Source organism: Sphingomonas pollutisoli (genome assembly GCF_029167165.1).
Classification (GTDB): Bacteria; Pseudomonadota; Alphaproteobacteria; order Sphingomonadales; family Sphingomonadaceae; genus Sphingomonas; species Sphingomonas pollutisoli.
The window spans coordinates 1-54,184 of the sequence record NZ_JARFNJ010000014.1 but is presented as its reverse complement, the minus strand read 5'-3'; the positions used below and the strand labels follow the sequence as shown (position 1 = coordinate 54,184).

The following is a 54,184-nucleotide window of genomic DNA, read 5'->3' as shown; positions in this document are numbered from 1 at the left end:
CGGCGTCCGGCATCGGCGTGAGGCCGATCGGCACACCCGCTTCCTCGATCGTCTCGCGGATCGCGGCGATACGCGCGGCGATGTCCTCGGGCTCGCCGCCGAACCGCGCCGCCAGCGCGTGATCGCCCGGATCGACGCGGCCGCCGGGAAACACGGTCGCGCCGCCCGCGAACGCCATCGCCTTGGCGCGCTCGACCATCAGCAGATCCGGCGCGGCACCATTCCGATCGCGGAAGATCACCAGCGTCGCGGCGGGGACCGGTGTGTGCGGATCATCCATCGCCAGCCGGTCTAGGGCGGCGCACGGCGCGCGGCAATCCGGCTACTCGACCTCCGCCGTTCCAGCGCGCGTCTCGCCCAGCCCCCAGATCGTCACCAGCAACGCCATCGCCACCACCGCCATCGTGTACCACAGGCCCGAATAGGGATTGCCCGTGCGCGCGATGATATATTGGCTAATGAACGGCAGGAACCCGCCGAAATAGCCGGTGCCGATATGATACGGGATCGACATGGAACTGTAGCGGATGCGCGGCGGGAACATTTCCGACAGGAGCGCCGCCACCGGCCCGAAGGTCAGCCCCGACAGCGCCCCCAGCATCAGGATCGCGATCAGCATCACGACGATATTGCCCGCCGACGGCACGACCTTGTCGAGCTGGTAGCCGGCGCGTGTCAGCGCGGCGTCGAGCCCCGCCGGGCTGGTGTCGCGCACCGCCTCGCCGCCGATCAGCACCAGGGTCACCGGGGTATGCGCCTTGCGGTACGGTACCCCCTTCTTCGAGACATAATCGAGCAGCTTGCCGCACGCGTCCCGCTGCTTCGCGGCGAACGGATCATATTTGCAGTGCGGGCCTGAAACCACCACCGGCGCACGCCGCGACGCCTCGGCCAGCGCGGGATTGGCGGCGCTGCCCATCATCCAGTAGATCGGGAACAGCAGCAACAGCGTGGCGGCATAGCCGACCACGATCGGCGTCTTGCGCCCGACCCGGTCGGACAGCCAGCCGAACAGCACGAAGAACCCCACCCCGCTCGCCGCGCCGACACCGATGATGATCTGCGCGGCGGTATCGTCGACGCGCATCGTGCCGAGGAAGACCAGCACGCTGAACATCGCGGTGTACCAGATCACCGTCAGCCCTGCCGAGATGCCGAACAGGGCGACGAAGATGCGCTTGAGGTTGCCCGGAAAGGTGAAGCTCTCCACGAAGGGGTTCGCCGCGGTCTCGCCGCTGTCCTTCATCGCGCGGAACACCGGGCTTTCGGAGAGCTTGAGTCGCATCCACAGCGAAATCGACAGCAGCACCAGCGAGAAGATGAAGGGAAAGCGCCAGCCCCACGCCGCCCATGTCGCCGCCGGCATCAGCGCCTTGGCCGACAGCACGACGATCAGGCTGAGCAGGAAGCCGCCGACCACGCTCGCCTGGATGAAGCTGGTGTAGAAGCCGCTCTTGCCCGGCGGCGAATGCTCCGCGACGTAGATCGCCGCGCCGCCATATTCGCCGCCCAGCGCCAGCCCCTGCAATATGCGCAAGCCGATCACGATCAGCGGCGCGACCAGCCCGATCGATGCGCTCGACGGCACCAGCCCGACCCCGGCGGTCGCTAGCCCCATCAGCGCGATCGTGACGAGGAACGTATATTTGCGCCCGAGCCGATCGCCGAGGAAGCCGAACAGGATCGCCCCGAGCGGCCGGAAGCCGAACCCGACCGCAAACCCCGCCCAGGTCAGCAGCGTCTGCACCGTGACGTTATCGGTCGGGAAATACGCCTGCCCGATATATTTGGCGAGCGTGCCGTAGATGAAGAAGTCATACCATTCGAACATGGTGCCGAGCGACGACGCCGCGATGACACGCTGAATGTCGCGCCGGGTGGGCTCGATCACCCCCGCCTCTGCTGCCATCGTCGCCACGTCCGCGTCTCCCCTGCCCCGCGCGGATGTTTAGCGGCGCACGCGACGGCGGCAAGCCGGGCGCAGCAAAAAGGGCCGCGGATCCGGCGGATCAGCGGCCCTTTAATGGTGGGCGTGGCAAGGATTGAACTTGCGACCCCTGCGATGTCAACACAGTGCTCTACCACTGAGCTACACGCCCACGCGCTTGGCCCGTGAGCCTTGCGAGCCGCGCCCAATAACGGGGGTTTGCCCCGCACGCAAGCGCGGTTTGTCAGAAAAAAATCAGCCGCCGCTCACGCGCTCCATCTCGAACATGCGATCCACCTCCAGCACGAGCTCGCGCAGATGGAAGGGTTTGGAGAGCACGCGCGCGCGCGGGATCGTGTTGCCGGCCTTCAGCGTGACCGCGGCGAAGCCGGTGATGAACATCACGCGCAGATCGGGCGCTATCTCCCCGGCATGTTGCGCCAGCTCGATGCCGTCCATCTCGGGCATGACGATATCGGTCAGCAGCAGGTCGAAATGTTCGGTCTTCAGCAGCGGGATCGCCGCCGTACCGCGATCGACCGCGCTCACCGCATAGCCCGAGCGCTCCAGCGCGCGCGTGAGGTACTCGCGCATCACGCGATCGTCCTCCGCCAACAAAATCCGTATCATCGCGTTCCGCCCAAGCCTTCGAGCGGCGTCTATGCGCAAAGCCCTTAACATTTTCCAGCCGCCATCCCGTGATTGCGGTGGCCCGTGGCGGGGCGTAGGCTCGCGCCATGGCGCAGCCACTTCCGTCCTTCGATCTGTATGACGCGGACGCTCCGGCCAGCCCGGTCGTGCTTTCGGTGCCGCACGCCGGGCGCGACTATCCGCTGACGATGCGCGCGGCGCTGCGGGTCCCGCCGGCGACGCTCGTCGCGCTCGAGGATCGCCATGCCGATACGCTCGCGCTGGGCGCGCGTGGCGACGAGGCGATGATCGTGCAGCGCCGCGCGCGCGCCTGGATCGACCTCAACCGCAGCGAGCAGGAGCGCGATCCCGCCATCGACACCGGCGTGTCGTTGAAGTCGCTGCCGGCGGCGACCGCGAAGCTGCGCGGCGGCCTGGGGCTGATCCCGCGCCGCACCGCCAGCACCGGCGACATCTGGCGGCGCAAGCTCGACGGCGAGGAAGTGACCGCGCGAATCGTGCGGGATTACCGCCCCTATCACGCCGCGCTGCGCGGGCTGCTGGCGGCCGCGCGGGAGCGCTTCGGCGTGGCGGTGCTGCTCGACGTGCATTCGATGCCCTCGCTCGGGGCGGGACAGGCGTGCCTCGTGATCGGTGACCGCTTCGGTCGCGCCGCGCCGTCGCGGATGATCGCGCGGATCGAGGCCGAGGCCACCGCCGCCGGCGTGCCGGTGGCGCTCAACGTGCCCTATGCGGGCGGGCACATCATCGACACCCATGCCGACCCGGCGCGCCACATCTTCGCGGTGCAACTGGAGTTCGATCGCGCGCTGTACCTCGACGGCGCGCTCGACCGGCCCGGTGACGGCCTGATCGCGACCACCGCCTTGCTCCGACGGATCATCACGGCGGTGGCGGACGAAGCGCTTCCGGGCCCCGCCGCGATCGCGGCGGAATAGCCTCCCCGGCCCGCTCCCGACCCCACCAATCTCCAGCGTCGGAATACAAAAAAACCACCGCGTGCCGAGCACGCGGTGGCCAAGGTTCAGGGAGGAGATACGCTGAAAGCGTATCGCATGGCCTCGCGAAAGGGGGGACACGAAGCCACGCAACCGCAATATAGGCAGGGGGTATGGGGCCTTCAAGGCCAAAAAATCACATTGCGACGAACCCGCCGAAATGGCGGAAGTCTTACGCTTTTGTGACATTACCCCGTCCGATCGACGCGCGTGCGGCTATGATGCAGCGCCGCGTGACGCACGATCATCCACCAAAGGAAATGGGCTCCCGCGCGAGCGGAAGCCCATTGTCGAAGCCGGTAGGCACGGTGGGGCGAAACCCGCCCCGCCCCTGCTCAGTTCGGGAATTGCGGCAGCGGCACCTTGCCCAGACGGTTCTGGCGATCGAACACCTGCGGCATCAATTGCAGCGAGAACAGGTGCGCATAGAGCAGCGGCAACATGCCGTTCTTCTGGATCTTGCGAAGCTGGTCGCCGCGCAGCTCGTTAAGCTTCTCCTCGTTCACCATCTGGAAGCCGCGATACACGAACGGCTGCGGCGCGCCTTCGGGCTGGATCGAAATCTCGCCTTCCATCAACAGCCCCAATTCGCGCAGTTCGCGCATGAAATTGCCGGTGCGGGCGCCGGCCTCTTCGAACATCTCGTTGAACTGGAGGATGTTCTGGACGATCTCGGTCGGCTTGCCGTCTTCGAACAGCGGCTCGCCCTCGTCGAACGCGCCGATCACGTCGGCGGTCGAATCGAAGCACAGCGATAGTTCCTGCGCGTCCGGGGTCAGCTTGGCGAGCATGAACGGATAGCGGCGGACATAGGCCGGGACGTACACCGACGGATCGGTCAGCTTGCCTTCCTCGTCGATGAAGACGTTGACGCCTTCGTTCAGGCCCATCAGCGCGATCGGCACCGCATCGTCGCCCGCGGTGAAGACGATCGGCATGCTGCGCTGGACGTGGATGAACTCGTCGACCGTCACGGGAATCGCATGCTGGTTGACGAGGAACGGTGCGCGATCGATCTGGCGCAGCTTGAACGCGGCGTGCGCTCCGCTCGAAAGCGGTTCGAGCGCGTTGTAGAACAAGGGAAGCGAGGCTTGTTGCGGCGCGCTGGCCATACGTCATCTCCAAAGGGTCGTGTAAGCGGGCCGCTAGCGAGCGCGCCGATTGGCGCTGGCCTCTATGGCGCGCGCGGGATCGGCGCAAGCGTGACGAGCTTGCCGGGGTTCATAATCCCGTGCGGATCGAGCGCGCCCTTGATCGCGCGGAGCGTCGCGAGCCGCGCCGGTGGCGACAGCCGCTCGAGTTCGCGGAGCTTCATCTGGCCGATGCCATGTTCGGCCGAGATCGAGCCGCCGGACGCGACGACCAGATCGTTGACGAAGCGCGTGATGCCCGGTGCGTCCTCGGCATACCATCGCGCGGGATCGGCGCCGGCGGGCGCGCGGACGTGAAAATGGACGTTGCCGTCCCCGAGATGCCCGAACGCCGTGGCGTGGACGCCGGGGAAGCGTGCCTCGCACGCCGCCGCCGCTTCGATCATGAAGCGCGGCATGTCCGCTACCGGGACCGATATGTCGTGCTGCACCGCCGGGCCGCTGGCGCGCTCGGCCTCGGACAGAGAATCGCGAATTCGCCAGAGCGCTTCCGCCTGCGCCTCACTCGCCGCGATCACCGCGTCGGCCACCTGGCCGTCGGCAATGGCGGGGGCGAGCAGCCGTTCGAGCAGCACGGCGGGGGCCTCCTCCTGCGGCTCGCTCGCGGTCGCCTCGATCAGCACGTGCCAGCGATGCGTGCCCGCGAGCGGCGCACGCGTGCCCGGAACATGATCGAGCACGAGCCGGAGCGAATCGCCGGGGATGATCTCGAAACCCTCGATCGCGTGGGTCGCTGCTTCCAGGCGGCGCAGCAGCGCCAGCGCGTCGGCGGGATCGGCGAGTGCGGCCCACGCCACCGCGCGCCCGGCGACCGCCGGCGCCAGCCGCAACGTCACGGCCGTGACGACGCCGAGCGTCCCCTCCGCCCCGATCAGCAACTGGTTGAGGTCATAGCCGCGATTGTCTTTCTTCAGCGCCGCCAGTCCGTCATGAACGCTGCCGTCGGGCAGCACCGCCTCGACGCCGGCAACGAGTCCGCGCATCGTCCCGAACCGCAGCACCTGCGTGCCGCCGGCATTGGTGGAGGTCAGGCCGCCGATCGTCGCGCTGCCGCGTGCGCCGAGCGTCAGCGGGAAGCGCCGGCCCCGCTCCGCCACTGCCATATGCAGATCCGCGAGGATCACGCCGGCCTCGGCGACCGCGAGATTGTCCGCCGCCGAAATCGCGCGGATGCGGTTCATCCGCCGCAGCGACAGGATCAGCGCCGATCCGTCGGCGGGCGGGGTCGCGCCGCCCACCATCGAGGTGTTGCCACCCTGCGGCACGAGCGGCACACCGCGCGCATGCGCCAGCGCCAGCACCGTCACGACGCCCGCGAGCGTGTCCGGCGCGAGGATCGCAGGCGCATGGCCGTGGTAGCGCCCGCGCCAGTCGGCCTCCCACGGGGCGATGTCGTGCCGATCGGTGACGACCGCCTTTTCGCCGAGCGCCGAACGAACCGCATCGACGAGCGCGGACTGTGCTGTATTCATGGAACCCGCGCCTATCACGCGCGTGTTACGCCCTGCAATCGCACGGCCAAGTCCCGCCGTGCGAATTCATCATCTGTTCAAGCGTCGCGGTTAACCCGAAGAGGTCCATGTCGAATCCGGTCGCTACCCTCCTCGCGCTGCTGGCGCTCGCCCCTGCCGCAGCGGCGGATCGGCCGCGTGACGCGCCGATCGAGCGGATCGAAATGGCGCAGCTCACCTTCCATTCGCGCATCGTCATTCGCATCCCGCGCATGACCGATCCGCACGGAAGCCGCGAGCGGCCCGATCGGCCGGTGCGGCTGGAGGAAAAGCGCGGGCCGAAATGCGTGCCGCTGACCACGCTCGACCGCGCGGTCATCACCGGAAGCGACAGCATCGACCTGCTGCTCGAAACGGGCGAGCGCATCCGCGCGCGCTTCGACGACGATTGCCCGGCGCTCGACTTCTACCCCGACCTCTATCTGCGGTTGCCCGACGACGGCCTGCTGTGCGCCGGACGTGACGCGATTCGCTCACGATCGGGCGGGGTATGCCCGATCGAGACCTTCCGACGGCTCGTGGAACGGCGTTAACCTCCCCTTTTTCTTGACATTCGCGCGGCAATCCGCAAGCGCTAGGCGGGCCTGTAGGCGCTATCGCCCCGCGGCGCGTTAATAATCCGGAACCTTCATGACCTTTGCCGATCTCGGCCTTTCCGACGAACTTCTCGCAGCCGTGACCGAGGCCGGCTATACCGAGCCGACTCCGATCCAGGCCAATGCGATCCCGAGCGTGCTGATGATGCGCGACATCATCGGCATCGCCCAGACCGGCACCGGCAAGACCGCGTCGTTCGTGCTGCCGATGATCGACATTCTCGCCCACGGCCGCAGCCGCGCGCGCATGCCGCGCTCGCTGATCCTCGAACCGACGCGCGAATTGGCGGCGCAGGTTGCCGAGAATTTCGAGAAGTATGGCAAATATCACAAGCTCTCGATGGCGCTGCTGATCGGCGGCGTGTCGATGGGCGACCAGATGGCCGCACTCGAAAAGGGCGTCGACGTGCTGATCGCGACGCCGGGCCGGCTGATGGACCTGTTCGGGCGCGGCAAGATCCTGCTCACCGGCTGCTCGCTGCTGGTGATCGACGAGGCCGACCGGATGCTCGACATGGGGTTCATCCCCGATATCGAGGAAATCTGCACCAAGCTGCCGCCGCAGCGCCAGACCTTGCTGTTCTCGGCCACGATGCCGCCGGTCATCAAGAAGCTCGCCGACAAATTCCTCAGCAATCCCAAAACGATAGAGGTCGCGCGCCCGGCCACGGCGAACACCAACATCAAACAGTGGCTCGTCCCGGTCACCGCCTCCAAGAAGCGCGAAAAGCTCGAGGAACTGCTGAACGCGGTGGACGTGAAGACCGCCATCATCTTCTCGAACCGCAAGACCACTGTGCGCGACCTTAACAAGCTTTTGCAGCGCGCCGGCTTCCGCTCCTCCGAAATCCACGGCGACATGGAACAGGCGCAGCGCATCGCCGAGCTCGAACGCTTCAAGAAAGGCGATGTCAACATCCTCGTCGCCTCCGACGTCGCCGCGCGCGGGCTCGACATCAAGGGCGTCAGCCACGTCTTCAACTATGATGCGCCGTGGCATCCCGACGATTACGTCCACCGCATCGGCCGCACCGGCCGCGCTGGCGCGACCGGCGTCGCCTTCACCTTCGCGACCGCCGACGATGCCGAGAATATCGAGAATATCGAGAAGCTCACCGGCATGAAGATCGAGCGCTTCGAAGGCGCGATCGACGAAGCCCATGCCGAAGGCGAAGGCCCGCGCAAGCGCACGCGCGGGAAGAAAAAGGCCGAGCCGAAGGCCCCCGCCGCGAAGAGCGAACCGGTTGCCGAACCCGTCCGCGAAGCGCGCCCCCCGCGCGAAGACCGCGCGCCCCGCGACACGCGCCCGCCGCGCGACGATCGCGCCCCGCGCCGGGATCGCCGTGAGCCGGATGACGGCCCCGACGACGGCTGGAACGGTCCGATGCCAGACTTCCTGATGGCGCGTATCCCGCTCTGATCCCATTGGCAGCGCGCGCCGATCCCGGCTAGGCTCCCGGAAAACGGGAGGAAGTTCGGATGCGTGCCCCACCAAGTCTCATGCTGCTGCTGGCAGCCACGGCCCTGCCCGCACTCGTCGCCGCCCGCCCGCAAGCCGCCCCGGTTGCCGAGGCGGTGCAGCAGTCGCCCTTCACCTACGAAAAGGTGATGGTGCCGATGCGCGACGGCGCGAAGATGGAGACCGTCATCCTGCGCCCGCGCGACCGCGCCGAGCCGTTGCCGATCCTGCTCCAGCGCACGCCGTACGGGGTGCCGGAGTCTGCCCCCAAGACCATGCCGCTTGGCTGGCAGTCGCTCGCCAAGGACGGCTATATCTTCGTCTTCCAGTCGATGCGCGGGCGGTTCGGCTCGGACGGCGTGTTCACGCTGTCCACGGCGGTGCATCCCGCCGATCCCAAGGCGGTGGACGAGGCGACCGACGCCTATGACGCAATCGACTGGCTGGTCAAATCCGTGCCGGGCAATAATGGCCGCGTCGGCATGTGGGGGGTCTCCTACCCCGGCTTCGCCGCCGCCGTGTCGCTGGTCCACCCCCATCCGGCGCTCAAGGCGGTCAGCCCGCAAGCGGCGTGGATCGATTATTGGCAGAACGACGATCTCCACCGCAACGGCGCGCTGCGGTTGAGCTATACCACCGACTGGGTCTCGAGCCTCCAGGTCGACAAGACCCAAAACAAGCCGTTCGATTATGGCAATGTCGATACCTACGAGTGGTTCCTCGCGCTCGGCGCGGTTGAGACCCTTGACACGCGCTATTTCAAGGGCAGCGTGCCGATGCTGAACGCCTTGCTCGACCATCCCAACCACGACAGCTTCTATACCGGCCAGAACTGGACGACCGCGCTCGGCAAGACGACGGTGCCGACGCTCAACGTCGCGGGCTTCTGGGATCAGGAAGATCCGTGGGGAAGCTGGCAGATTTACCAGAAGCAGCAGGCCAACGATCCCGATCATCTCGCGCAGATGGTGGCGGGGCCGTGGGCGCACGGCACGTGGCAGGGCAAGATGGACATGCTCGGACGAATCCCGCTTGGCCGCGACACCGGCGCCGAGTTCCGCGAGCAGATCCAAGCGCCGTTCTTCCGCTACTGGCTGCACGGCACCGGCGAACGCCCGAGCTTCGAAGCGAAGATGCTGCAATCGGGATCGAATCTGTGGAAGACCTATCGGCATTGGCCGCCGGCGGGCAGCGCGCCGACCGACCTGTATTTGCACGCCGATGGCTCGCTCTCGTTTACCGCGCCGGCGAAGGGCGAGGCGTGCCGCGAGTATGTGTCTGATCCCGCCAATCCCGTGCCGTTCCGGCCGCGCCCGATCTCGTCGACCTATCCGCGCCCCGAATGGCGCTGGTGGGAAAGCGAGGACCAGCGCTTCGTCGATCATCGCCCCGACGTGCTGAGCTATGTCAGCGCACCGCTCGATGCCGACCTCACCGTCACCGGCAAGCTTGCGGCCACGCTGATGGCGAGCACCAGCGGCACCGACAGCGATTTCGTGGTCAAGCTGATCGACGTGCTGCCGCAGACCTACGAGCAGTTCGACATGGCCGCGCCGCTCGGCGCCTACACGCGCCAGCTCAACGGCTATCAGTGGCCGATCGCGATGGAGGTGCGGCGCGGCAAGTTCCTCGCCAGCGACACCGCGCCACGCCCGCTGGTGCCCAACCGCGTGATCGCCTGGGACGTCCCGCTGCGCGACCACGACCACGTCTTCCAAAAGGGCCATCGCGTCATGGTGCAGGTGCAGTCGAGCTGGTTCCCGGTGATCGACCGCAACCCGCAGACCTTCGTGCCCAACATCGCGCGCGCGAAACCGGCCGATTTCGTCAAGGCGACGCAGCGGGTGTGCGCCGGATCGAAGGTGACGCTGCCGATCATACACTGAACCGTCGCCCCGGCGCAGGCCGGGGCCGTTGCGTGTTGGGCGGCCGATGTGCTTCTTGACATAGCGGCCCCGGCCTGCGCCGGGGCGACGGATCAGTTCTTCAGCCGCCAGCCTGTGCGGAAGATCGCCGCGATCGCCACCAGACAGGCCGCCATGAAACCTGCGGTCACGCCCAAGCTCAACCCGATGCTGACATCGCCCTTGTCGAAGAAGCTCCAGCGGAACCCGCTGATGAGGTACACCACCGGGTTGAACAGGCTGATCGTCCGCCACGGCTGCGGCAGCATGTCGATCGAATAGAACGCGCCGCCGAGGAAGGTCAGCGGCGTGACGAGCAACGCCGGCACCACCGAGAGCTGTTCGAACCCGTTGGCCCAGATGCCGATGATGAAGCCGAACAGGCTGAACGTCACGCTGGTCAGCACCAGGAACGCGATCATCGCGAGCGGATGCGCGACATGGAGCGGGACGAACAACGCCGAGGTCGCCAGGATCAGCAGCCCGAGCACGATCGACTTGGTCGCCGCAGCCCCCACGAACCCCGCCACCATCTCCATCGCGGTGACCGGCGCCGACAGCAGCTCGAACACCGTGCCGGTGAACTTCGGGAAGTAGATGCCGATCGACGCGTTCGAGATGCTCTGCGTCAGGAGCGACAGCATGATGAGGCCGGGGACGATGAAGCTACCGTAACCGACCCCGCCGACCGTGTTGATCCGCGATCCGATCGCGCCGCCGAACACGACGAAATACAGCGACGTGGTGATGACGGGGGTGGCGACGCTCTGCCAGATCGTACGAAGCGAGCGCGCCATTTCGAAGCGATAGATCGCCCAGACGCCGTGGGTATTGATGCCTGCGCTCACGCCGCTTGCTCCTTGCGCTCGACCAAATCGACGAAAATGTCCTCCAGCGACGACTTGCTCGTCTCCAGATCCTTGAAGCCGATACCGAGCTCTGTCAGCTTGCGCAGGAGCGAGGGAATGCCGGTATGCTCGGCCTGTGCGTCGAAAACGTAGCGCAGGATATGCCCCTCGTCCTCTAGCGTCAGATGCCAGTCAGCGAGATCGGCGGGGGTCGCCGCCATCGGCTCCTGCAGCGAGATCAGCATCTGGCGCTTGCCGAGCTTCTTCATCAATTCGGTCTTCTCTTCGATCAGGACGATGCGGCCCTTGTCGATCACGCCGACGCGATCGGCCATCTCCTCGGCCTCCTCGATGTAATGCGTGGTGAGGATGATCGTGGTGCCCTTCTGGCGGAGCCGGTGGACCAGCTTCCACATGTCGCGGCGCAGCGCGACATCGACGCCGGCGGTGGGCTCGTCGAGGAACAGCACGTCGGGTTCGTGGCTAAGCGCCTTGGCGATCAGCACGCGGCGTTTCATCCCGCCCGACAGCTCGCGGATCCGCGCGTTGCGTTTGTCCCACAAGGACAGGTCGCGCAGGACTTGTTCGATATAGCTGTCGTGTCCGGGCTTGCCGAACAGCCGACGACTATAGCGGACGCTCGCCAGCACCGTTTCGAACATGTCGACCGAAAGTTCCTGCGGCACCAGCCCGATCACGCTGCGCGCGGCGCGGAAGTCGTGGATCGCGTCGTGCCCCATCACCGTGATCGTGCCGGTCGATGGCGTGACGATGCCGCAGATGATGCTGATGAGCGTGGTCTTGCCCGCGCCGTTGGGCCCGAGCAGCGCGAAGATTTCGCCTTTGGCGATATCGAGATCGACGGGATCGAGCGCGCGGTGGCCCGAGGCGTAGGTTTTCGAAACGCCCCGGACAGACAGGATCGGTTGCATGTGCTTCCCCTTGTGGCGGCGCAAATAGGGATGACCGCGCGGCACCGCAACGGCGCGTGCGTTGACGCGGCTCGTCCCAGCAATGCCACATCACAAAGGGTTAACGATTTTTCCGTGGCATCCTGTGGTGCATCGCGACGTTGTGCCGCGACGCAGAGCTTTCAACGTCTTTGAAATGGGGGCAACAATGACTTTGGAAGACATGATCGACCTGGCGCGTCGCTCGCGCGAATGCGCCGAACGCGCGCAGCGGGAAGCGGCGTTCTGGCAGCGGATGATCGATCAGCGGATGCACGCCGGAAGCGCGCAGGCCGAGCATGAAGCCGTGTCCGCCTATCGCTAGGAGCAGGTCAGCTCTTGGCCCGCGCCTGCGCCACCAGCTTCTGCAATTCATCCAGCGGCAGCGCGGAGGACACGACGTGGTTGCCGATCACCCAGCTCGGCGTACCGGTTAGCCCCAATTGGCGGGCGATGCCCATGTTCGCCGCGATTTCGGCATCGGCCGTAGGGGCGAATGCCGCCGCTCGCGCGGGATCGACGCCCGCGACCTTCGCCGCCGCTGCGATCGACCGATCGGTAACGGGGCCGCCCGCATAAAGCGCATCATGGAAAGGCTTGAATTTGCCCTGCTCGGCGGCGGCGAGGCTCATGCGCGCCGCGCTCGCGCTCGAATCCGCGAGCACCGGAAATTCGCGGAACACGATCCGCAACTTGGGATCGCTCGCCAGCAACTGCGCGATCGCTGGAAGGCTCGCGCGGCAATAGCCGCAATTATAGTCGTAATATTCGACGATGGTCAGGTCGGGATGCGCGCTCCCCGCCCAGGCGCTGCCAAACGGCTCCAGGATCGCCGCGCGATTGTCGGCGATCGTCCTGGCATGCTGCTTGTCGCGAAGCGCATCCATCGCATCGGGCAACACTTCGGGATGTGCGAGCAGATAGTCGTGCACGACCTGCTCGATCTGCGAGCGATCACCCAGAGGTGCGAAATGGCCGCTGCCCCAGAGCATCGCGCCGGCGCCAAGCACGGCGCCGAGCAGCGCGGAAAGCGGTATCGTCAATCGGCTCATCGGCGTTTCTTGTACTTTTCAGGATTGTCTTGAATCTCGTTCATCGATGTCATCGCGATGTCCTGTGCGCGAATCCAGTCGATGCTGTTGGGCGGAAGCCCGGCCAGCGCCGCTTTCGCGCTATAGGCGGCGCGCGGGATGTCGCCGGTCAGGCTCGCTTGCTCGGCCGTGGCGAGCATCGCGCGCGGCGCGTCACCCGACAGCTCATACGCAGTGCCGAGTTGATACCAGGCGAACGGGTTGTCATCGTCACGCGCAACCGCCGAGCGAAGCACTTTCACCGCCTCGGGATAATTCGCCTTGTCCTCAGTGGCGATCAGCGCATGGCCGAACGTGGTCGCGATCAACGGCGCGGTTCGCGTCAGGTCGGTCGCCTCGCGCAGCGGCGCCAGCGCTTCGCGCGGCTTGCCCGCTTCGAGGAGAATCTGGCCGCGCACTTCGAGGAAGTAGGGATCGTGCGGCTTGATCGCGAGCAGCGCCTTGGTTTCGGCATCGGCTTTGTCGGGATAGCCGGCTTTGTGCCACGCATAGGCACGCGCATAATGGCCGTATTCGGAGGTGTCGCTCGCCGGGTAGATGTTGAGCGTGGTCTTGGGATCGGCGACATAGCCGGTCAGCTTCGCCTTCACCCGCTTGAAACGTTCCTCGAGATCGGGGTCGAGCGGCTTGTTGTAGGCGGGTGATGCGGTCACGTCGGCGGTCAGCGTGACGATGCGTTCGCCGCTCAACGGGTGGCTTTGCGCAAACGGATCTATATTCTGCAGTCCGACCGCATATTCCTGGCTCTGCAACTTCTTGAAGAAGGTGAGCATGCCCTTGCCGCTGATCCCCGCCTGGCGGAGAAACTTGGCGCCGGTCGCATCGGCGGTCGATTCCTGGACGCGGCTGAACGCGGCTGCCTTGTAACCAGCCGCGGTCTGTCCGGCAGCGAGGATCCCCGCGCCCGCGTCGCCCGCCCCGGCCGCCATGGCGGCGACGCCGAGCACGAGGCTGAGGATCGAGATACCGAGCGCGGGGCGATAGCCCGCGTCGGCGAGTACGACATGCCCGTCGGCGATATGCCCGAGTTCGTGCGCGATCACGCCCTGAACCTGGTTGGCGTTGTCGGCGGCGGCGATCAGGCCCGAATGGACATAGACGGTCTGGCCGCCGATGACAAAGGCGTTGATCGAATCGTCGTTGATAAGGATCACCTTGACGGTGTTTGGCGACAGTCCGGCGGCGAGGATCAGCGGCCGCGACATGTCGTTGAACAGCGCCTCGGTCTCGGCGTCGCGCAGGATCGATTGCGCGGCGGCGGGCTGTGCGCACAGGAGCAGCGCGGCGGCGAGGCCGGCGAAGAGGCGTTTCACTCGAAGCATAAATCGGCTCGGCGCTCCCTGCTCGGCGTGGCGTGAACCCACGGTGAAGCGGTTCCGGCGGAGCCTGCCATCAGACAAGCTCCGCCGGGTCCGGTCACGCGCCGAAGGTGCGCTGCCACCAGCCGCGACGCGGCGAGCCGGCCTCGCCCGGATCAGGATCGATCGCGGTCGTGGCCTCGGGCTGCGGCTCGGACGCGACAGCCGCCTCCGACGCGGGCTGCGCGGCGGCGGGAGTGGCCTCTTCCACGCCCTCGCCTGCTTCGGCCTTGCGGCGCGGGGCACGGCGCTTCTTGGGCTTGGCTTCTTCCTCTACCGCCGGTGCCTCGGCCGCAACGGCTTCGGCCGCAGCGATCTCGGCCTTGGTGCGGCGCTTGCGCTTGGGCTTCTCGGTCTCGACGACGGGGGCTTCCGCCTCGGCCACCGGCGCCGGTTCGGCCGGAGTCTCGGCAGCAGCCTTGCGGCGACGGCCCTTCTTCTTGGGCGCCTCCTCAACGGCTTCCGCCTCCACAGGCGCCTCGGCGGGGGTGACCGCCTCCGCATCCGCCGCATAATCGGCGAGCGCCTCGGCCTCGATCGAGCCTTCCTCTACGCCCTCCAGCAGCGTGCCGGCAGGCGCCTCGTTCCCCGATGCGTCGGCCGACGTGGCGGCTTCGCCCTCACCGCGACGGCCACCGCGACGGCCACGACGGCCCCGGCGGCGGCGGCCTTCACCGCCCTCGCCGGCGTCGGCCGCGGCGACTTCGACCGGAGCCACATCGGCCTCGCTCGCGTCCGCCTCGGTCGCGGCCGCTTCCACGGCTTCGTCCTGCTCACCCTCGGCCTGCTCGCCCTCGGGACGATTGCGACCGCGACGGCCACGACGACGACGACGACGACCACGCGCATCGCCTTCGGCGCGCGGCTCACCGGAGCGGGGACGCTCTTCGGTGTCTTCGCCTTCCTCGGCGTCGATCTCCTCCTCGGCCTCGACCTCGTCCTCGATCTCCTCGGGATATTCCTCCTCATCGACCTCGATGATCGGCGCGTCGAAACGCGGCGGGTGCTCGGGCGGCGGACCGGACGCCTCGACCGTCATACGCGCGCCCTCCTGCTCGCCATCGGGGATCACCTCGATCGTGACGCCGTAGCGATCTTCGATCTCGGCGAGCTCCGCGCGCTTGCGGTTGAGCATGTAATATGCCGCTTCCTGGCTCGCGCGCAGCGTCAACTGCGACCCGCGGCCGCGTGCGGCCTCGTCTTCGAGCAGGCGGAGCGCCGACAGCCCAGCCGACGAGGCGGTGCGAACGAACCCGGTGCCTTCGCAATGCGGGCACGGGCGTGTCGAGGCTTCGAGGACGCCGGTGCGCAGCCGCTGGCGGCTCATTTCCATCAGCCCGAACGACGAGATGCGTCCGACCTGGATGCGCGCACGGTCGTTCTTGAGCGCCTCCTTCATCGCCTTCTCGACCTTCCGAACGTTGGACGAATGGTCCATGTCGATGAAGTCGATGACGACGAGCCCCGCCATGTCGCGCAAGCGCAACTGGCGGGCGATCTCCGTCGCGGCCTCGAGGTTGGTCGCGGTCGCGGTCTGCTCGATATTGTGCTCGCGCGTCGAGCGGCCGGAGTTGATGTCGATCGAGACGAGCGCCTCGGTCGGATTGATGACGAGATAGCCGCCCGATTTGAGCTGAACGACCGGGTGGTACATCGCCGAAAGCTGATCCTCGACGCCCGCGCGCTGGAACAGCGGCACGGGATCGGAATAGTGCCGCACCTTGCGGGCATGGCTCGGCATCAGGAGCTTCATGAACTCCCTGGCGTGACGATAGCCCTCGTCGCCCTCGACGATCACTTCTTCGATCTCGCGATTGTAGATGTCGCGGATCGCGCGCTTCATCAGATCGCTGTCGGCATAGACGAGCGCGGGCGCCGACGATTGCAACGTCGTCTCGCGAATGCCGTCCCACAGCCGAGCGAGATAATCGAAGTCGCGCTTGATCTCGACCTTGGTGCGCTGAAGCCCGGCGGTGCGGACGATGCACCCCATTGAAGGCGGCAACGTCAACTCGGCCATGATCGACTTGAGCCGCTTGCGATCGCCCGCGTTCGAAATCTTCCGCGAGATGCCGCCGCCATGCGACGTGTTGGGCATCAGCACGCAATAGCGGCCGGCGAGGCTGAGATAGGTGGTGAGCGCCGCGCCCTTGTTGCCGCGCTCTTCCTTGACGACCTGCACCAGCAGCACCTGCCGCCGGCGGATCACGTCCTGAATCTTGTAGCGGCGGCGCAGGTTCATGCGGCGTTCGCGCAAATCCTCGACGGCGTCGTCCGACTGGCTCTTGCCGCGGCTGCGGCGGCGGCCGGTTTCCTCGGCGGCGGCTTCGGCATCGACGCCACCGTCGTCCTCGAAGCGTTCGACCGAATCCTCGTCGATCTCCTGGTCGTCGGCCTCGTGATCGCCGTCTTCGTAATCCTCGTCCTCGGCGTCCTGCTGGGCGCGCAAGGCGGCTTCCTGCGCGGCATGCTCGGCTTCTTCGCGCAGCAGCGCCTCGCGGTCTTCGCGCGGGATCTGGTAGTAATCGGGGTGGATCTCGCTGAAGGCCAGGAAGCCATGGCGATTGCCGCCATAATCGACGAACGCCGCCTGCAGCGACGGTTCGACCCGGGTTACCTTGGCGAGATAGATATTCCCCTTGAGCTGCTTGCGCTCGGCAGATTCGAAATCAAACTCTTCGATTCGGTTCCCTTTGACGACAGCCACCCGGGTTTCTTCCCGGTGGCGTGCGTCGATCAGCATACGCGTGGTCATTTATTGTTCTCCGGGCGCGCGGGCCACGGCCGTACAGGGCGTTCCGCGCGCGATCATGACGCGGCGCGTGCCGGGCGGAAAACGCGCCCGGCCGGTGGCCGCAATGGGTTTCGAAAATCGCCTCTGCTCGCATCGCACGCCCGAGCGCTTGGCCCACGGCACCCCGCGCGCTCGCGAAGCCGCCGGCAAAAGCCGGTCGGCGCGAACTTGTGGAGAAATGCATCATGCGAACGTCAACCTGAAAGGCCGCCGCAAACCATGCGGGCGACCGGATCGACCGAACAGCGCCAAGACAGGCGCTTTCCGGTGCTTGCGCATGCGTAGCATCCCAAAACGCGCGCAGCAACCGGCACATTTCGGCCACCGTATCGCAGGCAAGCCACTGGTAAACGTGATGTTAACCTTACCGTTTCACCATGGGGTGACGCGTCGATGGCAGGACGGTCGCAGTAATCGCGTAACCACGGGGATTGTCCCACGATGCCTTTTCGCTGGACCGGCCGCGCGCAGACGCGGCATTACGCTCGCGTGTTGGTCATCCTCGCCTTGCTGGCCTGCTGGTTCACCGGCGCCCCGGGCTGGGCCGCGACGGTGCAGCGGATCGATGTGCGCCGCGACAGGATCGTCCTGCACTTCGATCGCGGCGTGGCGGATGCTTCGGCCATTCTGCTCGCCCGACCTCGGCGGATCGCCGTCGATGTCGCTGGCGCGGTGCCCGGCCACGCGGTTAGTGGAGCCGGCCTCGTGACGGCGGTGCGCCAAAGCCGGCACGGCACGAGCGGCCTCCGTATCTTATTCGATCTCGCCCGTCCCGCCGTTGTCCGCGAAGGTAGTTTCGGCGACGGCGGCCGCGACCTGACGATCGCGTTGCGCAGCGTCGATGACGCGACCTTCGCGCGCGCCGCCGATGAGGGTCGCGTTCGTTTCCTGCCCCCGCTCTCCTTCGGCACGAGACGGTCGGCGGCCCGGAAATACCAGGTCGCCGTGCCGATTCCGCCATCGAGCCGCAAGCTCCGCCTGCCGCGCATTTACGGCGACGACGCGAGCCGCCCGCTGGTGGTGATCGACGCCGGCCACGGTGGCCAAGACCCTGGCGCGATCGCGCCGACCGATGGCCGCCGCGAGAAGGACGTGACGTTGCGCATCGCCAAGGCGATCCGCGACGAACTGGTCGAATCAGGCCGGGTGCGTGTCGCGCTCACGCGCGAAGACGATCGCTTCATCGTCCTGCAGGAGCGGTTCGGAATCGCGCGGAAGCTCCACGCCAGCCTGTTCATCTCGATCCACTGCGACAGCGTCGGCTCGGGCGACGCAAGCGGCGCGTCGGTGTACACGCTGTCCGAGGTCGCGTCCGACAAGGAGTCCGCCCGGCTGGCCGCGCGCGAGAACAAGGCCGATATCATCGCCGGCGTGAACCTTGCCTCGACCTCGGCGGACATCTCCTCGATCCTGATCGACCTGACGCAACGCGAGACGATGAACTCATCGGCGAGTTTCGCACGCCTGCTCGGCCGCGAAGCGCAGCCGCTGGTGCCGATGAAGCCGAACTTCCACCGTATGGCCTCGCTGATGGTGTTGAAGGCGCCCGACATGCCCTCGATCCTGTTCGAGACCGGCTATATCTCGAACCCGCGCGACGCCGACTTCATCGATTCCGACGCGGGCCGCCACGCGATCGCGGAGAGCGTGCGGCGCGCGGTGGATGTGCATTTTGCACGGCGGCTGGCTTCCACCCGCTAACACGCACATTTCACCGCCAAGGCTGGCAACGCGCGTGAAACTTGCTAGAGCCTGCCCCGGATATGGCCGACGATGATTCCAGCGTGAACTTCCGCCTGCGTCGCGAGGCGGACGGACTGCGGGGGCTTGCGAGCCGCATTTGGGGCAGGTGGTGGGTGAAGCTGCTGCTCGTCCTCGGTGTGCTGGCGGCGATCGCCTACGCCGCCTTCTTCGCGTTCTTCGCCCGCGATCTGCCCTCGGTCGACAAGCTCCGCGTCTATGAGCCGCCGCTGCCGACCAACGTGCGCGCGATCGACGGCCTGCCGATCCACTCCTACGCGCGCGAGCGCCGCGTCGAGCTGAGTTATAACGAATATCCGCCGCTGCTGGTGCGCGCCTTCCTCGCCGCAGAGGACAAGACCTTCTTCGAGCATCACGGCGTCGATTATGCCGGCATCGCCTCGGCCCTGTGGGACAATCTCGTCCGCAACAAGCGCGCCCGCGGCGCATCGACGATCACGCAGCAGGTCGCCAAAAACCTGCTGATCGGCAATGAGCACAGCTATAGCCGCAAGCTCAAGGAGGCGATCCTCGCCTACCGCATCGAGGATTCGCTAACCAAGCCGCAGATCCTCGAACTCTACCTCAATCAGATCGCGCTGGGCCGGAACGCTTTCGGCGTCGCCGCAGCGAGCTACGCCTATTTCGGCAAGGATCTGAACGAGCTTGACCTCGCGCAATGCGCCTATCTGGCGATACTGCCGAAAGGCCCGTCCAACTACGATCCCGACCGTCATGCCGAACGCGCACTCGCCCGGCGGCATTATGTGCTCGCCGAGATGCTCAAGAACGGCTTCATCAGCCAGAGCCAATATGCGCAGGCGGATGCCGAGCCGCTAGGCACCGTGCCGCGCCAGACGCCGAAGACCGAGATCGCCGGCACGGGCTATTTCGTCGAGGAAGTGCGCCGGCAATTGATCGACAAGTTCGGCGAGGATGGCAACGCCGGGCCCTATAGTGTCTATGCGGGCGGGCTTTGGGTGCGCACCTCGCTCGACCAGCGCATCCAGGATTACGCGCAAACCGCGCTGCGTAACGGCTTGCTCCGCTACGACCGCGGGCGCGGCTGGGCCGGGCCGCTCGGCCATGCCGAAATCACCGACGACAATTGGCTACCTGCGCTGCTCAACACCAACATCGGTCTCGATTATCAGGACTGGCGTGCCGCGATCGTCACGGCAGTGGATGGCAGTTCGGCGACGCTAGGCTTCTCCAACGGCGAAACCGGTACGATGCCGCGCTGGGCGGCGCAAATGCCGGTGCGCGGACAAGGCGGCACCGCCTTCGCCGCGATCAAGCGGGGCGACATCCTCGCGGTCGCGCCCGAGGGCGGCCAGTTCGCGCTGCGCGCCGTGCCCAAGATCTCGGGTGCGTTCGTCGTCGAGGAACCCTCGACCGGGCGTGTGTTGGCGATGCAGGGCGGGTTCGATTTCCGCCTGCAGGCGTTCAACCGCGCGACGCAGGCGCTGCGCCAACCGGGATCGACGATCAAGCCGATCGTCTATTCCGCCGCGCTGGAGAACGGCATGACGCCGGCTTCGATCATCATCGATGGGCCGTTCTGCGTCTTCCAGGGGGCGCGTCTTGGCCAGAAATGCTTCAGGAACTTCGGCGGCAGCGCGGGCTCTGGCCCGCATACGATGCGCTGGGGCATCGAACAGTCGCGGAACCTGATGACGGTGCGCGCCGCCGCGCAGACCGGCATGCCCAAGGTCGTCGGCCTGATGGACCGGATCGGGGTCGGCAAATATCCGCCCTATCTTTCGTTCGCGCTCGGCGCGGGCGAGACGACGGTCGCGCGCATGGTCAACGCCTACACGATTCTGGAAAATCACGGCCAAGCGCATCAGGGCACGCTGATCGACTACGTACAGGATCGGCACGGCAAGGTGATCTGGCCCGAGAATTGGCACGCCTGCGAGAGCTGCAACGCGCCCGATTGGAACGGCAAGGCGATGCCGCGTCCGGTGAACCGCGGCAAGCAGGTCGTCAACGCGATGACGGCCTATCAGATGATCCACATTACCGAGGGCGTGATCCAGCGCGGCACCGCCGTCGTGCTGCGCGATCTCGACCGGCCGATGTTCGGAAAGACCGGCACCAATTCGGGGCCGACCGACGTTTGGTTCATCGGCGGCACGCCGCAGATGATCGGCGGTCTCTACATCGGCTATGACACGCCGCATGGCTTGGGCGGATATGCGCAAGGCGGCACGCTCGCCGCGCCGATCTTCAAGGAATTCGCGCTCAAGGCGTATGAAGGACTGCCCAAGCTGCCGTTCCGCGCGCCGCCGGGTATCCGCATGGTCCGGATCGATCGCGCGTCGGGCAAGCCCGTCTATGGCACCTGGCCGACTGCCGACCCCAAGGCGTCGGTGATCTGGGAAGCGTTCAAGCCCGAGAGCGAGCCGCGGCGCGTCTTCCACCGCCAGACGCCCGAAGAAGCCGCTGCAGCCGCAGCCGCAGCGGCGGCCGCCCGTGCGCAAGCAGCCCAGGCCGCGCAGGCGGACGAGCGCAAGGACAGCGACTTCTTGCAAAAGCAGGGCGGAATCTACTAGCGGATGATCCGTCGCCCCGGCGAAGGCCGGGGCCACTGCGTTTGGTTCGACACGCGCGCCATACTACATAACGGCCCCGGCCTCCGCCGGGCCGACGTTCGTTTCTGGAGTACCCACCATGCGCGCCGAAGCGCAGGCACATATCGATTCGATCAAGGACTCGCTCGCGCTGCTCCGCCGCTTCCTCGACTGGGACCGCGCTTTGCGCCGGCTCGACGAACTCAACGCGCGTGTCGAGGATCCGACCTTGTGGAACGACGCCAAGGCCGCGCAGGACGTAATGCGCGAACGCCGCCGGCTCGACGAGGCGATCACCGCCACGCGCGCGATCGAGACCGAACTCAGCGACACCGCCGAACTGATCGAGATGGCCGAAGCCGAGGGCGATACCGAGATGGAAAACGAGGGCGTCGCCGCGCTCGCCGCCCTTTCCAAGCGCGCAGCCGAGGACAAGGTGAAGGCGCTGCTCGCCGGTGAGGCGGACGGCAACGACACTTATGTCGAGGTCAACGCGGGCGCGGGCGGCACCGAGAGCCAGGATTGGGCGGGCATGCTCCAACGCATGTACACGCGCTGGGCCGAACGCCACGGCCTCAAAGTGGAGCTGGTCGATCAGCATTCGGGCGAACAGGCCGGCATCAAGTCGGCCACGTTGCTGCTCAAGGGCGAGAACGCTTATGGCTATGCCAAGACCGAGAGCGGCGTGCATCGCCTCGTCCGCATCAGCCCGTATGACAGCGCCGCGCGGCGCCACACCTCGTTCGCGAGCGTGTGGGTCTATCCGGTGATCGACGACAATATCGAAGTCAATTACAACGAGAGCGACCTTCGCATCGACACCTACCGCGCCTCCGGCGCGGGTGGGCAGCACATCAACACGACCGATTCGGCGGTGCGCATCACGCACATTCCGACTGGAATCGTTGTGCAGTGCCAGAACCAGCGCTCGCAGCACAAGAACAAGGCCGAGGCGTACAACCAGCTTCGCGCCAAGCTCTACGAGCGCGAGTTGCAAATCCGCGAGGCGGCGGCCAACGCGGAGAACGCCAGCAAGACCGATATCGGCTGGGGTCACCAGATCCGTTCCTACGTGTTGCAGCCCTATCAGTTGGTGAAGGACTTGCGCACCGGCGTGACCTCGACCAGCCCCTCCGACGTGCTCGACGGCGATCTCGACTCGTTCATGGCTGCGGCGCTTTCGCAGCGCGTCACCGGCGAGACGGTCGAGGTGGAAGACGTCGATTGATGGTGCCGAAGGGCCGTATCGCGGGCGCAGGTTTGGCGTTGCTCGCACTCGCCGCCTGCGGCCCGGCGACGAAGCAGCAGACGGAGGGCCCCTTCCCCGCCGCGGACCGCCCGGTCGCCCGGATCGTGTCTCCGCGCTGGTCGACCGAGCGGGACCGTGACAGCCGCGCCGAAGCGCAGCAGGTGATGACGAAATCGGGCATCAAGCCCGGCATGACCGTGGCCGACCTCGGCGCGGGCGAGGGCTATTACACGATCCGCCTCGCCGCGCGCGTCGGCAAGGAAGGCCGCGTACTGGCCGAGGATATCGTCGCGAGCATCCACGATGCGCTGGCGGAACGCGTCGCGCGTGACCGTCTCGACAACGTCAGCGTACGCCTGGGTACGCCCGCCGATCCCAAACTGCCGGCGCGCAGCTTCGATCGCGTGCTGATGATCCATATGTATCACGAGATCGGACAGCCATACGAATTCCTCTGGCGCATGCGCCCGTCACTCAAGCCTGATGGCCTCGTGGTCGTGCTCGACGCGGATCGTCCGACCCAGAGCCACGGCACCCCGCCCGCGCTGTTGAAATGCGAATTCGCGGCGGTGGGCTACGTGCAGGTCGCACGGGAGAACATGCCGTCAGCCGGCGGGTATCTCGCGATGTTCAAAGCGGTGGGCCCCCGCCCCGACCCCAAAACAATCAAGGCTTGCGTAAATCGATAGGATGCTCGCCCTTGGAGCCGGAGCCGGAGGCGATCACAGCAGGCCGATCCGCCGGAAGCTCGCCGTCTCGCCCGCTGCGAGTACCAGATGGTCGATCAGCCGCACGCCCACGCCGTCCAGCGCCCGCGCTAGCCGGCGTGTGAACACGCGATCGCCTTCGCTGGGTGTCGGATCGCCGCTCGGGTGATTGTGCGCCATCACCACGCCTGCCGCATCGAAGGCCAGCGCATCCCCCACGATCATGCGAATCGGCAACTCGACCATGTCCGTCTCGTTCGATGGCCGAGTGCGTATCCCGAGCAACCGCCATTCGGGATCGACATAGGCGGACATCGCCACCTCGACAGGGAGATCGCGGATCGGGGCGAACAGCGCGATCGCGACATGCTCGGCGTCGAGCCTGCGGAACGGCGCGCCCGGCGGCACATTGGGGGTCGATGGAGGCTCCACGTCTTTGATGATGCCGTGTTCAGCGGCGCGTGGAAGAACACCCGTCCATTTTAGAGCCAATCCACATCGGCGGTGACGCGCGCGGCGCCGCGCGCTAGACCGCGCCGATGCAGCAATATCTCGATTTGATGAGGCGAGTCCTCGATACGGGCGCCGAGCAGATGGACCGCACCGGCACCGGCACACTATCGGTGTTCGGGCATCAGATGCGCTTCGATCTCGCGCAGGGTTTTCCCGTGCTCACCACCAAGAAGCTGCATCTGCGCTCGATCATCGTCGAATTGCTGTGGTTCCTGCGTGGCGACACCAACGTCCAGTGGCTACGCGAGCGCAACGTCAGCATCTGGGACGAATGGGCCGACGCGAACGGTGACCTCGGGCCGGTCTATGGCAAGCAATGGCGGGACTGGGCGACAGCCGACGGCCGCCATATCGACCAGATCGTCGAACTGATCGAGCAGATCAAGACGAACCCCGGTTCCCGCCGCCAGATCGTCACCGCCTGGAACCCCGGAGACCTGCACGCGATGGCGCTCGCGCCGTGTCATTGCCTGTTTCAGACCTATGTCGCGAACGGGCGGCTTTCGCTGCAACTCTATCAGCGCTCCGCCGATATCTTCCTGGGAGTACCGTTCAACATCGCGAGCTATGCGCTGCTGACCCACCTGCTCGCGCAGCAGTGCGGGCTGGCGGTGGGCGAGTTCATCTGGACGGGGGGCGACTGCCACTTATACTCCAATCATCTCGACCAGGCCCGCGAGCAACTGACGCGCACGCCAGGGCCGCTGCCGCGCCTCGAAATTCAACGCCGACCACCCTCGATCGACGGTTACGAGTTCGAGGATTTCGTGCTGCGCGATTATGTCGCGCAGCCGCATATCAAGGCTCCGGTGGCGGTGTGATAACGCTGGTTTTCGCCTCCGCGCAGAACGGCGTGATAGGCTGCGATGGCCAACTCCCGTGGCATCTGCCCGCCGACCTCAAGCGCTTCAAGGCGCTGACATTGGGCAAGCCTATGATCATGGGACGGAAGACCTTCGAGAGCTTCCCCGCGCCGCTGCCGGGGCGCCGACATATCGTGCTGACGCGCGATGCCGGGTGGTCCGCGCCGGGCGCCGAAGTCGCCCACACGATCGAACAGGCGCTGGCAATGGCCGGCGATGACGCTTCGGTGATCGGCGGCGCGGAAATCTTACGATTGTTCGAGGAACGGGCCGATCGCGCCGAGGTCACGACGATCTGGCGCGTGTACGACGGCGATACTCGTTTTCGGCTCGATCAGGCGCTGTGGCAGGATGCGCCAGCCGAATATTATGAGGCCGAAGGTGACCGCCCCGCCTACAGCTTCTTCACCCTTGCGCGGCGCCGCTGACGCGATGCCTGCGCGACCCCACTGGCGCGCCTCGCCCCGCCCCCTTATAGCCCGCCGGCATGGAGCGGCTTGACGGCAGCTCGGTGCTGCCGGCGGCTCTGCGCGGCGGCATCGTGGCGCTTGGGAATTTCGACGGGTTCCATCTGGGGCACCAGGCCGTGGTCGGCCGAGCGATCGCGCGCGCCCGCGCCGAGGGGCGGCCCGCTTTGGTCGCGACGTTCGATCCGCATCCGGTGCGGTATTTCAAGCCGGACGCCGCGCCGTTCCGCCTCACCACTCTCGATCAGCGCCAGCGGCTGTTCGCCGAGGCTGGCGCCGATGCGATGATCGTCTTCCGCTTCGACGCGGCACTTGCCGCGCTGGGCGCGCAAGGGTTCGTCGAACAGCGACTGATCGCGACGATCGGGCTTGGCGGCGCGGTGACGGGCGAAGATTTCACTTTCGGCAAGGCCCGTAGCGGCAATATCGAAGTGCTGGCCGACCTTGGGCGCCATCACGGCTTCTCGGTGGAGGCGGTTGCGCCGGTGACGCTCGATGGCGAACCGGTCTCGTCGAGCCGCATCCGCGCGGCGCTGACCAGTGCCGATCCGCGCGGCGCGGCGCGTTTGCTCACCCGGCCGTTCACGATCGAGGGCGAAGTGATGCACGGCGCCAAGCTGGGCCGCACGATCGGCTTTCCCACCGCCAATCTCGACATGGGCAAATACTTGCGACCGAGCTACGGGATTTACGCCGTGCGCGGACGGCTGCCCGATGGCCGCGTGCTCAATGGTGCGGCGAACCTTGGCGTGCGACCAAGTTTCGATCCGCCCAAGGAACTGCTCGAACCCTATTTCTTCGACTTCTCCGGCGATCTCTATGGGCAGAGGATCGCGGTCGAACTGATCGAATTCATCCGCGCCGAGGCCAAGTACGATACCCTCGAAGCGCTCACCGCCGCGATCGCCGCCGATTGCGACGCGGCGCGCGCGGTGCTCGCCCGCGGCTGATCGCGATTTTGTTCGCGGGCCATGAAACCCCCGTGCCCCAGGAACGTTCCGGCTCCGCACCAATCCGTGTCCGTGCCGTGAAGCGGTAACACAGGTGCGACATCATCGGCACGGGGCAGGCATCATCCAAGGAGACGCATCATGACGACCCGTTCCGGTTCCGCACGCTACGAAGGCTTTGGCAAGGACGGCAAAGGCCATGTCTCGACCCAGTCGGGGGTACTGTCCGATTCGCCCTACAGCTTCACCACCCGGTTCGGCGAAGAACCCGGAACCAACCCGGAAGAGCTGATCGCCGCCGCACACGCGAGCTGTTTCACGATGGCGCTCAGCTTCGCGCTGGCGCAAGCGGGCTATAGCGCGGGCACGCTGGAGACGACCGCGAAGGTGACGGTGGTGCAGGCCGATGGCGGATTCAAGATCACCCGCTCGGACCTCGCGCTCACCGCGACGATCGACGGAATCGAGCCGGGCCAGTTCGAGAGCATCGCGGCGGACGCCAAGGCGAACTGCCCGGTCTCCAAGGTGCTCAATGCCGAGATCGCGCTGACGCATACGCTCAACGGCTGAACGCCTCGGACAAAGGTTGCGTGAACGGAACGTTGTCTGCCGTTCACGCAACCTCCGTCCGGCGCCGTGGTTGTGGGTTCATGGAACGAAAGGATACCGACATGCGCAAGCTGATTATCGCCGCCGTCGCGGCGCTGACGCTGGTTCCGGCGATCCCGGCCACGGCGCAGGACCGCCAACGGGATCATGGTCACCAGCGCCAGGACGACCGTCGCGGCCATGATGATCGCGGTCGCGGCGACTGGCATGGTGATCGCGATCGCGGCCCCGGTCGCGGGGATCGGGCCGGCTGGCGTGGCGACAACCGCGACTGGCGCCGGTTTCGCGGCTACGACTATAACCGTCCCGAGCCGGGCCAGCGCTTCTATTACGCCGATCGCTATTACCGCGACGGCAGCTACTATCAGCCGCGCCGGCTCGGCCGGTATGACCGCATCTACCGTGGCAGCAACGGCCGCTATTACTGCCGCCGCTCGGACGGTACGACCGGCCTGATCGTGGGCGGCATCGCCGGTGGACTGCTCGGCAACGCGCTGTCGAACGGCCGGTCGAGCACGCTTGGTACATTGCTCGGCGTCGCCGGCGGCGCGGCGCTCGGCACCTCGATCGATCGCGGTCAGGTGGTCTGCCGCTAAGCGCGCCGCACCACCGGCCAAGCGGAAGGCCCGGCGAGCGATCGCCGGGCCTTTCGTTTCAGAACAGCCCGCCGCCGATCATGAGACGCAGCGCGCAGAACACGATAAGCACGATATTGAGATTGCGTCCCGAGCGGTGCGACGAAAGCATTCCGAGCACCAGCCCGAACAGCGCCAGCGGGATCAACAGCCAGTTGAACCAGCCGAAAAACGGGATGAACCCGATGATCGCGCCGAAAAAGACGAGCACGCCGACGAAGATCGAGAGCAGGTTGAGCATGATCGGCACGATGGCTTCACCCGCGCCGCAACGCAAGCGCGTGAGTCTTGGTTACGGGGGATTTGACGCGTTAACCGCGATTGCGCGTTCAGTCTTAACCGAAAATACGTCATGCGCGCGCAGTGTCCTCCGCGGACGATGTCGGGAGTGTGGAATGCGGTGTAACCGGTTGATCGCCATCATCGCGCTTGCGCTGGCGACCGTAGGCTGCGGCGCACGCACCGCTCAGCGGAGCGAGCTCGATTCGCTCGACAATCAGCTCGCCGACTCCGGCAGCGGCAATGGTCGCGATCCGGCGATGATGGCGGCGCTGCACGATCAGATCATGGTCGATCCCGCGCTCGCGCAACAGGCGAACGACAATGCCGTGCGCCCGCCAAGCCAACCTTATTCGGGTGCGATCCCCGCCGACACCGTCGCGGCCGCCGCGAACGGCGCCAGCGGCAGAGGCGCTGACACCAGCGAGACGCTCAAATCCGCGCCGGCACCCAAGGCCGACGGATCGTGCCCGCAATGCGAAGCGGCGCGCCAGTCGCTGACGCTCGGCGCGCTGGCATCGCGCCAGAAGGACAAGCGCACCGCGAGCTGCGCAGGTGGGATGCGCTATTCGGCGCGCTGGGCGACACGGCTGCCGCCCGACCTGCCGCTGTACCCGGACGCCCGCGTCAGCGAGGCGGCGGGCGCCTCGGATAATGGATGCGCGCTCCGCGCCGTCAGCTTCGCCACCGCAGCGCCGCTTCAGCGGGTGATCGACTGGTATTATACCCGCGCCTCGGGGGCGGGGTTTGCCGCCGAGCATGAAGTCGATGGCGGCCAGCATGTGTTGGGCGGCACGCGCGGCCGCGATGGTGCCGCCTTCGCGCTGTTCCTCACGGCGCGACGCGATGGCGGGACCGAGGTCGATCTGGTTGCGAACAACGGCAGCTAGGCCAGGCACCGCATCCACCACACCGGTTCTCTTTCCGCCCAAACCGCGCTAACGGGCGGCATGACACAATTTTTTCTCGTCTTTACGGGCGGCGCGATCGGCAGCGTAGGTCGGTGGCAGATTGGCCGTTGGATGACGGCACTGTTCGGGCCGGGGTTTCCATATGGCACGCTGGCCGCCAATGTGATCGGCGGCTTCGCCATGGGCATCGTCGTCGCGACGTTGACCCGGCTGACGGTGCCGGTCGACAATCTGCGCCTGTTCCTCGCGACCGGTGTGCTCGGCGGCTTCACCACCTTTTCCACCTTCTCGCTCGACACGGTCACGATGATCCAGCGCGGCGATCTGGCAACGGCGCTCGGCTACGCCTCGGTATCGGTGATCGGCTCGATGCTGGCGCTGTTCGCCGGGCTCTATCTCGTGCGAGCGCTCGCATGAGCGAGGTCCGCAAGGGCGAGGCCGACGTTCGCAGCTTCCGCGTCGAGGCCGACGACGACGGGATTCGGCTCGACCGCTGGTTCAAGCGGCATCTGCCCGATACGAGTTTCACGACCGTCGCAAAATGGGCGCGCACCGGGCAGCTTCGTGTCGATGGTGCGCGCGCGACGCCAGGCGACCGCATCACCACCGGCCAGACGATCCGCGTACCGCCGGCGGAACCGATCCGCGCCGACGCACCACAGAAGCGCGAGCGCCCGCCGCTGAGCGAGGACGAGATCGCCTTCGCGCGTGAACTGGTCATCTACCGCGATGCGCAGGCGATCGTCATCAACAAGCCGCCGGGCCTCGCCACCCAAGGCGGCACCAAGACGACCGAGCATGTCGACGGGCTGCTCGACGCCTACCAGGACGATTATGAAGGACGCCCCAAGCTCGTCCACCGGCTCGACAAGGACACCAGCGGCGCGCTTCTGATCGCGCGGACGGCGCGCGCTGCCGCCTTCTTCTCCAAGGCGTTCTCCTCGCGCACGGCCAAGAAGGTCTATTGGGCGCTGGTCGTCGGAGTGCCCTCGATCGAGGATGGCACGATCGACCTGCCGATCGCCAAGCAACCGGGCTCGGGTGGCGAGAAAATGCACGTCGACGAGGCGGAGGGCAGCCCCGCCCGATCGCGCTACCGCGTGATCGAGTTGGCCGGCACGACCTGCGCGTGGGTCGAACTGATCCCGTACACGGGGCGTACGCATCAATTGCGAGTTCACATGGCGGCGATCGGCCACCCGATCGTCGGTGACGGCAAATATGGCGGTCAGGCGGCGTTCCTGACCGGCGGTGTCAGCCGCAAGATGCACCTCCATTCGCGCAATCTGCGGATCGACCATCCCGATGGCGGCGTGATCGACGTGAAGGCGGAACTGCCGCGCCACTTCGCCGAAAGCCTCAAGCATTTCGGCTTCGAGGAAATGTTGGGTGACAACATGCCGCTCGATACGCCGCCACCGCCGAGCAAGGCGGTGAAGAAGCAGCAGGCGAAACAGCACGCCAAGACGGTGCGCAAGGAGCGCAAAGGCGAGCGTCGCCGGCGCGGCGGACCGGCGAAGTGAGCGGCCTCTATCTCGATGATCTCACGCCCGGCGATGCGTGGCATGGTACGCCTTTCGAGATCGAGGAAGCGGACGTGGTGCGGTTCGCCCGCGAATATGACGCGCAGCCGATGCATATCGACACGGAAGCGGCGGCGGTGGGGCGGTTTGGCGGCCTGATCGCGAGCGGCTGGCACGTCGCTGCGCTGGTGATGCGCGACTTCATCGCCAACAATCCCTTCGGCGACACGCCGCTGCTCGGCATCGGAATTGACGAGTTGCGCTGGCTCAGGCCGGTGCGGCCGGGCGACATACTGACCGCGCGGCGCGAGATCGTCGCCGTGCAGCGGTCGAGCAGCAAGCCGGTCGGTACGGTGACGTTGCGTACCACGGTAACCAACCAGCATGGCGAAACCGTGCTGAGTATGAACACGCTGATGCAGTTTCCTGCGCGGCCCGCTTGATGCACGCCGAACACGTCCTTCGCTGCCGGCACGGCGCCCCACAGCGGGCGCCGAACCCATGAACCGCCTTGCGCTGTTCGATTGCGACGGCACGCTTGTGGATAGCCAAGCGAACATCTGCCGCGCGGTGGAAGACACGTTCGCGCTGCACCGGCTCGACGTGCCGCCTCGCGACATGATCCGGCGCATTGTCGGCCTCAGTCTGGTCGAAGCGATGCAGGCGCTTTTGCCCGACGCAGAGCCGGCGCGTCACCATGTACTCGCCGCCGACTATAAAGCGCGCTTCTTCGAAATGCGCAGCACCGGCGCGCTTGCCGACGAGCCGTTGTTCGATGGGATCGCCGAGGCGCTCGACGAGCTTGAGGCGGACGGCTGGCTGTTCGGCGTCGCGACCGGCAAGTCCGATCGGGGCCTCGCGCACATTCTGGCGGCGCACGGGCTGACCACGCGTTTCATCACGCTCCAGACCGCAGATCGCCACCCGTCCAAACCGCACCCGTCGATGATCGAACAGGCGATCGCCGAGGCCGGCGCGGCCCCGGAAACGACGGTGATGATCGGCGACACGAGCTACGACATGCTGATGGCGCGCGCCGCCGGGACGCGCGCGCTCGGCGTCGGCTGGGGCTATCATCCGCCGCATGAGCTGCACGCGGCGGGCGCCCACGCGGTCGCGCGCGAAGTACCGGCGCTGGGTGGGCTGATGACGGCATGAGGGACGACGCGAAACACTGGCTCATCCTTGTGAGCGCGCGGCTCGCGGCGACTGCCGGCGCCGTGTTCGGCCTGGTCCTGATCGCACGTGCCGATGCGGCAGTCCCCAAGATCATCGGCACGGCGCTCGTGCTGTCGGCGCTCTTCATGATGGCGGTGGTGCCGCGCGCGCTCGCGCGGCGCTGGCGGACGCCCCCCGAATGAAGCGGTTCTGGAAAGAGGTGCGTGTAGATGCCGAGCGGGGCGTGCGTCTCGACGGCAAACCGCTGCGCACGCCCGGACGCACGCCGCTGCTGTTAGCGACGGAGGCGCTTGCCGAAGCGGTCGCCGAGGAATGGCGCGCGTGCGGCGAAACGGTCAATCCCGGCGCGATGCCGCTGACCGGTCTCGCCAATGCCGCGATCGACCGGATCGCGCCGGATCCGGCGCTGTTCGCGGCGGGGCTTGCCGCGTACGGCGAGAGCGACCTGCTCTGCTATCGCGCCGACGAACCCGAGGAACTCGCCGCGCGGCAAGCCGCGGCTTGGGACCCGCTGCTCGACTGGGCGCGTCACCGCTACGACGTGCATTTCGAGATCGTCGCCGGCATCATGCACCGCGCACAACCCCCGGCGACGCTGGCGCGGCTCGGCGAGGCGGTCGCCGCGCGGGGCCCGTTTGAACTGGCGGCGCTGTCGCCGATCGTGACGATCAGCGGCTCGCTGGTCGCGGCGCTCGCGCTGATCGAAGGCGCCGCCGATGCCGAGGCCGTGTGGACCGCCGCGATCGTCGATGAGACGTTTCAGGCCGATCGCTGGGGCCGTGATCCGCTCGCGGAAGACGCCCGCGCGACCCGGCGGCGCGATTTCGATGCCGGCGTCCGGCTGCTGGCCCTTCTGTCCCCGGCCCGTTCGTCCTGACCATCGTCCAACGGCCGCACCGCGCGCCGTACTTTGGGGAACGTGCTTCGACTTCGCTCAGCACGAACGGCGCATGATTTTCACCGCAACAGCTTGCGGATGAACCCGATGATGCCCGTCTGGCGCGAGCGCTTGAGGCGCTCGGCCGCGAGGATCGTCTTCACGCAGGCGAAGCATTCCTCGACGTCGTCGTTGACGAGCACATAATCATAGCCGTCCCAATGGCTCACCTCGTTGGCGGCGCGGGCCATGCGCGCGTCGATCACGTCCATCGAATCGGTCGCGCGGCGTTCGAGCCGTTCGCGCAGGATCTCCATCGAGGGCGGCAGGATGAAGATGCGGACGATGTCGCCGCCGGCGAGTTGGTGGAGCTGCTGCGCGCCCTGCCAATCGATATCGAACAGGATGTCGCGCCCCTTCTCCAGCTCATGCCAGACCTGCGACTTGGGCGTGCCGTAGCGATGACCGAAGACGTGCGCCCATTCGAGGAACTCGTGGTTCGACACCATCTCGCGGAAACGTTCGACATCGACGAAATGGTAATCGACGCCATCGACTTCGCCGGGGCGCATCGGGCGCGTGGTGTACGAGACCGACATATGCAGATCGGTCTCGTCGGCGAGCAGCTTGCGTGCGATCGTCGATTTGCCCGCGCCCGATGGCGAGGACAGGACGAACAGCACGCCACGGCGTTTGAAGCCGTGCGGGTCGGCGGGGTTGTATGCGCTCATCGCGCGCTACTGGCGTGCCCGCCCCTGCCCCGTCAACCCGGCAAGAGGGTCACGCTTGCGGTTCGGAGGCGCCGAACGCCGCTTCCTTGAGCTTGCCGATGCCGCGCAGCACCAGCCAGCCGGTCGCGAAGGTCAGCGCGATCGGGATCGCCGCGCGCACCACGGTCGCCACGATGGCGCCTTCGATCGCACCATCGACGGTGCTGTCTTCGCCGTCCGAACCGTCGATCGCCGCGCCGACCGCCGCGCCAATCAGGGTGGTGAAGTTCATATGCATCTCCTCGTTCGAACACTCAAAGCGCGAGCCGTGCGGATGTTCCGCACGCGAAATCACACCATCGTTTCCGGGCGCACCAACCGGTCGAACGTGGCGGCATCGACCAGCCCCAGATCGAGCCCGGCTTCCTTGAGCGTCAGCCCTTCGGCGTGCGCGTGTTTGGCGATCTTGGCGGCATTGTCATAACCGATCTCGGGCGCGAGCGCCGTCACCAGCATCAGCGAGCGATCGACCAGTTCGGCGATCCGGCCGCGATTCGGTTCGATCCCGTCGACGCAGCGCTCGGCGAAGCTCGCCATGCCGACGCTGAGCAGATCGGCCGAGCGCAGCACCGCCGCGCCGATCAGCGGCTTGAACACGTTGAGCTCGAGGTGCCCCTGAAGCCCGCCGACCGTCACCGCCTGATGGTTGCCGATCACCTGCGCGGCGACCATCGTCAGCATCTCGCACTGGGTCGGGTTGACCTTGCCGGGCATGATCGAGCTGCCCGGTTCGTTGGCGGGCAAGTCGATCTCGCCCAGGCCGGAGCGCGGCCCCGAGCCGAGCAGGCGGATATCGTTGGCGATCTTGGTGAGCGCGACCGCGAGCGTATTGAGCCGGCCTGAGAAATCGACCAGCGTGTCGTGCGTCGCCAGCGCCTCGAACTTGTTGGGCGCGGTCTCGAACGGCAGACCGGTGAGCGTGGCGATCTCGGCGGCGATATCCTCGGCGAAGCCCGGCGGTGTGTTGAGCCCGGTGCCGACCGCCGTCCCGCCCTGCGCGAGCTTGCACAGGCCATGCTCGATCAGCGGCACCATCCGCGTACGCGCGAGCCGGAGTTGCGCGTAATAGCCCGAGAATTCCTGGCCGAGCGTGACCGGGGTCGCATCCTGAAGGTGCGTGCGGCCGATCTTCACGATGTCGCCCCAGGCATCGACCTTCGTGAGCAGCGACGCTTCGAGCTGTTCGAGCGCGGGCACCAGCGTGCGCGTCGCGGCGAGCGCGGCGGCGATGTGGAGCGCGGTCGGGAAGCTGTCGTTCGACGACTGGCTCATGTTGACGTGGTCGTTGGGATGGACCGGCGCCTTGCCGCCGCGCGTGCCGGTGAGGATTTCGTTGGCGCGGCCGGCGATCACCTCGTTGACGTTCATGTTGCTCTGCGTGCCGCTGCCGGTCTGCCAGATGACGAGCGGGAACTGGTCGTCATGGCGCCCGTCGATCACCTCGGCGGCGGCGGTGTCGATCGCGTCGGCGATCTCGGGCGCGAGGCCGTGCTTACGGTTCACCCGCGCCGCCGCCCGCTTCACGATCGCGAGCGCGTGGATGATGCCGATCGGCATCCGCTCCGCCGCGCCGAACGGGAAATTCTCGATGCTGCGCTGCGTCTGCGCGCCCCAATAGGCGGCGGCGGGGACGGCGATCGCGCCAAGCGAATCGGTTTCGGTGCGGGTTTCGGTCATGCGAACCTCGGGGGATAAAGTGGTTTAGGTTGTCTATTCGGCAGTCGGTTGGGGCGCTGGTGGCGACGGGGCGGGCACGGGAGATGGCCATGCGAACATAGCGTATCAAGCGGGATGTAGGACAGCCCCGGAAGCGCCGAATCGGGGCGTCGCGCGTTGGTGCGGTATTGGAGAACGATATGACCAGCGAACAGAAAGCCGCCCACGCCAAAGCCAGCGCGCTTCATGACGAGGAGGAGCGCCAGAAGGCGATCGCCGCCACGCTGCCGAAGGGCGAGGAACAGGACGCGCACTTCATGCGCGGCGAGCGGCTGTCGGACGAGGCATGGGCGATCGAGGAGGCGCATGACCTGGAGCCGCGGCCGAGCGGGCTTTGGGCGAAGGGCGCCGAGTGAGGGATGTGGCGGCGGCCGGGTAGTTTCGGGCCGTCACGGGAGTAAATCCCGTGACGTCGGACGCGGCTCCGCCGCGCCGGCCGGCGGTTCGCGTCGCTTGCGCGAGCGCCTCGCCGCTGCGCGGCTCGGCTTGCTCCGGCTTACTTCTTCCGCTTGAAATCCACGCTGACGACGTTCGAGCCGTCTTCGACCGGGGCGACGCTCGGGCCGTCGTTTTCGGCCGAATCCTGCGGCTCGGGTTCATCCGGCCCTTCCTGCGCCTGGAAGCGCAGTTCGAAATTCACGGCCGGATCGTGGAAGCCAGTGATCGCCGAATAGGGGATGACCAGTTTCGACGGCACCTGATTGAAGCTCAGCCCGATCGAGAATTTCGAATCGTCCACCAGCAGATCCCAGAAGCGGTTCTGCATGACGATCGTCATCTCGTCGGGGAAGCGCTCGATCAGGCGCTGCGGAATGTCTACGCCGGGTGCCTGCGTCTTGAAGGTGATGTAGAAATGATGGTCGCCCGGCAAGCCGCCGTTCGACGCCACCGAACCCAGCACGCGCCCCACCACGGCGCGCAGGGCTTCCTGCACGATCTCGTCGTAGGGAATCAGGCTGTCGGGCATACCGTCGCTCATGCGCCCTTGGGTAGCGGGGTTTGGCGCAGGGTCAAGCGCGCGCGAACACGCATGCGGCACGGCCAAGATTGCATGACGGCGCACGCGCGCTATGGAGGCGCGATGCGTACCGCCACCATCTCGCGCTCGACCCACGAGACCTCGATCGACGTGACCGTCAACCTCGACGGCACCGGGCTTTATGAGATTTCCACCGGGATCGGCTTCTTCGATCACATGCTCGAGCAGCTCTCGCGGCATTCGCTGATCGACCTGCATGTGAAGGCGGTGGGCGATCTCCACATCGACCAGCATCATACCGTCGAGGATACCGGCATCGCGATCGGTGAAGCGGTCGCCAAGGCGCTCGGCGACAAGAAGGGCATCCGCCGCTACGGCGACGCGCTCTCGCCGATGGACGAGACGCTGACTCGCGTCGCGCTCGACATTTCGGGGCGGCCGTATCTGGTGTGGAAATGCGACTTCACCATGCCGCGGCTGGGCGAGATGGACACCGAATTGTTCGGCCACTGGTTCCACAGCTTCGCGGGCGCGGCCGGGCTGACGCTGCATGTCGAGCGGCTGTACGGCACCAACAACCATCATCTGATCGAGAGCGCGTTCAAGGGGCTGGCGCGCGCGCTGCGCACCGCGACCGAGATCGACCCGCGCAAGGCGGACGCGATTCCGAGCACCAAGGGGGTGCTGTGAGTCTCTCCCCTCCCGCTCGCGGGAGGGGCTGGGGGAGGGCCTGTCCTCCTCGCGGCGCTCTCGTGACATGCCCTCCCCTAGCCCCTCCCGCGGGCGGGAGGGGAATATGACCCTCGCGCTGATCGATTATGGCGCAGGCAATCTGCATTCGGTCGCCAATGCGCTGAAGGCGGCGGGGGCCGAGGATATCGCGATCACCGCTGACGCCGATATCGTCGCGCGCGCCGACCGGATCGTGCTGCCCGGCGTTGGCGCGTTTGCCGCCTGCGCCTCGGCGCTGCGCGCGGTGCCGGGGATGGTCGAGGCGATGGAGCGGCGCGTGCGCGGGGACGGTGTGCCGTTCCTCGGGATTTGCGTGGGCATGCAGTTGCTCGCCGAGACCGGCGAGGAATTCGGGGTGCATCCCGGACTCGGCTGGATAGCGGGTAGCGTGCGCCGGCTCACCCCTGCCGATCCGACGGCGAAGGTGCCGCATATGGGCTGGAACGATGTCGTGCCGGTCGCCGAGCATCCGCTGATCGTGCCGGGCGAGGCGTATTTCCTCCACAGCTATGCGTTCGAGGGTGCGGACGTGGTCGCGACCAGCGACCATGCCGGGCCGGTGGTCGCGGCGATCGGGCGCGACAATATCCTCGGGGTGCAGTTCCACCCGGAGAAGAGCCAGGTCTATGGGCTGGCGTTCTTGCGGAGGTTTTTGGCATGGGTGGCGTGAGTCGCCCCGCCCCCGGCGTCATCCCAGCGCAGGCTGGGATCTCCCGGTTTTGGCCGAATGCCCGCCCCGCGGAGATCCCAGCTTGCGCTGGGGTGACGATTTACTCCGAGACCCATACGACGGACCTGCCATGACCCTCATCGTCTTCCCCGCGATCGACCTCAAGGGCGGCCAGGTGGTGCGTCTCGCCGAGGGCGATATGGCGCGTGCGACCGTCTATGGCGACGATCCCGCCGCGCAGGCGATGCTGTTCGCCGATGCCGGCGCCGAGCATCTCCATGTCGTCGATCTCGACGGCGCGTTCGCGGGCGCTTCGGTCAATGGCGAAGCGGTGCGGTCGATCGTCGCGCGCTTTCCCGGCCGGGTGCAGCTCGGCGGCGGCATCCGCACGCGCGCCGCGATCGAAGGCTGGTTCGATCTCGGCGTGGCGCGTGTGGTGATCGGCACCGCCGCGCTGGAGAACCCCGATCTGGTGCGCGATGCCGCGCGCGATTTTCCCGGTGCGATCGTCGTCGCGGTCGATGCGCGTGACGGGTTCGTCGCGACCAAGGGCTGGGCGGATGTCTCGACCGTGACCGTCACCGACATGGCGCGGCGGTTCGAGGATGCGGGCGTGGCCGCGTTGCTGTTCACCGATGTCGGGCGCGACGGGCTGCTCAAGGGCTGCAACGTCGAGGCGACGGTCGATCTGGCGCGCGCGGTGCGGATCCCGGTGATCGCGAGCGGCGGCGTCGCCGGGATCGACGAGATTCATGTGCTGGCACGGCATGCGCGAGATGGCGTGGAGGGCGTGATTACCGGGCGGGCGCTGTATGACGGGCGGCTCGATCTGGCCGAGGCGCTGGCGGTGGCGAGGGGAGCGTGAGCATTCTCGTCGCACTTGTGCTTTTTGGCCTCGCCGCCGCCGGCGCGGTCAAAACGTTGCACGGCTACCGCGATGGTCGGATGCCAAGCCTATTGTGGGGCATTAACACGCCCACGTTCTCTAGCGTGACCAGCCCCGACTGGTTCTGGCGCGCCGGAGCGATCAACACCGCGCTCGTCGCGATTCTGGCGATCGGCGGCGTGGTCGGCCTCGTTCTCACGCTGGTAAAAAGATGACCGTTCGAGCGCGCGTGATCCCCTGTCTCGATGTCGCCAACGGCCGCGTCGTCAAGGGCGTCAACTTCGTCGATCTCAAGGATGCCGGCGACCCCGTCGAGCAGGCGCGTGCCTATGATGCGGCGGGGGCGGACGAACTGTGCTTCCTCGACATCACCGCCAGCCACGAGGCGCGCGGCACGATCCTCGACGTGGTGCGGCGCACCGCCGAAGTGTGCTTCATGCCGGTGACGGTCGGCGGCGGCGTGCGATCGGCCGAGGATGCGCGCGCGCTGCTGCTGGCGGGGGCGGACAAGGTCGCGGTGAACAGCGCGGCGGTGTCGCGGCCCGAGGTGGTCGCGGAGATCGCCGACCGGTTCGGCAGCCAGTGCATCGTCGCCTCGATCGACGCGCGGCGCAGCGGATCGGGCTGGGAGGTGTTCACCCACGGCGGCCGGCGGGGCACCGGGATCGACGCGGTCGCGCATGCGGTACGGCTGGCGGAACTGGGCGCGGGCGAGCTGCTCGTCACCTCGATGGACCGTGACGGGACGCGCAGCGGGTTCGATCTCGAACTGACGCGGACCATCGCCGATCGGGTCGGCGTGCCGGTGGTTGCCTCGGGCGGCGTCGGCGGCTTGGCCGATCTGGTCGCGGGCGTGACCGAAGGGCATGCCAGCGCGGTGCTGGCGGCGTCGATCTTCCACTTCGGCGAGGCGAGCATCGCCGACGCGCACGCCGCGCTGGCGGCGGCGGGGATTCCGGTGCGGCGGCCGGTGAACCGTTGAAGCTGCTCGCTGAACTCCGTTCGTGCTGAGCGAAGTCGAAGCACGTGTCCCACACGGCGTCCGTCGCCCCGGGCACGTCCTTCGACTTCGCTCAGGACGAACGGTGAGTGTGTCGTTCTTGTAAAGTGATGTAAGATCAACTCATGCCTTTCCTCCTCTCCCTCGCCGCCGCCGCCCATACCGGCGTTCCAGTCCCACGCACCGCGCCGGCGGCGTCCGACATCGCCTTGTTCGTGATGGCGGCGATCGGCGTGTTCCTCGTGCGCCGGGCGCTTCGCAAGCGCTTCCTCAAGTCGCGGCAGAAGCCGCCGGTCGACCGGGACGGACGCGCATGACCGATGTCCTCGATACGCTCGAAGCGACGATCCGGTCGCGTCAGGGCGCAGACCCCGCCTCGTCCTATGTCGCCAAGCTGTTCGACAAGGGCCGCGCCAAGATCGCGCAGAAGGTCGGCGAGGAGGCGACCGAGGTGGTGATCGCCGCCGTGTCCGAATCTCCGCAAGAGCTGACCGGCGAGGCGGCCGATCTCGTCTTCCACCTGCTCGTGCTGCTCGCCGATGCCGGGCTGAGCCTTGAGGACGTGCGCGCCGAGCTGCGCCGGCGCGAGGGGGTGTCGGGGATCGACGAGAAGGCGGGGCGACCCGCGTAAACCGTTCGTGCCGAGCGCAGTCGAGGCACCTGAGATCCGGGCATGTCCCTCGACTGCGCTCGGGACGAACGGACACGATAGCAAAGGAGCCGAGCATGCCGATCGACGCCACCCTGCCCTATGACGACCAGAACATCTTCGCCAGGATCCTGCGCGGCGAGATTCCCGCCAAGCGCGTCTATGAGGATGATTTCGCGATCGCCTTCCACGACATCAACCCGCAGGCGCCGACGCATCTGCTGGTGATCCCGCGTGGGCGCTATGTGTCGTGGGACGATTTCAGCGCGCGGGCGAGCGATGCCGAGATCGCCGGGTTCGTGCGCGCGGTCGGCGCGGTGGCGCGCGACGCGGGGCTGGTCGTGCCGGGCTACCGGCTGCTCGCCAACACCGGGCCCGATTCGCATCAGGAGGTGCCGCACCTCCACGTCCATATCTTCGCGGGGCGCAAGCTCGGGCCGATGCTGGCCGGCCGGGACGGGTAAAGGGGATTGCGTGGCAGGAATTTACCACTAGGCTCGACGACTTTCCGAAAGCCGGCCAACAGAGCCGATCGCCAGCCATTCCGGGGGTTTTTGAATGATTTTTGGGCGTGTCAAATCACTGGACGCGATTCTCGCCACGGCGGAAAAGAAAGGTCTTCACAGGTCGCTCAGCGCCTTTCAATTGACCATGCTGGGGGTCGGCGCGGTCATCGGCACCGGCATCTTCGTTCTCACCTCGGAAGCCGCGCAAAAGGCGGGTCCGGGGATGTTGCTGAGCTTCATCGTCGCGGGGCTCGTCTGCGGCGTGGCAGCCTTGTGCTATTCGGAACTGGCCTCGATGGTGCCGGTTTCGGGATCGGCCTATACCTATACCTACGCGGTCACGGGTGAATTGCTGGCGTGGATGGTCGGCTGGGCGCTGATCCTCGAATATGCGGTCGGCGCGAGCGCGGTCGCGGTCGGCTGGTCCAACCATTTCGTCGGATTGCTGAACGGTCTGGGGTGGCATGTGCCGGCCGCGATCAGCAACGCCGATGCGCTGATGGCGAACATGTACCTCGCGCTCGGCGCCGCCCCCAGCCCCGATCTGACGACGGCGCTGCAGACCGGCGGGTGGATCAACGTCCCCGCCGTCATCATCATCGGCGCGGTCACCTGGCTGCTGGTGATCGGCACGACCGAGAGCGCGCGCGCCAACGCGGTGCTGGTCGCGATCAAGATCGTCGCGCTGACCGCGTTCATCGTGCTGACGCTGCCGGTGCTCAACGCCAAGAACTTCGATCCCTTCCTGCCGACCGGGATCGGCAATCCGTTCAGCTCGTCGGGCCTCGGCGTGCTGGGCGCCGCCGCGTCGATCTTCTTCGCCTATGTCGGCTTCGACGCGGTCTCGACCGCCGCCGAGGAGACCAAGAACCCGCAGCGCAACGTGCCGATCGGGCTGATCGCGTCGCTCGGCATCTGCACGATCTTCTACCTGCTGGTCGCATCGGGCGCGATCGGCGCGATCGGCGCGCAGCCGGTGCGCTCGCTGTCGGGCGTGGTGCTGTCGCCGGGCACGCCCGAGATCGCCGGCCGCTGCGCCGCGATCGTCGCCTCGGGCGCGCTCGAGCCGCTGGTGTGTTCGAAGGAGGCGCTCGTCCATGTCCTCGACACGATCGACTGGCCGATGGTCGGGCGGTTCGTCGGGCTCGCGGCGGTGCTGGCGCTGCCTTCGGTGGTGCTGATGATGATGTTCGGCCAGACCCGCGTGTTCTTCACGATGGCGCGGGATGGCCTGCTGCCGGCCAGGCTCGCCGCGATCCACCCGAAGTTCCGCACGCCGCACGTGGTGACGGTCGTGACCGGCATCGCGGCGGCGGTGGCGGCGGCGATCCTGCCGGTCGGGCGGCTTGCGGATTATTCGAACGCGGGCACGCTGTTCGCCTTCCTGATGGTCGCGGTGTCGGTGATGGTGCTGCGCAAGACCGATCCGGGCCGCAACCGCCCGTTCCGCACCCCGCTCGTGTGGGTGGTCGCGCCGTTGACGATCATCGGCTGCATCGGGCTGTATCTGTCGCTGCCGCTGACCGCCAAGCTGGTGCTGCCGGGCTGGGGGGCGATCGGGCTGGTGATCTATTTCCTCTACAGCCGCTCGCGCAGCCACGTCGCGCTCGGCCTCGACTGAGGCGCTGAGCGGGAACTGAAGTTTCCGCTTTTCCCAAGTCCCTCGCCGGATTACGATTTCCCCGTCGGTGCGCCGGCGGGGGGATATCCGGGGGGATGACGATGCGGGGGATGCGTGCGCGCGCCGGTACGGCGCTGTTGGCTTTTGGCGCGATCGCGCTTTCGCCGGCCTCGGCGCAGACATCGCCCGACCCCGCCCCGCTGATCCCGCTGGAGGCCTTCGCGGCCCTCCCCTTCATCGAAGCGCCGCAATTGTCGCCCGACGGCACGCGCATCGCCGCGCGGATCGCGATCCACGGCAAACAGCGGCTCGCGATCGTGCCGCTCGCGGACAAGAGCAAGGCCGTTTCGATCGATCCGGCCGAACAGGATCTCAACGACTGGCGATGGGTCAACGATCAGTGGTTGTTGGCCAGGATCGGCAGAAAGCAGAGCATAACCAGCATCGACTATTACGTCACCCGCACGATCAGCATCAGCGCGGATGGCAAGCAGATCATCCCGCTTGTGGTCGACCCCATGGGGCAGAGCGGCGCCGATGTTCTGTGGATCGCGCACGACGGCTCGCCGCACGCGGTGATCGCGATGCAGCGCGGCCTGCCTGGAGAACTCGGGTTCTGGCCCGAGGTCCGCGACTTCGATGTTTCGACCGGTCGCAGCAAGATGGTCGTGCATTCGACCGAAACGGTGTTCAACTGGTACGCGGACGGCGCCGGCGTGGTTCGGTACGGCATCGGCTATACCGGCCTCGATCGCGCTCTTCGCGCGCTGTACCGGAACCAGCCGACCGCCGGATGCCGGGTGATCGAGCGCGCCCAGGGCGTGGGCGCTTCGCTCGACAATCGTCCCGTGCTGTTCCTGCCAGAGCCGGACAAGGCACTCGCCTTCCACGATGATGCCGATGGCTTCTCGACGCTTTACCCGCTCGATCTGAAGACGATGACACGCGGCGCGCCGCTCTATTCCGTGCCCGGTTATGACGTCGATGGCATCCTGATCGACAGAGAACGGTCACAGATGATCGGCGTGCGATATACCGACACATACCAGCACATATCCTGGACCGATCCGACGCTGGCGGCGATCCAGGCCGACTTCGACAAAGCGGTTGGCAACCGCCACGCCGAGGTTGTTTCGTGGAGCCACGACCGATCGCAATTGCTCGTCAAGGTGGCGAACGCATCCACCCCCGGCAGCTATTATCTGTATGCTCCGAAGGAAGGCGTCCTGCATTTCTACGCGCAGATCAACGGTCGGTTCGCTGGCAAGCAGCTCGCATCCGTCAAGACGATCACCTACAAGGCGCGCGACGGGCTTGAGATCCACGCGGTTCTCACGCTGCCGAGCGGGCGCCCAGCCAAAGACCTGCCGCTGATCCTGATGCCGCACGGCGGCCCGTTCGCGCGCGACGACGAAAGCTGGGACTGGTGGGCGCAGTTCCTCGCCAATCGCGGCTATGCGGTACTCCAGCCCAACTACCGTGGCTCATCGGGCTATGGCACCAAGTTCACCGATCTCAGCAAGGGGCAATGGGGCCTCGCCATGCAGGACGATCTGACCGACGCGGTGGCGTGGGCGACGCACGAGGGGATCGCCGACGCCAAGCGCGTGTGCATCGTCGGCGGCTCTTACGGAGGGTACGCCGCGCTGCGCGCGGCACAGCGCGACAAGGGCGTGTATCGCTGCGCGGTGTCTTTCGCCGGTGTGTCCGACATGCCGGGGATGATCCGCTACGATAACCGGTTTCTCAGCGGCAAAAGCACCGAGGATTATTTCCGCGAGCGCGCGCCCGATCTGGCCGCGGTTTCGCCCGCCAATTTCGCGGCCGATTTCTCGATTCCGGTGCTGCTGATGCACGGCGACGACGACACCACGGTGCCCGTCAAGCAATCGCGGCTGATGGTTTCGCGCCTGAAAGCGGCGGGCAAGACCTATCGCTATGTTGAACAGCCCGGCGGCGATCACCATCTCTCCTCCGAAGCCGACCGGGTCCAGTTCCTCAAAGAACTCGAAACGTTCCTGAAGCAGTATAATCCGGCCTGATCCGCCCGAATCGCGGCGCGGTGGCCGGCTGCTTCCCTTTGGAGCGCTTTCCGGCTATGGGCGCGCTTCATTCGGAAATCCGCTTTCACCCAGAGGTTTGTTTGGCAAAAGAAGAACTGCTCGAAATGCGTGGACAGGTTGTGGAGCTTCTCCCCAACGCGATGTTCCGCGTGAAGCTTGAGAACGATCACGAAATCCTCGGCCACACCGCCGGCAAGATGCGCAAGAACCGCATCCGCGTGCTGGTCGGCGACGAGGTGCTGGTCGAATTGACGCCCTATGACCTCACCAAGGGGCGCATCACCTATCGCTTCAAGTGAGGTGCTGCCGTCACCGATAATGTGGCGACCTCCCTTTCCGTTCGGGCCGAGCGCAGTCGAGGCCCCGACCGTAGGCGACGCGCTTGCCCCTCGACTTCGCTCGGGGCGAACGGCGGGTGGTGACGCGCCAAGCGATCCATGGGTGCTGAATCGATGACCGCCGGCCTGGTCCTAGCCTCCTCCTCCCCCCGCCGTCGCGATCTGCTCGCGCGGATCGGGGTCGTGCCCGCGCGAATCGAATCGCCGGCCATCGACGAAAACCCGCTCCCCCGCGAACTGCCACGTGCCTACGCGCTTCGGCTCGCGCAGGAAAAGGCCGCCGCGGTGGCGCGTGCTGATGGCGAGGTGGTGATCGCGGGCGACACCACCGTCGCGGTCGGCCGCCGCATCCTGCCGCCCGCGGAGACCGAGGACGTGCAACGCGAACTGCTCGCGCTGCTGTCGGGCCGGCGCCACCATTGCATCAGCGCGGTGTGCGCGATCGACGCGAACGGCAAGGCGCGCACGCGCCTCGCCGATACGATCGTCGCGTTCAAGCCGCTCTCGCCGGCCGAGATCGACGCCTATGTCGCCTGCGGCGAGGGGCTCGGCAAGGCCGGCGGCTATGCCATCCAGGGCCGCGCCGAGGCCTATGTCCGCTATCTGGCCGGCAGCCATTCGGGCGTGATCGGCCTGCCGCTGTTCGAGACGCGCGCGCTGCTGATCGCGTGCGGGTTCGCGCTTGGCTGAATGGCTGTACGAAGCGGGCATCGGCGAGGCCCGCGCCGCGCTGGTCGAGGACGGCCATATCCTTCAGGCGCGACTCGCGCTTGACGAGACGTTTCCGCGCGTCGGCGCGGTGCTGGCGGCGCGGCTGATCGAGATCACGGCCAAAGGGCGCGAGGGGCGCGTGCGCTTCGCGGGCGGCGAGGCGATGCTGGCGCCGCTGCCGCCGGGCATCACCCAGGGCGCGGCGCTGACGATCGAGATCACGCGAGAGGCGGTGCGCGAGGCGGGCCGCGACAAGCCGCCACGCGCCATGCCCGCCGAAGGGCCGCCCCGCCCCGCGCCGACGCTGCTGGAGCGGATCGGCGCCAGCGCCCTGCCCGTCCGCACCTGCCTGCCGCACCAGAGCGACGCTTTCGAGGCGGCGGGCTGGTCCGAGGTGCTGGAGGAGGCGGTTACCGGCGACATCGCCTTTCCCGGCGGGGCGTTGCGGATGATCCCGACGCCGGCGATGACGCTGTTCGACGTCGACGGGTCCGGGCCGCTGGAGCCGCTCGCGGTGGCGGCGGCGCGGGCGGTGGCCGCCGCGATCGTGCGGCACGACATCGGCGGGTCGATCGGGATCGACTTCCCCACGATCGCGGGCAAGGGGCCGCGCCAGGCGGTCGCCGAGGCGATCGACGCGGGGCTGCCGCAGCCGTTCGAGCGCACCGCCGTCAACGGCTTCGGCTTCCTCCAGATCATCCGCAGGCGATCGCGCGAATCGCTGCCCGAGCTGCTCCGCGCCGATCCCGCCGCCGCGCGCGCGCGCGCGCTGCTGCGCGCGATCGAGCGCACACCGCCACCGGTGCCGGCGCTGCACGATGTTCCGCCGGCGGTCCACGCCGCGCTCGCCGCGCGCCCGCACTGGCGCGACGCGCTCGCCCGGCGTACCGGCGCCGATATCCGCTTCGAGGTACGATGATGGCCAGAACCAAGCCCTGCCCGCTGTGCGGCAACGCCCCCGCCGCCGACTATACGCCCTTTTGCAGCCGCGGCTGCCGCGACCGCGACATGCTCAAATGGCTCGGCGAGGGCTATACGATTCCGGTCGATGCGAACGAAGATGCCGATAATCGTGACATGGTGCGCAACGGCGGGCTGGACAGCGCCGAAAAGCCCGACTAAGGACGCGCCTCCCCGATCCGAAACGGATCATGCCCGGGTAGCTCAGTTGGTAGAGCATGCGACTGAAAATCGCAGTGTCGGCGGTTCGACTCCGTCCCCGGGCACCATGACTTCCCGATAAAAAGCTACCGCAGTGCGACGGCGATCGCTTGTGACGCGCAGCCGCGAATCCAGCCCCGTTCAAATCCATCACTTCGGAGCAAGCCGCTTTCGACGAAAGCGGGCGTCATCAATTTCGACTGGGGATCTTGGTGCACCCGACTGGATTCGAACCAGTGGCCTCTGCCTTCGGAGGGCAGCGCTCTATCCAGCTGAGCTACGGGTGCCTGGGGGGAAGCGCCTAGCAAAGCGCGGGGCGTTGCGCCAGCCGTTTTGTCAGGCGGGTTTCGCGGGTGATGCGGGCGCTGGCGTCTTGGGCTTATAGGCACACAGATCGGCGACGACGCAGCGCCAGCATTCGGGGCGGCGCGCCTTGCAGACGTAGCGGCCGTGCAGGATCAGCCAGTGGTGCGCGTGGAGGCGGAACGGCGCGGGCGTCGCCTTGTCGAGCTTGAGCTCGACCGCGAGCGGGGTCTTGCCGCGCGCCAGGCCCGTGCGGTTGCCGACGCGGAAGATATGCGTATCGACCGCGAAGGTCTCGGCGCCGAACGCGACGTTCATCACGACATTGGCGGTCTTGCGGCCGACGCCGGGCAAGGTCTCCAGCGCGTCGCGGTCCGCGGGGACTTCGCCGCCGAAATCAGCGATCAGCTTTTCAGACAAAGCAATGACGTTCTTGGCCTTGGTGTTGAACAGGCCGATCGTCTTGATGTGCTGCTTCAGCCCCTCCTCGCCGAGCGCGACCATCTGTTCGGGCGTCTTCACCACCTCGAACAAGGCGCGCGTCGCCTTGTTGACGCCGATATCGGTCGCCTGCGCGGAGAGCGCCACCGCGACAACGAGCTGGAACGGGTTGCCCGCCTCGAGCTCGGTCTCGGGGTGCGGATTGTCGGCGGCGAGCCGCGCGTAGAATTCGACGACGTCGGCTTTCTTCAAACGCCCAATCCTCAGACCCCCAAGACCTCGGCCATCGTGTAGCTGCCGGCGGGCCGACCGGCCAGCCACAGCGCCGCCGTGACCGCGCCGCGCGCGAAGATCGCGCGATTCTCGGCGCGGTGGCCGATCTCGACGCGCTCGCCCTCGCCCGCGAACACGACCATGTGATCGCCCGCGACCGAGCCGCCGCGCAGCGACGCCATGCCGATCGTCCCCTCCGAACGCGCGCCGGTCAGCCCGGCGCGGTCGGTCACCTTGGCGTCGGACAAGGCGATCCCCCGCCCCGCCGCCGCCGCCTCGGCGAGCAGCAGCGCGGTGCCCGAGGGGGCATCGACCTTGTGGCGGTGGTGCATCTCGACGATCTCGATGTCCCAATCGGTGCCGAGCCGCCCCGCCGCCTCGCGCACCAGCTTGGCGAGCAGGGTGACGCCGAGCGAGACGTTGCCGGTCTGGAGCACCGCGATCTCGCCGGCGGCTTCCTTGACGAAGGCGTGGTGCGCGGCGGTGAGCCCGGTCGTGCCGATCAGGATCGGCGTGCCGGCAGTGCGCGCGGCGGCGAGATTGGCGGCGAGCGCCGAGGGGCTGGAGAAATCGACCAGCACGTCGGCACGCTCCGCCAATGCGGCGAGCGCGGCGCGATCGGCGCCCGCGTCGATACCACCCGCGATGGTGCCGCCGAGATCCGGCACCACCGCCGCGATCGCCTGGCCCATCCTGCCAGCGCTTCCCAAGATGCCGATCGCCGTCATGCCCCGAATCCCGCCTGTCTGGTGTCGCGGCGCGCATGGCAGAAAGCGCGGCGCGGGGACAGGGGCAATGCGCTTTCCGGCCCGCCACCTCGCGCGCCATGCCTGTGCCGTGTAGGGTGTGCAGCCTTTAGAGGAACTGCTGCCCTGTCGTGACGGCTTCAATCCGCGTGTTAGATTGGCGGAAAACTGCGGTTTCCTGTGGCGACCAATAGCCCGACCGGCGCCTGATGGCCAGCCACCAAGGCTCATTTTGTGTTCTGGCTACCAAATAGCCATCACCGACCAGTAAACTGAGAGCCGTGAGCGGGGCCGATTTCGATGGCAGGAAATAGCCAAAACGGGCAAACTGTCGCGGCTTTCTCGATGTCGTTTCTGCTCGATATCGACGATGCGCCGTTCGCTCGGAAACGCTCAAGGGTCGATGATCGCGATAGCTGAAAATTGGGCGGATCGGGCGGGAAATATGGATCTGCGCAGTGTAGGATTCGGCCCGGTTTTCGACCAGACAGCGAGGGGGCAAAACAGTCGCCCGCGCGTCCGGGAGCCAATGATGGTGATAGGCAGCGTCAGCAGAAAAAGCGCAAGCAGCGACACTCAACTCTCGTCCGATTCACTCATCTGATTCAGCCGCGATCTCGATCGATTCAAGTCTCGATTCCACGCGCCCAGAGGCACCTTTTTTTGAGCGGTGTGAGCAACGTCAAAACCGACCCCAAGACGCCATTTTTTCTGATGGCCAATTGCAGGAATTTGGCCCGCGTTTTTCTCCAATCGCTATCGATGATTGTTCCTCGATATCGTCGAAGATTTTCGCTCCGAATCCCTCGGGATCGAATGTGGATTACCGCTGTGGCGAGATCTATCACCGCCGCATCCAACCGTCGCAAGCAGCCGATAAAAAGCACGTGACGGAGGATAAGTGGTCTGGCATTCGCCGCCCAGAATCCCGTTCCTTCCGGTTCGTGCGCGGATAGCCAAAGGTGCTATAACGGTGAGCAGGCGCGAACCTCCATCGGGCGAGAATCGCGACAAGAGCGGCGTCAGCCGTCCACACTGTCATCCCCTTTCTGCTGGCAATACTCAGACGGCAGCGGGCCTATCGCCGCTCCCTACCCGCTCCAACGCACCAAGCATGACCAGTTCCGCCAGATCGCGCGTCGCCGTCGCCGTCGCCGACGTAGCGTCGGTGATGCTGCGATAATTGCCGGCGCTGAGTCCCCGACGAAACTGTCCGCCCCTTCGGCCATAATGCGGACGAGCGCCTTTTCCTGTCGCGCATTGATTGTGCCGCGCAGGCGATCGAGCAATCTGGTCTTCTCGATCACAAACCGGATACACTCGATCGTCCGCGCCTGCGCCTCCAGCATGATGGTGGCGAACCAGCCTATCCGGGCATCGATCTGATTGGTCTGATTGGCTTGATGCAACTGGGCATAATAGGCCTTTGTGTCTGTTGATCGTCGTCGGTAGCACGGTCAGCGTTGGAGCCTCTACGCTTTGCGCCAGCGCTTTTTTTGCAATCGCCCTCCCGAACCGGCCGTTGCCACCTTCGAAGGGATGGACCGTCTCGAACCGGAGATGCGCGATCGCTGTCCGTGTCATCGCCGGCATCGGCGCGCTTCCCTGAGGCGCGCTCTGGTTGAACCACGTCATGAACCGCGCCATCTCTTCCGGCACCGGTCTGACGGGGGCGCCTCAAAATGCACGCGCGGCGCATGCAGCACGCCCGACACGATCTGCATGGGATCGGCATGGGTTCGCCAAGCGCCGATGTCGGTCAGATCGCGCCGCCCGTTCATCAGCATCCTGTGCCGGTCGAATAGAAGCCCGTCGGTCAGCGGCTCTGCATAGCGCCGATAGAGATCGGCCATCAGTCCGCAGCGCCGGCCTCGGCAGGACTGGACCGACGCTTGTCCGCCACGAAACCGAGCTGCCGAGCGATCGAAGATTGCACGCGGTCGCGGTTCAGGGTTTCGCCCTCGATGGCCGAACTTTCGACCATCTTTTGCGAGATCAGATCAACCACGATACTTTGAAGGGCCGCCCCGTCGAGACCCGACGACAATGCCCGCCCCCTTTAGAAAGGGCACCTCAGCGTCGCGTTGGCCGACTTCGTTGAAGGTAAATTCAGAGCTGCCAGTTCCAACGCATGATTGATAACTCCCCTTTCTATCGATCAACATTAAGCTTTTATAAGGTTTATAGAAAGATGCTTTATCGACTCGCTCCGGGTGAGCGGGCCTACTGCGTTGAGATAATGGCTTATGGCCCGTGGCTTCCGGACACGTCCTTTTTCCGTTTCGCGCTGCTAGCGAGATGCCCAACAGAAATTTGAATTTTTTCCCAAGAGTCCATTCGAGAATTTTTGCGCTTGTGTCACCTTGGCCTTTGGGTCTCTATTCGCGTCAGGTCGTCACGAGTCGCGCCAACGAGCGCCAGTTCCGCTTCGCACGATAGCCAGAAAATCCCGATTCCGCCCGAGCGCTTCGTGGCCCGGACACCTGCTGCCCGCGACCCGCCGCTTGTAATGTAGGATTTTTTGTGTTCTTCTTATGTTCTAATAAACAGCTTTCACCTTGGAGAATGTTACTACCGTGCTTTTCCACCAGTCTCGACCTTGCGACGCTGGCTGTACCGTGGCGGGGCAACCACATGTGGCTTACGATCAATCATTCACTGTCGCTCCACACCGCGGACATTCAGGATCGAGACGGCGCGCCGCTGATGCCTGCGGGAATCCTGCACCGATTTCCGTGGCAGCGCCACATCTTCGCCTATGGCGGCTATGCCGGGGGCAAATTGTAGCCCGCCCTGTACAGGATCGGCAAATGGACCATAGCGATCATCAAGCGATCCGATGCCTCCGATGGTTTCGAGATCCTGCCGGGACGATGGAGGACGGCCACAGAATCCATCTGGCCGCGTTGTCGCCTTCAACGGAAATGCCAATAGTCAGAGCATCGTTTGTGCTTTCCGAACATTCCGGCAGAGACAACTCCATCTGCAATAACAGTCGCCGCACTTACGGTGGCCTTGGATGTCAATCGAATGCGATGTCGCTGTACCTAATAGCTGCGGACAGGAATGAGCCGTTATCTGCATCGAATTCTTTTCTACAAGACATTCATCGGATGGGGAGAAGGTCAGATGTACAAGCGGAGATCTGGTAACACGATTAGCTCAAGGCTAGCAGTTTTAGTTTTTCTGATGGCTTCAGGCTCAGCAAGTCGAGCCAGCGAGCAAACTGGCCAGGTTCGCCAAGTCGCCCTCTCGGCGGGGGGATCGCCTAACGGAATTACCATAAGCGGCGGAACCCGAACGGCCAAACCTGGCTGCGCAACCGATGATCTATGGGATATTCCGGCACCCACGTCCGATAGCGCTAAAGCTGTACTGTCCGGGCTACTATCCGCGTATTTAAGCGGGAAAAGTGTTCAGGTTGTGGGGACAGGTACATGCAACACACAACAACCAAATCGGGAAGATATAAACTATATCCTATTACAATAAAATTCATTCAATCCTCATCTTGCGTCAAGAGCACCTAAATATGAAAAAACCTCTAATTTCCGCGCTTGGAATATGGGCTACAGCTTTTACGTGGTCGTCTCCGGCGCGCGCCTATACAGAATGCACATCGTCGCTCTCACGAGTATATTCTGGAGATGGCGGGCAGTTTTGGCTGATATTTTCGAGCGGAGGCTCTGGGTACGTGCTTGCAACAGACCCCGCAAAAGATGCCATTACTGCGATCGCTATAACGGCTTTATCCACGGACCGGACGGTTACAGTGCGATATGCCGCCGATGCGGCCGTCTGCACTTCGAGTAGCCGTTCTGATATTGTGGGAGTATGGCTCAACGGATAGCTCCGAAGACAAATTGGGAGGTCGCATCATGAACCGCTACATTTTGGTAGTCTTGTGCATTCTCGGAATTTCGAAACCAGTTGCTGCCAACGCTTACGATTGGTCTGTGATCGGGAGGGTCACGTTTATTGAACCCACGTATGCACCAAATCAGTTGCCGTTCATGATCGATAAAGGAAGCGGAAGTTGTCCAGCTGGCACTACACTTTTTTGGGCTCCCCAAGGCGCGGACGAAGCCGCTAAAATCGCAAATTACAACGCTATTATGTCCATACTATTGATATCGAAATCGACTGGCCAAAGCGTAAACGTATTCGTAAACGAATCGGGATGCACGGTTCAGTATATACATCTACAATAGCGTCGCCGTCTGTTTTACGTGATTTATATATTGATCTTTCAAGATGATGAATGCACGCCCTATAAACATCCAATGGCACTGAGCGATTTTAATGTAGGGGAACGTTCATTTCTCATCACAAGCCGATTCGCAACGGGACCATTTTTGAGGGCTTATGTTCTACAAAACCTGAAATACCCTTATATTAGTCAAGGAAAGTCATGCCATACCGTTTCACTAGATCCGCTCTGTGCGGTTTACTGTTATTAATACAAGCAGAAACGTCGGGTGCACAAACTTTGCCCGTGCTTGTCAGCGGTAAGATCAACCACATCTGGGCAGATCCATCAGACTTTGTGTTTACGCTCGATAAAGTGGGTCCATGTGGTAGTTCGTATTACCACATTGAGCGGTCGGCAACAAACTTCGATCAGGCCGTTGCGTTAATGATGACGTCAGCCTCTCTGACAAAGACCGTTGGCGTTAGCGTTGTCAGCTGCAAATGGACAGACCGCAATGTTGCAGCTCAGGTAGACGCTGCCTTTTGAGTTTTTATAGGAGCGGACACTTTTTCGGCGGATTTCAGAATCCGAACCTACGGACCTCTCGGTCAACGCGCGCAACCGGCATCTTAGCTTTGGTTTTCTATTTTGTGTATCGCATTAATGGAAGCTTTTTAATGGAAACTGTACAAGCCCCCCCCAAAAAACCATGAACAATATATTTTCACGTTTACGGTGCAATAATGCTACGTTGCGACTGATAGACTCCGATTAGAGGGATACAATATGAGATTTTTCTCGGCTCTATTGAGTGTCAGCGCGATGATCGGCAGCACTTCTTCTGCATCTTACGCCGCTGAATCCGTCACCTATGACTATGATGCCCTTGGGCGATTGATCAAGGTCACACACAGCGGCACCGTCAACTCGAACACACAAATCATCTACACGCTCGACAACGCCGACAATCGCACCAACGTCACGATCACAGGCGCGAACAATCGGGTAGTCGTGGTGCCGCTTAACGGGTTGACCGTAATTCCTATTCCCGACCCATAATCAGCCGTGATCCAGTGGAGCTCTGTCCGGGCTCGATCCGCTTTTTATTGTGATTGACTGATCTTCTTTATTTATTTGGAGGGAGGGGACTATGGGAAACAGGCATTTCAGACGATCGATGGCCTGTGGCATCTTTTTGACCGCATCCACATCGACCGCCAGCATTGCCGTCGCTCAGTCTTTCCCGCCAACGATCAACGCACCACCGATCCGATCACCCGTCGATGCCAATGGCGTCAATCTCGCCACTGGCGGAATCGAGATATCGACCACTGATCTTCTGATCGGAGCGCCCGGAAAAGGCGGCCTTGCCCACAAACGCGTGTGGACTGGCAATGGCTGGCGGCACGGGTTTTTTCTGAGCCTGGTAGACAACGGCGCCAATGTCTTGGTTAGTATTGGAGCCCAGAGCGCAACGTTCACATTGAGTGGTGGGGTTTATGTGTCAGATCAGGCGAACGGATCTACGCTTACGGCGTCAACTGGACTTTATACCTATACCGCTCCAGACGGAACGATCATTACGTTTGATTCTACCTATCGCCCTAATCTTATATATTATGGGTCCGTCAGCGCTATTGGTAGTAACATAATCTTACCTTCTGGAGAGAAATTAGCTCTTACATACAAATTTACTAAGTACAACATTCAGGTTGGATATATTTATGTTGCGGCGTTGAAATCCGTAAATTCAACCTCCGGCTATCAGCTAAAATACGGTTACGGTTCGGATGGCTTTACAATCAATAAGGTCACCGCCATTAATAATGGCATAGATTATTGCGACCCTGCCGCAGATACATGCACTGCTCTCACGCAGAGCTGGCCATCTGTCAGCTATTCCAGCGCATCTGTCGGCTCGACTACCCAGGAGAGCGTGACGGATGCACTAAACCGAGTAATTCGGTACACGACCAACAACACTACCGGGCGCTTGACCGGCATAAAACGCCCGTCCAGCACCAATGACAACGTTCTCATGACTGCCATCTGCGCTGCAGAACGAGTTTATCCTGCCGCCAACCTTTCGGCTAGCGGTGAATTTGGCCTGG

General features: G+C 65.4%; 59 protein-coding genes, 3 tRNA genes and 2 pseudogenes (1 of these 64 cut by a window edge). 40 read left to right on the top strand and 24 right to left on the bottom strand.

Going from position 1 to position 54,184, the window contains the following annotated elements; translation table 11 throughout:
- The 4 genes from PX554_RS22435 to cpdR all read right to left on the bottom strand — a co-directional run.
- A protein-coding gene (locus PX554_RS22435) for an NUDIX hydrolase (protein ID WP_275504589.1) crosses the window boundary here: on the bottom strand, nt 1-280 show its 5' portion. 479 nt of this gene lie to the left of the window's left edge; 280 of the gene's 759 nt are visible here — the first part of the coding sequence; the start codon lies at nt 278-280; its stop codon lies off the left edge, out of view.
- A gap of 42 nt (nt 281-322) precedes the next feature.
- Nucleotides 323-1,909 (bottom strand): MFS transporter, encoded by a 1,587-nt coding sequence (locus PX554_RS22430; protein WP_275504617.1) that lies wholly within the window; start codon nt 1,907-1,909, stop codon nt 323-325.
- 115 nt (nt 1,910-2,024) lie between these two features.
- Nucleotides 2,025-2,099 (bottom strand) — tRNA-Val (locus PX554_RS22425).
- An 83-nt stretch (nt 2,100-2,182) separates the two neighbouring features.
- Nucleotides 2,183-2,557, bottom strand: coding sequence for a cell cycle two-component system response regulator CpdR (cpdR, locus tag PX554_RS22420; RefSeq protein ID WP_093222713.1), 375 nt, complete (start codon nt 2,555-2,557; stop codon nt 2,183-2,185).
- 107 nt (nt 2,558-2,664) lie between these two features.
- Here cpdR and PX554_RS22415 point away from each other — a divergent pair, with 107 nt between their 5' ends.
- A complete protein-coding gene (locus PX554_RS22415; RefSeq protein WP_275504588.1) occupies nt 2,665-3,516 on the top strand; it encodes an N-formylglutamate amidohydrolase in 852 nt (283 codons plus the stop codon).
- A gap of 395 nt (nt 3,517-3,911) precedes the next feature.
- Here the strand turns inward: PX554_RS22415 and PX554_RS22410 are convergent, their stop codons facing one another.
- Nucleotides 3,912-4,688, bottom strand: a complete 777-nt coding sequence (locus tag PX554_RS22410; protein ID WP_093222716.1) for a SapC family protein — start codon at nt 4,686-4,688, stop codon at nt 3,912-3,914.
- A 62-nt stretch (nt 4,689-4,750) separates the two neighbouring features.
- Complete coding sequence (locus PX554_RS22405; protein WP_275504587.1) at nt 4,751-6,199, bottom strand: FAD-binding oxidoreductase; 1,449 nt, start codon at nt 6,197-6,199, stop codon at nt 4,751-4,753.
- 107 nt (nt 6,200-6,306) lie between these two features.
- On the opposite strand from PX554_RS22405, the gene PX554_RS22400 reads away from it, so the two are divergent.
- From PX554_RS22400 to PX554_RS22390, 3 genes are all read left to right on the top strand, one after another.
- Complete coding sequence (locus tag PX554_RS22400; RefSeq protein WP_256326117.1) at nt 6,307-6,771, top strand: hypothetical protein; 465 nt, start codon at nt 6,307-6,309, stop codon at nt 6,769-6,771.
- 97 nt (nt 6,772-6,868) lie between these two features.
- Nucleotides 6,869-8,254: a DEAD/DEAH box helicase gene (locus tag PX554_RS22395; protein WP_093222719.1), complete on the top strand. Its 1,386-nt coding sequence runs from the start codon at nt 6,869-6,871 to the stop codon at nt 8,252-8,254.
- A gap of 59 nt (nt 8,255-8,313) precedes the next feature.
- Nucleotides 8,314-10,179: a CocE/NonD family hydrolase gene (locus tag PX554_RS22390; protein WP_093222720.1), complete on the top strand. Its 1,866-nt coding sequence runs from the start codon at nt 8,314-8,316 to the stop codon at nt 10,177-10,179.
- A 92-nt stretch (nt 10,180-10,271) separates the two neighbouring features.
- Here PX554_RS22390 and PX554_RS22385 read toward each other — a convergent pair whose 3' ends face one another.
- Nucleotides 10,272-11,033, bottom strand: coding sequence for an ABC transporter permease (locus tag PX554_RS22385; RefSeq protein ID WP_093222978.1), 762 nt, complete (start codon nt 11,031-11,033; stop codon nt 10,272-10,274).
- Between the two features lie 8 nt (nt 11,034-11,041).
- Nucleotides 11,042-11,977, bottom strand: coding sequence for an ABC transporter ATP-binding protein (locus tag PX554_RS22380; RefSeq protein WP_093222722.1), 936 nt, complete (start codon nt 11,975-11,977; stop codon nt 11,042-11,044).
- 61 nt (nt 11,978-12,038) lie between these two features.
- Between PX554_RS22380 and PX554_RS22375 the strand changes: the two genes are divergently transcribed.
- Nucleotides 12,039-12,320: a hypothetical protein gene (locus PX554_RS22375; protein WP_275504586.1), complete on the top strand. Its 282-nt coding sequence runs from the start codon at nt 12,039-12,041 to the stop codon at nt 12,318-12,320.
- Nucleotides 12,321-12,327: 7 nt separating this feature from the next.
- Here PX554_RS22375 and PX554_RS22370 read toward each other — a convergent pair whose 3' ends face one another.
- The 3 genes from PX554_RS22370 to PX554_RS22360 all read right to left on the bottom strand — a co-directional run bounded on the left by PX554_RS22370 (nt 12,328) and on the right by PX554_RS22360 (nt 17,199).
- Complete coding sequence (locus PX554_RS22370; RefSeq protein WP_093222723.1) at nt 12,328-13,047, bottom strand: DsbA family protein; 720 nt, start codon at nt 13,045-13,047, stop codon at nt 12,328-12,330.
- Nucleotides 13,044-14,399: a M48 family metalloprotease gene (locus PX554_RS22365; protein ID WP_093222725.1), complete on the bottom strand. Its 1,356-nt coding sequence runs from the start codon at nt 14,397-14,399 to the stop codon at nt 13,044-13,046. Before PX554_RS22365 ends, PX554_RS22370 begins: the two co-directional genes overlap by 4 nt.
- Nucleotides 14,400-14,502: 103 nt before the next feature.
- Nucleotides 14,503-17,199 (bottom strand): Rne/Rng family ribonuclease, encoded by a 2,697-nt coding sequence (locus tag PX554_RS22360; protein WP_275504585.1) that lies wholly within the window; start codon nt 17,197-17,199, stop codon nt 14,503-14,505.
- 480 nt (nt 17,200-17,679) lie between these two features.
- Between PX554_RS22360 and PX554_RS22355 the strand changes: the two genes are divergently transcribed.
- The 4 genes from PX554_RS22355 (at nt 17,680) to PX554_RS22340 (ending at nt 23,492) form a co-directional block, all read left to right on the top strand.
- Nucleotides 17,680-18,939, top strand: coding sequence for an N-acetylmuramoyl-L-alanine amidase (locus PX554_RS22355; RefSeq protein WP_275504584.1), 1,260 nt, complete (start codon nt 17,680-17,682; stop codon nt 18,937-18,939).
- 62 nt (nt 18,940-19,001) lie between these two features.
- Complete coding sequence (locus PX554_RS22350) at nt 19,002-21,536, top strand: penicillin-binding protein 1A (protein WP_093222728.1); 2,535 nt, start codon at nt 19,002-19,004, stop codon at nt 21,534-21,536.
- A gap of 118 nt (nt 21,537-21,654) precedes the next feature.
- Complete coding sequence (prfB, locus tag PX554_RS22345) at nt 21,655-22,782, top strand: peptide chain release factor 2 (RefSeq protein ID WP_093222729.1); 1,128 nt, start codon at nt 21,655-21,657, stop codon at nt 22,780-22,782.
- The gene (locus PX554_RS22340; protein WP_093222731.1) at nt 22,782-23,492 is read left to right on the top strand and encodes a class I SAM-dependent methyltransferase; all 711 of its coding nucleotides are present in this window, start codon (nt 22,782-22,784) and stop codon (nt 23,490-23,492) included. The genes prfB and PX554_RS22340 overlap by 1 nt, the downstream gene beginning before the upstream one ends.
- 33 nt (nt 23,493-23,525) lie before the next feature.
- On the opposite strand, the gene PX554_RS22335 is transcribed toward PX554_RS22340, so the two are convergent.
- Nucleotides 23,526-23,942: a JAB domain-containing protein gene (locus tag PX554_RS22335; protein ID WP_256326120.1), complete on the bottom strand. Its 417-nt coding sequence runs from the start codon at nt 23,940-23,942 to the stop codon at nt 23,526-23,528.
- 107 nt (nt 23,943-24,049) lie between these two features.
- On the opposite strand from PX554_RS22335, the gene PX554_RS22330 reads away from it, so the two are divergent.
- From PX554_RS22330 to PX554_RS22310, 5 genes are all read left to right on the top strand, one after another.
- Nucleotides 24,050-24,844, top strand: a complete 795-nt coding sequence (locus tag PX554_RS22330; RefSeq protein ID WP_275504583.1) for a thymidylate synthase — start codon at nt 24,050-24,052, stop codon at nt 24,842-24,844.
- Nucleotides 24,841-25,314: a dihydrofolate reductase gene (locus PX554_RS22325; RefSeq protein WP_093222734.1), complete on the top strand. Its 474-nt coding sequence runs from the start codon at nt 24,841-24,843 to the stop codon at nt 25,312-25,314. Before PX554_RS22330 ends, PX554_RS22325 begins: the two co-directional genes overlap by 4 nt.
- 59 nt (nt 25,315-25,373) lie before the next feature.
- Nucleotides 25,374-26,303 (top strand): bifunctional riboflavin kinase/FAD synthetase, encoded by a 930-nt coding sequence (locus PX554_RS22320; protein ID WP_093222735.1) that lies wholly within the window; start codon nt 25,374-25,376, stop codon nt 26,301-26,303.
- Nucleotides 26,304-26,444: 141 nt separating this feature from the next.
- The gene (locus PX554_RS22315; protein ID WP_093222737.1) at nt 26,445-26,873 is read left to right on the top strand and encodes an OsmC family protein; all 429 of its coding nucleotides are present in this window, start codon (nt 26,445-26,447) and stop codon (nt 26,871-26,873) included.
- A gap of 101 nt (nt 26,874-26,974) precedes the next feature.
- Nucleotides 26,975-27,508 carry a glycine zipper 2TM domain-containing protein gene (locus PX554_RS22310; RefSeq protein WP_275504582.1) on the top strand — a complete coding sequence of 178 codons (534 nt, stop codon included), beginning with the start codon at nt 26,975-26,977 and terminating at the stop codon, nt 27,506-27,508.
- A gap of 58 nt (nt 27,509-27,566) precedes the next feature.
- Here the strand turns inward: PX554_RS22310 and PX554_RS22305 are convergent, their stop codons facing one another.
- Nucleotides 27,567-27,788, bottom strand: coding sequence for a hypothetical protein (locus tag PX554_RS22305; RefSeq protein ID WP_093222982.1), 222 nt, complete (start codon nt 27,786-27,788; stop codon nt 27,567-27,569).
- Nucleotides 27,789-27,942: 154 nt separating this feature from the next.
- On the opposite strand from PX554_RS22305, the gene PX554_RS22300 reads away from it, so the two are divergent.
- The 7 genes from PX554_RS22300 to PX554_RS22270 are packed head-to-tail and all read left to right on the top strand — an operon-like array spanning nt 27,943 to nt 32,316.
- Entirely contained in the window at nt 27,943-28,716 is a 774-nt protein-coding gene (locus PX554_RS22300; protein ID WP_093222738.1) for a hypothetical protein, read from the top strand.
- A gap of 60 nt (nt 28,717-28,776) precedes the next feature.
- Nucleotides 28,777-29,154 carry a fluoride efflux transporter CrcB gene (gene crcB, locus PX554_RS22295; RefSeq protein WP_275504581.1) on the top strand — a complete coding sequence of 126 codons (378 nt, stop codon included), beginning with the start codon at nt 28,777-28,779 and terminating at the stop codon, nt 29,152-29,154.
- Nucleotides 29,151-30,260: an RluA family pseudouridine synthase gene (locus PX554_RS22290; RefSeq protein ID WP_275504580.1), complete on the top strand. Its 1,110-nt coding sequence runs from the start codon at nt 29,151-29,153 to the stop codon at nt 30,258-30,260. The genes crcB and PX554_RS22290 overlap by 4 nt, the downstream gene beginning before the upstream one ends.
- A complete protein-coding gene (locus PX554_RS22285; RefSeq protein ID WP_093222743.1) occupies nt 30,257-30,703 on the top strand; it encodes a MaoC family dehydratase in 447 nt (148 codons plus the stop codon). The genes PX554_RS22290 and PX554_RS22285 overlap by 4 nt, the downstream gene beginning before the upstream one ends.
- Nucleotides 30,704-30,761: 58 nt before the next feature.
- Nucleotides 30,762-31,418 (top strand): HAD-IA family hydrolase, encoded by a 657-nt coding sequence (locus PX554_RS22280; RefSeq protein WP_093222744.1) that lies wholly within the window; start codon nt 30,762-30,764, stop codon nt 31,416-31,418.
- Nucleotides 31,415-31,621, top strand: a complete 207-nt coding sequence (locus PX554_RS22275) for a hypothetical protein (protein WP_093222746.1) — start codon at nt 31,415-31,417, stop codon at nt 31,619-31,621. The genes PX554_RS22280 and PX554_RS22275 overlap by 4 nt, the downstream gene beginning before the upstream one ends.
- On the top strand, nt 31,618-32,316 hold the full coding sequence (locus tag PX554_RS22270; protein ID WP_093222747.1) for an ATP12 family chaperone protein: 699 nt from the start codon (nt 31,618-31,620) through the stop codon (nt 32,314-32,316). Before PX554_RS22275 ends, PX554_RS22270 begins: the two co-directional genes overlap by 4 nt.
- Nucleotides 32,317-32,396: 80 nt before the next feature.
- On the opposite strand, the gene gmk is transcribed toward PX554_RS22270, so the two are convergent.
- The 3 genes from gmk to fumC are packed head-to-tail and all read right to left on the bottom strand — an operon-like array spanning nt 32,397 to nt 34,763.
- Nucleotides 32,397-33,047 (bottom strand): guanylate kinase, encoded by a 651-nt coding sequence (gene gmk, locus PX554_RS22265; protein WP_093222749.1) that lies wholly within the window; start codon nt 33,045-33,047, stop codon nt 32,397-32,399.
- A 49-nt stretch (nt 33,048-33,096) separates the two neighbouring features.
- Entirely contained in the window at nt 33,097-33,318 is a 222-nt protein-coding gene (locus PX554_RS22260) for a hypothetical protein (RefSeq protein ID WP_093222984.1), read from the bottom strand.
- Nucleotides 33,319-33,377: 59 nt separating this feature from the next.
- A complete protein-coding gene (gene fumC / locus PX554_RS22255) occupies nt 33,378-34,763 on the bottom strand; it encodes a class II fumarate hydratase (protein ID WP_275504579.1) in 1,386 nt (461 codons plus the stop codon).
- Between the two features lie 179 nt (nt 34,764-34,942).
- On the opposite strand from fumC, the gene PX554_RS22250 reads away from it, so the two are divergent.
- Nucleotides 34,943-35,158, top strand: coding sequence for a hypothetical protein (locus tag PX554_RS22250; RefSeq protein ID WP_143023317.1), 216 nt, complete (start codon nt 34,943-34,945; stop codon nt 35,156-35,158).
- Between the two features lie 140 nt (nt 35,159-35,298).
- Here PX554_RS22250 and PX554_RS22245 read toward each other — a convergent pair whose 3' ends face one another.
- Nucleotides 35,299-35,781 (bottom strand): SspB family protein, encoded by a 483-nt coding sequence (locus PX554_RS22245; RefSeq protein WP_275504578.1) that lies wholly within the window; start codon nt 35,779-35,781, stop codon nt 35,299-35,301.
- A gap of 102 nt (nt 35,782-35,883) precedes the next feature.
- On the opposite strand from PX554_RS22245, the gene hisB reads away from it, so the two are divergent.
- The 15 genes from hisB to PX554_RS22170 all read left to right on the top strand — a co-directional run bounded on the left by hisB (nt 35,884) and on the right by PX554_RS22170 (nt 46,186).
- On the top strand, nt 35,884-36,471 hold the full coding sequence (gene hisB / locus PX554_RS22240) for an imidazoleglycerol-phosphate dehydratase HisB (protein WP_093222985.1): 588 nt from the start codon (nt 35,884-35,886) through the stop codon (nt 36,469-36,471).
- Nucleotides 36,472-36,577: 106 nt separating this feature from the next.
- Nucleotides 36,578-37,183: an imidazole glycerol phosphate synthase subunit HisH gene (hisH, locus tag PX554_RS22235; protein WP_275504577.1), complete on the top strand. Its 606-nt coding sequence runs from the start codon at nt 36,578-36,580 to the stop codon at nt 37,181-37,183.
- Nucleotides 37,184-37,313: 130 nt separating this feature from the next.
- Nucleotides 37,314-38,048 carry a 1-(5-phosphoribosyl)-5-[(5-phosphoribosylamino)methylideneamino]imidazole-4-carboxamide isomerase gene (gene hisA, locus PX554_RS22230; protein ID WP_275504576.1) on the top strand — a complete coding sequence of 245 codons (735 nt, stop codon included), beginning with the start codon at nt 37,314-37,316 and terminating at the stop codon, nt 38,046-38,048.
- A complete protein-coding gene (locus PX554_RS22225; RefSeq protein WP_275504575.1) occupies nt 38,045-38,284 on the top strand; it encodes a hypothetical protein in 240 nt (79 codons plus the stop codon). The genes hisA and PX554_RS22225 overlap by 4 nt, the downstream gene beginning before the upstream one ends.
- On the top strand, nt 38,281-39,051 hold the full coding sequence (gene hisF, locus PX554_RS22220) for an imidazole glycerol phosphate synthase subunit HisF (protein ID WP_275504574.1): 771 nt from the start codon (nt 38,281-38,283) through the stop codon (nt 39,049-39,051). The genes PX554_RS22225 and hisF overlap by 4 nt, the downstream gene beginning before the upstream one ends.
- Before the next feature lie 143 nt (nt 39,052-39,194).
- A complete protein-coding gene (locus tag PX554_RS22215; protein WP_275504573.1) occupies nt 39,195-39,386 on the top strand; it encodes a hypothetical protein in 192 nt (63 codons plus the stop codon).
- The gene (locus PX554_RS22210) at nt 39,383-39,700 is read left to right on the top strand and encodes a phosphoribosyl-ATP diphosphatase (RefSeq protein ID WP_275504572.1); all 318 of its coding nucleotides are present in this window, start codon (nt 39,383-39,385) and stop codon (nt 39,698-39,700) included. Before PX554_RS22215 ends, PX554_RS22210 begins: the two co-directional genes overlap by 4 nt.
- 95 nt (nt 39,701-39,795) lie before the next feature.
- Entirely contained in the window at nt 39,796-40,182 is a 387-nt protein-coding gene (locus PX554_RS22205; protein WP_275504571.1) for a histidine triad nucleotide-binding protein, read from the top strand.
- Between the two features lie 94 nt (nt 40,183-40,276).
- A complete protein-coding gene (locus PX554_RS22200; protein WP_093222766.1) occupies nt 40,277-41,845 on the top strand; it encodes an amino acid permease in 1,569 nt (522 codons plus the stop codon).
- A gap of 101 nt (nt 41,846-41,946) precedes the next feature.
- Nucleotides 41,947-43,887 carry an alpha/beta hydrolase family protein gene (locus PX554_RS22195; RefSeq protein ID WP_275504570.1) on the top strand — a complete coding sequence of 647 codons (1,941 nt, stop codon included), beginning with the start codon at nt 41,947-41,949 and terminating at the stop codon, nt 43,885-43,887.
- A gap of 101 nt (nt 43,888-43,988) precedes the next feature.
- Nucleotides 43,989-44,207: a translation initiation factor IF-1 gene (gene infA / locus PX554_RS22190; RefSeq protein ID WP_010162480.1), complete on the top strand. Its 219-nt coding sequence runs from the start codon at nt 43,989-43,991 to the stop codon at nt 44,205-44,207.
- A 153-nt stretch (nt 44,208-44,360) separates the two neighbouring features.
- Complete coding sequence (locus PX554_RS22185) at nt 44,361-44,936, top strand: Maf family protein (protein ID WP_093222988.1); 576 nt, start codon at nt 44,361-44,363, stop codon at nt 44,934-44,936.
- A complete protein-coding gene (locus PX554_RS22180) occupies nt 44,929-45,876 on the top strand; it encodes a ribonuclease (RefSeq protein WP_275504569.1) in 948 nt (315 codons plus the stop codon). Before PX554_RS22185 ends, PX554_RS22180 begins: the two co-directional genes overlap by 8 nt.
- The gene (locus tag PX554_RS22175; protein WP_093222769.1) at nt 45,876-46,079 is read left to right on the top strand and encodes a DNA gyrase inhibitor YacG; all 204 of its coding nucleotides are present in this window, start codon (nt 45,876-45,878) and stop codon (nt 46,077-46,079) included. The genes PX554_RS22180 and PX554_RS22175 overlap by 1 nt, the downstream gene beginning before the upstream one ends.
- A gap of 31 nt (nt 46,080-46,110) precedes the next feature.
- Nucleotides 46,111-46,186 (top strand) — tRNA-Phe (locus PX554_RS22170).
- Nucleotides 46,187-46,328: 142 nt separating this feature from the next.
- Here the strand turns inward: PX554_RS22170 and PX554_RS22165 are convergent.
- The 7 genes and pseudogenes from PX554_RS22165 to PX554_RS22135 all read right to left on the bottom strand — a co-directional run bounded on the left by PX554_RS22165 (nt 46,329) and on the right by PX554_RS22135 (nt 49,928).
- Nucleotides 46,329-46,405: transfer RNA gene (locus PX554_RS22165), tRNA-Arg, on the bottom strand.
- Between the two features lie 49 nt (nt 46,406-46,454).
- Nucleotides 46,455-47,114, bottom strand: coding sequence for an endonuclease III (gene nth / locus PX554_RS22160; protein ID WP_093222771.1), 660 nt, complete (start codon nt 47,112-47,114; stop codon nt 46,455-46,457).
- A gap of 11 nt (nt 47,115-47,125) precedes the next feature.
- Nucleotides 47,126-47,863, bottom strand: coding sequence for a 4-hydroxy-tetrahydrodipicolinate reductase (gene dapB, locus PX554_RS22155; RefSeq protein WP_093222772.1), 738 nt, complete (start codon nt 47,861-47,863; stop codon nt 47,126-47,128).
- Nucleotides 47,864-48,972: 1,109 nt separating this feature from the next.
- Nucleotides 48,973-49,290: a hypothetical protein gene (locus PX554_RS22150; RefSeq protein WP_275504619.1), complete on the bottom strand. Its 318-nt coding sequence runs from the start codon at nt 49,288-49,290 to the stop codon at nt 48,973-48,975.
- A gap of 142 nt (nt 49,291-49,432) precedes the next feature.
- Nucleotides 49,433-49,516: pseudogene (locus tag PX554_RS22145) on the bottom strand (hypothetical protein); the annotation flags it as partial.
- Nucleotides 49,513-49,734, bottom strand: coding sequence for a hypothetical protein (locus tag PX554_RS22140; protein WP_275504568.1), 222 nt, complete (start codon nt 49,732-49,734; stop codon nt 49,513-49,515). The gene PX554_RS22140 and the pseudogene PX554_RS22145, both read right to left, overlap by 4 nt.
- Nucleotides 49,734-49,928 (bottom strand): DUF4172 domain-containing protein, encoded by a 195-nt coding sequence (locus tag PX554_RS22135; protein ID WP_275504567.1) that lies wholly within the window; start codon nt 49,926-49,928, stop codon nt 49,734-49,736. Before PX554_RS22135 ends, PX554_RS22140 begins: the two co-directional genes overlap by 1 nt.
- Nucleotides 49,929-50,437: 509 nt before the next feature.
- Here PX554_RS22135 and PX554_RS26720 point away from each other — a divergent pair.
- The 3 genes and pseudogenes from PX554_RS26720 to PX554_RS22120 form a co-directional block, all read left to right on the top strand.
- Nucleotides 50,438-50,782 (top strand): annotated as a pseudogene (locus PX554_RS26720) (transposase family protein); the annotation flags it as partial.
- A gap of 2,077 nt (nt 50,783-52,859) precedes the next feature.
- Nucleotides 52,860-53,132 carry a hypothetical protein gene (locus PX554_RS22125; RefSeq protein ID WP_275504566.1) on the top strand — a complete coding sequence of 91 codons (273 nt, stop codon included), beginning with the start codon at nt 52,860-52,862 and terminating at the stop codon, nt 53,130-53,132.
- Between the two features lie 91 nt (nt 53,133-53,223).
- A partial coding sequence (locus tag PX554_RS22120; RefSeq protein WP_275504565.1) for a hypothetical protein occupies nt 53,224-54,184 on the top strand: 961 nt, incomplete at its 3' end.

What these genes read in the sequence shown, in the direction of transcription:
- PX554_RS22430 (WP_275504617.1), bottom strand. Translation starts at nt 1,909, where the DNA reads ATGGCAGCAGAGGCGGGGGTGATCGAGCCCACCCGGCGCGACATTCAG.
- cpdR (WP_093222713.1), bottom strand. Translation starts at nt 2,557, where the DNA reads ATGATACGGATTTTGTTGGCGGAGGACGATCGCGTGATGCGCGAGTAC.
- PX554_RS22415 (WP_275504588.1), top strand. Translation starts at nt 2,665, where the DNA reads ATGGCGCAGCCACTTCCGTCCTTCGATCTGTATGACGCGGACGCTCCG.
- PX554_RS22410 (WP_093222716.1), bottom strand. Translation starts at nt 4,688, where the DNA reads ATGGCCAGCGCGCCGCAACAAGCCTCGCTTCCCTTGTTCTACAACGCG.
- PX554_RS22405 (WP_275504587.1), bottom strand. Translation starts at nt 6,199, where the DNA reads ATGAATACAGCACAGTCCGCGCTCGTCGATGCGGTTCGTTCGGCGCTC.
- PX554_RS22400 (WP_256326117.1), top strand. Translation starts at nt 6,307, where the DNA reads ATGTCGAATCCGGTCGCTACCCTCCTCGCGCTGCTGGCGCTCGCCCCT.
- PX554_RS22395 (WP_093222719.1), top strand. Translation starts at nt 6,869, where the DNA reads ATGACCTTTGCCGATCTCGGCCTTTCCGACGAACTTCTCGCAGCCGTG.
- PX554_RS22390 (WP_093222720.1), top strand. Translation starts at nt 8,314, where the DNA reads ATGCGTGCCCCACCAAGTCTCATGCTGCTGCTGGCAGCCACGGCCCTG.
- PX554_RS22380 (WP_093222722.1), bottom strand. Translation starts at nt 11,977, where the DNA reads ATGCAACCGATCCTGTCTGTCCGGGGCGTTTCGAAAACCTACGCCTCG.
- PX554_RS22370 (WP_093222723.1), bottom strand. Translation starts at nt 13,047, where the DNA reads ATGAGCCGATTGACGATACCGCTTTCCGCGCTGCTCGGCGCCGTGCTT.
- PX554_RS22360 (WP_275504585.1), bottom strand. Translation starts at nt 17,199, where the DNA reads ATGACCACGCGTATGCTGATCGACGCACGCCACCGGGAAGAAACCCGG.
- PX554_RS22355 (WP_275504584.1), top strand. Translation starts at nt 17,680, where the DNA reads ATGCCTTTTCGCTGGACCGGCCGCGCGCAGACGCGGCATTACGCTCGC.
- PX554_RS22350 (WP_093222728.1), top strand. Translation starts at nt 19,002, where the DNA reads ATGGCCGACGATGATTCCAGCGTGAACTTCCGCCTGCGTCGCGAGGCG.
- prfB (WP_093222729.1), top strand. Translation starts at nt 21,655, where the DNA reads ATGCGCGCCGAAGCGCAGGCACATATCGATTCGATCAAGGACTCGCTC.
- PX554_RS22340 (WP_093222731.1), top strand. Translation starts at nt 22,782, where the DNA reads ATGGTGCCGAAGGGCCGTATCGCGGGCGCAGGTTTGGCGTTGCTCGCA.
- PX554_RS22330 (WP_275504583.1), top strand. Translation starts at nt 24,050, where the DNA reads ATGCAGCAATATCTCGATTTGATGAGGCGAGTCCTCGATACGGGCGCC.
- PX554_RS22320 (WP_093222735.1), top strand. Translation starts at nt 25,374, where the DNA reads ATGGAGCGGCTTGACGGCAGCTCGGTGCTGCCGGCGGCTCTGCGCGGC.
- PX554_RS22315 (WP_093222737.1), top strand. Translation starts at nt 26,445, where the DNA reads ATGACGACCCGTTCCGGTTCCGCACGCTACGAAGGCTTTGGCAAGGAC.
- PX554_RS22310 (WP_275504582.1), top strand. Translation starts at nt 26,975, where the DNA reads ATGCGCAAGCTGATTATCGCCGCCGTCGCGGCGCTGACGCTGGTTCCG.
- PX554_RS22305 (WP_093222982.1), bottom strand. Translation starts at nt 27,788, where the DNA reads ATGCTCAACCTGCTCTCGATCTTCGTCGGCGTGCTCGTCTTTTTCGGC.
- PX554_RS22300 (WP_093222738.1), top strand. Translation starts at nt 27,943, where the DNA reads ATGCGGTGTAACCGGTTGATCGCCATCATCGCGCTTGCGCTGGCGACC.
- crcB (WP_275504581.1), top strand. Translation starts at nt 28,777, where the DNA reads ATGACACAATTTTTTCTCGTCTTTACGGGCGGCGCGATCGGCAGCGTA.
- PX554_RS22290 (WP_275504580.1), top strand. Translation starts at nt 29,151, where the DNA reads ATGAGCGAGGTCCGCAAGGGCGAGGCCGACGTTCGCAGCTTCCGCGTC.
- PX554_RS22280 (WP_093222744.1), top strand. Translation starts at nt 30,762, where the DNA reads ATGAACCGCCTTGCGCTGTTCGATTGCGACGGCACGCTTGTGGATAGC.
- PX554_RS22275 (WP_093222746.1), top strand. Translation starts at nt 31,415, where the DNA reads ATGAGGGACGACGCGAAACACTGGCTCATCCTTGTGAGCGCGCGGCTC.
- PX554_RS22270 (WP_093222747.1), top strand. Translation starts at nt 31,618, where the DNA reads ATGAAGCGGTTCTGGAAAGAGGTGCGTGTAGATGCCGAGCGGGGCGTG.
- gmk (WP_093222749.1), bottom strand. Translation starts at nt 33,047, where the DNA reads ATGAGCGCATACAACCCCGCCGACCCGCACGGCTTCAAACGCCGTGGC.
- PX554_RS22260 (WP_093222984.1), bottom strand. Translation starts at nt 33,318, where the DNA reads ATGAACTTCACCACCCTGATTGGCGCGGCGGTCGGCGCGGCGATCGAC.
- fumC (WP_275504579.1), bottom strand. Translation starts at nt 34,763, where the DNA reads ATGACCGAAACCCGCACCGAAACCGATTCGCTTGGCGCGATCGCCGTC.
- PX554_RS22250 (WP_143023317.1), top strand. Translation starts at nt 34,943, where the DNA reads ATGACCAGCGAACAGAAAGCCGCCCACGCCAAAGCCAGCGCGCTTCAT.
- PX554_RS22245 (WP_275504578.1), bottom strand. Translation starts at nt 35,781, where the DNA reads ATGAGCGACGGTATGCCCGACAGCCTGATTCCCTACGACGAGATCGTG.
- hisB (WP_093222985.1), top strand. Translation starts at nt 35,884, where the DNA reads ATGCGTACCGCCACCATCTCGCGCTCGACCCACGAGACCTCGATCGAC.
- hisH (WP_275504577.1), top strand. Translation starts at nt 36,578, where the DNA reads ATGACCCTCGCGCTGATCGATTATGGCGCAGGCAATCTGCATTCGGTC.
- hisA (WP_275504576.1), top strand. Translation starts at nt 37,314, where the DNA reads ATGACCCTCATCGTCTTCCCCGCGATCGACCTCAAGGGCGGCCAGGTG.
- hisF (WP_275504574.1), top strand. Translation starts at nt 38,281, where the DNA reads ATGACCGTTCGAGCGCGCGTGATCCCCTGTCTCGATGTCGCCAACGGC.
- PX554_RS22215 (WP_275504573.1), top strand. Translation starts at nt 39,195, where the DNA reads ATGCCTTTCCTCCTCTCCCTCGCCGCCGCCGCCCATACCGGCGTTCCA.
- PX554_RS22210 (WP_275504572.1), top strand. Translation starts at nt 39,383, where the DNA reads ATGACCGATGTCCTCGATACGCTCGAAGCGACGATCCGGTCGCGTCAG.
- PX554_RS22205 (WP_275504571.1), top strand. Translation starts at nt 39,796, where the DNA reads ATGCCGATCGACGCCACCCTGCCCTATGACGACCAGAACATCTTCGCC.
- PX554_RS22200 (WP_093222766.1), top strand. Translation starts at nt 40,277, where the DNA reads ATGATTTTTGGGCGTGTCAAATCACTGGACGCGATTCTCGCCACGGCG.
- PX554_RS22195 (WP_275504570.1), top strand. Translation starts at nt 41,947, where the DNA reads ATGCGGGGGATGCGTGCGCGCGCCGGTACGGCGCTGTTGGCTTTTGGC.
- PX554_RS22185 (WP_093222988.1), top strand. Translation starts at nt 44,361, where the DNA reads ATGACCGCCGGCCTGGTCCTAGCCTCCTCCTCCCCCCGCCGTCGCGAT.
- PX554_RS22175 (WP_093222769.1), top strand. Translation starts at nt 45,876, where the DNA reads ATGGCCAGAACCAAGCCCTGCCCGCTGTGCGGCAACGCCCCCGCCGCC.
- dapB (WP_093222772.1), bottom strand. Translation starts at nt 47,863, where the DNA reads ATGACGGCGATCGGCATCTTGGGAAGCGCTGGCAGGATGGGCCAGGCG.
- PX554_RS22140 (WP_275504568.1), bottom strand. Translation starts at nt 49,734, where the DNA reads ATGGCCGATCTCTATCGGCGCTATGCAGAGCCGCTGACCGACGGGCTT.
- PX554_RS22125 (WP_275504566.1), top strand. Translation starts at nt 52,860, where the DNA reads ATGAGATTTTTCTCGGCTCTATTGAGTGTCAGCGCGATGATCGGCAGC.